We start from the raw sequence: 57,671 nt of genomic DNA, 5'->3' as shown, positions 1-57,671 counted from the left end.
CAAGCCGGTCCGATCTCGGACCGTGCTCAGGCGGTCGCGGCACAGTTGGGAGCCCAACAGGCCCTGCTGACGCCCTACGCTGGAACGCTGCGGGCAGATGCGCTCGCTGCTCGGGCTCAATCCGTGCAGCTTCGGCAAAACTCGATTCTCAGTTCACAAGCATTCCAGCGTCAGGAGGCGTTTTTTGCCCGGGCCCTGGAACAGGGATTGGCTCGCGTTCCTCGCCCCCAATTCCTCGATGTGTTGCTCGTCCCCGATGTTTCCGGCTTACTCGCGGAGTCGAGCACGCTCGATTATCTACGATGGCGGCGAAACCTGAATCCGACGCGATTTGATCGGAATCACCCGTTCATCGGCCCTGCGCTCGAACGGGATCGCCTGGTGCGAAACCAGAGCCCGCTGCCGATGCCGCCGGTCACGGTTCCGACGACTCCTGAAGTTCCCATCATTCCCCCCACGACTCCCGAGGTTCCCGGACCGATCCTGGGTGGCGGGCGTCCGAGTCCTCAGGTTCCCATTCCGGAGCCAACAACCTTCGCCGTCTGGGCGGTCCTGGGACTGGGTGGCTCGTTTGCCTTGCACCGTCGGCGACAGAAACCTCGCTGACACCTCGTTCGAGCGTGGTTCAACAAACCGGGCGTGTCCGACTGCCGTTGGCAATCGGACACGCCCGGTTCTTCGTTTGTTCCAAGGAAAACGTGACAGGCTGGTCGCAAGGCGTCGACGATCGGAGCAGGCGTCCGCCTGTTGCCTGCCTCTTTTCAAGGAGCGTTCCATCCCCTACCCTCAAATGTTCAACATGAGGGCTCGTCCAGGAATCGCCCAGACCGTTGGGCAGCCTCTCGAGACGATCAGAGCGGGGATGGATCAGCGATGCAGAGACGATACGGAGTTCTCGGGTGGGTTGCGGGTCCTTCGATGATGGTGCTGGCCGCGATCGCTCTGGTGCAAGCAGGACAGGTTCCTCAGGCCGATGCACCCGAGGATTGGCGAATCGTCCCCATCCCCGACACCTGGAAGGAACCGCCTCGCGTGCGACCGGCTGAGGGTGCCAGTTCGGGCCGAGACGGCTTCGCCTGGTATCGAGCCTCCGTCTCGGTTCCGGCCGACTGGGACGGTCGATCGCTCGAACTGCATGTGGAGCCGGTTGACGACGCCCGGGCGGCGTTCGTCAATGGCGTGCAGGTTGGTGCGGCAGGAACGTTCCCACCAAATTATCGGAGCGGCCTGGGGGAATCGGGCCGGTATCGCATTCCTGAGGGAGTGGTTCAGCCCGGTCAGGTCAATGTGATCGCCGTTCGGGTTTACTACTCCGACGGCCGGAGCAACTTTGCGGTGGCCGCCCCCACCCTCTTTGATGCCGAAGCGGGCGAGGCGATCAAGATGGAAGGCCCCTGGGAATACCAGGCAGGCGATGATCCCTCCTGGGCGGTCGGCCCGGTCCTGAGTCGCGACGCTTTGTACGATCGCGTCGATCGGTTCGAGGATCTTGACTCCTATCTCCGCCTTCGCAAGGGAGATACGGCCCCTCTCACTCCCGAAGCCGCCCGAGAAGCCTTCGCAGTAGCCGAGGATCTGGCGGTCGATCTGGCGGTGGCCGATCCGATCATCGCGCAGCCGCTTCAGGTTTCGTTCGACGAGCGAGGGCGCATGTGGGTGGTCGAGTATCGCCAGTATCCCGAGCCGGCCGGTCTGACGATGGTCAGCCGAGACAAGTTTCTGCGCACCGTTTACGACCGAACACCCTTGCCTCCTCCGCTTGGCACGCCCGGAATCGACCGCATCTCGATTCACGAAGATACAAACGGCGACGGCCAGTACGACCAGCACGCCGTCTTCCTCGACAACCTGAACCTCGCTACCGCGATTGCCCGAGGACGCGGAGGGGTCTGGGTGCTCAATCCCCCGTATTTGCTCTTCTATCCCGACCGAGACGGCGACGACCTGCCCGACGGTGATCCGGAGGTCCACCTGGAAGGCTTCGGGCTGGAAGATACCCACTCCATCGCCAGCAACCTCTGCTGGGGACCCGACGGCTGGCTGTATGGTGCCCAGGGGAGCACCGTCACCGGACGCATTCGACGTCCAGGAGAGCCGGACGAAGCGATCGTGCACTCGATGGGCCAGCTCATCTGGCGCTACCATCCCGAAACCAGGCGTTACGAGATCTTTGCAGAAGGCGGAGGGAATACCCACGGGGTCGAGATCGACGCCCACGGTCGGGTTTACTCCGGTCACAACGGCGGAGACACGAGAGGCTTCCACTATGTCCAGGGGGGCTACTATCAGAAAGGGTTCACAAAGCACGGGTCGCTCTCAAACCCGTATACCTTCGGTTACTTCCTGCCGATGGCGCATCACAGTGTCCCCCGCTTCACTCACAATTTCGTGTTCGCGGAAGGGGGGGCCTTGCCGGAATCCTATCGGGGCAAGCTGTTCGGAGTCGAGCCGCTGCAGGGGCAGATCGTGATGAGCGACGTCACGCCCAACGGTTCGACCTTCCAATCCAAAGATCTTGATCGCCCCCTGACGACCGAAGACCCCTGGTTCCGGCCCGTCTCGATCTCGTTGGGTCCCGATGGTGCGCTCTACATTGCCGATATGTATGAGCAGCGCATCGACCACAGCAGCCATTACGCCGGCCGGGTCGACAAGTCGAACGGACGGGTCTACCGCCTTCGCGCTGCCGACGCCCCGCCCGGCCGGTTCCCCGGCGAGGGCGAGCCAGGCGTTCCGTTCAACCTCGCAGAACTGTCGGGAAAGGAACTGATCGGCCTGCTCGATCACCCGAACCGCTGGTTCCGTCGCGAGGCGTTGCGCCTGCTCGGCGATCGAAGGGAAGAGACCTTGATCCCTGGTCTTCGGTCGCAGTTGCGAGAGGGCGTGGCAGAGGATCGGTCGCTGGAACTGCTCTGGGCGTTGAACCTGTGCGGGGGCCTCGACGAGGCCACAGGGATCGCCCTGATCGACCACCCGGATCCCTACGTTCGAGCCTGGACCGTTCGCCTGATGTGCGACGATTTTGAGGTCAGTGACGAACTGGCCAATGCCCTTGCTGCTCTGGCGACTCGGGAGCCTTATGTCGAGGTTCGCAGTCAGCTTGCTTGCTCAGCCCGACGCCTCCTGGCGAATCAGGCGTTGCCGATCGTTCGAGCCCTGTTGACGCGGGCCGAGGACGCCACCGATCCCCACCTCCCGCTCTTGCTGTGGTGGGCGATTGAGACGAAGATCGGCGAGGACCCTGACGCGGTTCTCGCACTGTTCGAAGACCCCGATCTTTGGGACGAGACGATCGTCTCCCAAACAATCACCGAGCGCCTGATGCGCCGCTTCGCTCAGGCGGGGTCGCGGGCCGATCTGATTGCCTGTGCGATCTTGCTGGAACGATCTCCGAACTCGCAACACGCGGAACGCCTGATGAGGGGCTTCGAAGCGGCGTTCGAAGGTCGATCGCTGTCCGTCTTGCCCGATCGGCTTGTGCAGGCAATTGCGGCCTCAGGAGGCGGATCGCTGCCGCTCCGGGTTCGCCAGGGAGACGATCACGCGGTGGCCGAGGCCCTTCGAATCATCACTGACGCCGACGCCGACCAAGCCGTCCGCCTAGAGTTGATCCGAACCCTGGGCGAGATCCGCGACCGTCGAGCATTGGCGACCTTGCTGGCCATCGCCTCGGCCGAAGGCCCCGATGCGATTCGAACCGCTGCGTTTTCTGCCTTGAGACCGTTCGACGCTCCAGAAATCGCCCAGACCGCGATTCGACTGCACAACACCTTACCGACCGAGGCCCGAGCGGCCGCTCAGGCCGTGCTGACCGGCCGACGCACTTTCGCTTCTGAATTCCTTGATGCGATTGCATCGAGGACGATTGATCAAGATCTCGTTCCTGAATCGACGGCTCGATCCATTCTCTTGCTCGACGATCCCGACCTGGCCAAGACCGTTCGGGAGGTCTGGGGAGACATTGGAGTGCCGTCGTCCGAGCAATTCCAAGGGGAACTCGAACGGCTCGAGCGATCGCTGGCCTCGGGGACCGGCAACCCCTATGCGGGCAAGGCACTGTACATCGAGCATTGCGGCAAGTGCCATACGCTGTTCGATGAAGGGGGCGATGTCGGGCCGATCCTCACCAGCTATCAACGCGACGACCTTCGGTCGATGCTGGTTGCCGTGGCCGATCCGAGCGCCGAGATCCGGGAGGGATTCGAGACCTATCTGGCCCTCTTGCTGGACGGCCGGCTCGTGACTGGCTTTCTGGTGGCCGAGGACGATCGCGTGGTCGTTCTTCGCGGGGCCGACGGACGGAACGAGGTCCTGCTTCGGGATGAGATCGAGGAGTTCAAAGGGGTTTCTCAATCGGTCATGCCTGCCGGACTCCTCGATCCCCTGTCTGACCAGCAAGTGCGCGATCTGTTCGCATATTTGAGAAGCACCCAGCCCCTCGCCAATTAATCGCGGACAGTCCCTCATCCGAATCGCTTTGAAGGCACGCCAGTTACTTGCCTTGAAGCATTCAATTCCAGGCTTCTTTCGATGTTTCAACTTGCCTTGACCATCATTGGTTCCCCGAAAGGGTTCGTGGTGACTCGTACCTGGTTGTGTCTGATCCTGATCGGTTTGCTCAATCCGGCCGTTCAGGGGCGGGCGAATCAACCGACGCAAGAGGATGGACCGCTTCCCCGCTTCGAACCCCTGGAGCCGAAAGAGGCCATTACGTCGTTTCAGACGACCAATGGCGACCGCATGGAGCTGCTTGCGGCCGAGCCTATGGTCCTCGATCCTGTGGCGGGGGCGTTCGATGCCCAGGGAAAGCTCTTCATCGCCGAGATGGCCGATTATCCGCACGTTGAACAGGCGAACGATCAACCGTTTCAGGAGAACACAGGCGATCCGCCGATCGGCCGAGTGCGCCTCCTGATCGACCAGGACGGTGACGGATGCTTCGACGAATCGCACCTATTCGCCGAGGGACTCTCATGGCCCACTGGGATCGCACCCTGGAAGGGGGGGATCTTCGTCGCGGCCACGCCCGACCTTTGGTACCTGAAAGACACCAACGGGGACCACCGAGCTGACGTTCGCGAACGCATTTTCACCGGATTTCGCAAATACAACATTCAAGCGGTCATGAATAACCTGATCTGGGGGCTCGACCACCGGATCTACGGTGCCGGTTCCAGCAACGGCGGGCAGATCCGCCGGGCGGAGCTGCCCGAGGGGGAAGCCGAGACAATTCCCTTACTTCGGAGCGATTATCGATTCGATCCCCGTGTTCTTTCCTTCGAACCCATCAGTGGTGGGGCACGCTTTGGGAATACGTTCGACGACTGGGGCAATCGCTTTCTCTGCAACATCCGCAACCCGGCGCAACATGTCGTTTTGCCCGACCGCGACCTGGCCCGCAATCCGTTGCTTCCCTTGCCATCCCCGTTACACGATGTCGCGGAGGCCGGGGATACGATCATCATGCACCGGATCAGTCCTTCTGAGCCCTGGCGCGAATTGCGAGCCAGGCGGTGGGTCGAGATCGGGAAAGAATTGCCTCGGAGCGAGCTCGTTGGAGCGGGTTACCTCACCTCCTCCAGTGGGATCACCTCCCTCCGCGGCGACGCGTTTCCCGATTCGTATCGGGGGAACCTGATCTTGGGTGAAGTGGCCAACAACCTGATCCATCGCATGACCGTGCAACCGATGGGCGTGACCTTCACCGCGAATCGTGCCGAGGAAGGGGTCGAATGGGTTGCCTCGACCGATACCTGGTTTCGCCCCGTGAACTTCGTCAATGCTCCCGACGGGTCGCTGTTGGTGCTCGACATGTATCGGGAAACCATTGAGCATCCCTGGTCGATTCCCGATGACATTCGAGAACGCCTCAACCTACGGAGTGGAGACGATCGAGGACGCATCTACCGGCTCGTCCCTCAGGACTTCCGCCCGCGTCCGACTCCGGACCTGAGCGCGTTATCCACGTCCGAACTCGTTCAGCTTCTCGAACACCCCAACGCCTGGCATCGGGAAACGGCCCACCGCCTTATCTTCGAACGGCAAGACACCGACGCGATCGATCTCTTGAAAGCGCGGTTGCTCCGCAGCTCCTCGACACTCGGTCGAGTTCATGCCCTCTGGTCGCTCGAAGGTCTGGGAGCGCTCGACGATGCGTTGCTGATCGCCGCATTTGAGATTGAACACGTTGACGCCAATCGAGTTCGTGAACATCTCGTGTCCATCGCCGGAACACGACTGGAGCATTCGGAACGCCTGCAATCCTTTTTCCTTCACCTGAGCGATCAACCTGATGCTCGAGTGCGATTCCGGCAAACCCTTGCACTGGGCGGAATCAACGATCCGGCCGTCCCGGCAATACTCGCCCAGATCGCTCGCCGCGATCATAATGATCCGTGGATGAAATCGGCAATCCTCGCTTCTGCCGGCGCTCATCCGATCGGTGTCTTCGATGCTTTGCTACGCGAGCCCTGGCCGGGAGATGCATCAGATCTCCACGCAATTCTTGATCCACTCGCGTTTGCCATCGGGGCCGGGTCGAGCGATGAGGAGGCAGTGGCGGCACTGGAGGCACTGGCTCGGTCGTCAGTTCTTGAGCCAACAGCAACGTCACCCATCTCCATGAAGCTCGGAGATGGCCTGATCCGCCGCAGGTCCAGTTTATTTGAGCTCGATGTGCCCGATGAGGCATCACGCATGCTCGATCAAGGGCTTGCCCGTGCTCGGCGAGCGGTGGGCGATCGTGACCTGGCCCCGGAGGACCGAGCCCTCGCGGTCATGTTCTTCGCTCATCGGCCCTTCGAGGAGACAACGGCCTGGCTCTCGCCCTTGATCGGCCCCGATCATCCGGTCGAGGTTCGTCTCGCCGCCGTAACCACGCTGGCCCGCTTCGGAAATGAACCCGACGTGGCCCCCCTGCTGCTTTCTGGTTGGAACACGGCAACGCCGACTGTTAGAGCGGCGATTCTTTCGGCACTGTCCGCGCGGCCGTCGTGGGCCGAGGCGCTAGTGGATGCAATCGAATCGAATCAGATCGCCGCTGGGCAGATTCCTCAGGCGAGCCGATCGGCTCTGTTGAAAAACCGGAACGACTCGATCCGCGACCGGGCCGCCCGGTTTTTTGGTCGTACGCAAGGTGGGCCGGATCCTGACATCCTGGCCCGCTACCTGGCCACGCTCGAAACACCCGGAAACGCAGCACAAGGGCGAGCGGTCTTCGATCGATCGTGTGCGACCTGCCACCGTCTGGGAGACACCGGCCATCCGGTTGGGCCGAATCTCGTCTCCGTCTCGCGTAGGACACCGGATGAATTGCTCACGCATATTCTCGACCCGAATCGAGAAGTGGCTCCTGATGCGATCGAGTACCTTGTGGCGTTGCGTGATGGCCGCGTCACTTCTGGATTGATCGCGTCGGAATCCGCTGCATCGTTGACCCTCCTCCGCGCTGGGGGCGAGCAGGAAACAGTGCTGCGACTTGACATCGAGGAGCTTTCCTCGACTGGACGATCACTCATGCCCGAAGGTCTAGAGAAGGAGATCGCCCCGCCCGAGATGGCCGACCTGATTGCCTTCCTCCTCCGACTTCAGACCCTCTGACCCCGGACAACGGGAGCCGCGTTCATGCGATCGCGCACTACGACGGATCAGGCAACGACGGTACTCGATTCGTCCCCATACCGCGTCTGGGATCTGCACTGCCATCTCTCCGGCGTCGATGGACAAACACCGACCGAGCGAATGGCCCAGTTAATCGCGTTTGCCGACCGGATGGGGATTGAGCGTATTCTCATCTTTATGGGATTTCCCTTTGCCACCGACCCTTCTGCCGACGATCTTCGTCACCAGAATGACCAGGTGCTTGAGGCGCTCGCTCATTGGAATGATCGCGTACTGGGACTTGCCTATGTCAGCCCGTCTCATGTCGAAGCAAGTCTCGACGAGATCAAGCGATGTGTCCGCGACGGACCAATGGTCGGGATCAAGCTCTGGGTGGCCCGTCGATGTTCCGATCCGACGATCGACCCGATCATCCAGCTCACTCATGAACTCGACGGCTTGATCTTCCAGCACACCTGGCTCAAGGCCGAGGGAAACTTGCCAGGGGAATCGTCGCCCGAGGATCTGGTCACGCTTTCGAAACGATTTCCCGGTACGCCCTTGGTCTGCGGGCACACAGGAGGGGACTGGGAACGCGGAATCAGAATTGTACGCGATCATACGAACATTTCCATTGATCTTGCTGGTTCTGATCCCACTGCCGGATTCGTCGAGATGGCCGTACGAGAGCTCGGCGCCCATCGCGTTCTGTACGGAAGCGATGCCGGGGGTCGAAGCTTTGCCTCGCAACTAGCCAAGGTGCTTGGAGCCGAGCTGACCGAGGATGACCGCCGATCCATCCTCGGCGGAAATCTGAGACGACTGCTGAGGCCGATCTTGATGGCCAAGGGGCGAATCCCGTGATCGACACCAACGTCTCCCTTGGCCACTGGCCGTTCCGCCGCCTCCCGCTTGACGACCCTCGCTCTCTGGCCCGACGCCTGCGATCACTCGGAATCGAACGGGCCTGGGCCGGTCATCTCGATGCTCTGTTCCACCGTGACGTGGCCGCGGTGAACATCCGGCTGGCGGAAGTGTGCGAGCGATCCGGCGACGGTTACTTTCTTCCGATTGGAGCGATCAATCCCACGCTTCCCGACTGGTCTGAGGACCTTCGACGTTGCCATGAGGTCCACCGGATGCCGGGTATCCGACTTCACCCGGATATTCACGGTTATGCGCTCTCCGATCCCGTCGTCGCCGAACTGCTCACGGCGGCTTCGGCTCGATCGCTCGTCGTTCAGATCGCCGTTCAGATGGAGGACCCGAGAACCAAACATCCCCGCCTGGAGTTAACCCCAGTTCACCTCGAACCAGTGATCTCTCTCTCCGCAACGATGCCCAGGCTTCGACTCATGTTGCTCAATGCCGGTCGGTTGCTCGGCCTAACTCCCAAGCGGGTGCTTGGTTCAGGCACAATCTCGATCGAAATAGCAACGATGGAAGGCGTCGGGGCGTCGGATCGCCTGATTGAAGACCTCGGCTCTGATCGGATACTGTTCGGAACGCATGCTCCGTTGTTCGTGCCAGAGTCGGCGGTGTTGAAGCTCCGGGAGTCGACACTTGATGCCGATGCACTCAGGGCCATCACCCAAGGGAACGCCCTTCGACTGCTTCAGAGTTGAGACATCTGACGTGTTATTCATCTTCCGAGACAATAACAAACGCTGCTTCTGCAACGTCTTGATGACCTGAGAGAAGGTCGCGCTGAGCGAGCCGAAGACGATATCGCCCCGGGGTAAGCGACTCGGGAAGGGCCAGACGATACCCGACGAAGTAATCGTGGCGCGGCCGGCTGCAGCGATCCTCCACGGGGAAGTCATTGCTCCAGCGTGGCGTTGCGTCACGATCGCCAAGGATCTCCAGTGTTGTGAATAGCTGAGAAACGTGTCCAGTCTCTTCGGGAAGGTAATGGACACCTTCGACCTCGGCATAGATGAGAATTTCTTGCCCCGACTGAAATGACTCAGTCGCAAAGGGTTTGATCCGGTCGAACCCGAGCACTTCTTGACAAAAGGCGATTCGGGCAACCCTGAACGCCCTGCCAACCTTCTTCGAATTCCCCTCCACGAATTGACTTGCATCGGGCGACGTCTCCGACTCGGCAAGTAAATGCATGACGGTCTGCCAGAGGCTCGGGTCATCGATCTGCCGGCGAGTTTCTGCGGCAGGATGCTGATTGAGGAGCTCGTCCTTTTGCTCTCTCTGGGCATTCTGATCGCTTGCTTCCCTGAGCAAACCTCCCAGGAAAGTCTCCCCTTGCTCATCGAGGGAGGTTTCAGGTGTCTGCCTTCCTGGGGACAGCTCCGTTGTCTCGAACGCGATCGCGTCCTGCAGACCCGCTTGAAGCGCGATCGTCTCTGTCGGATCGAGATCCGTGGGAAGTCCGTCAGAAAGAGGCGGAACCTCAACAGGCTCGTGCGCCGCAATCGGGGGCGTGTCCTCCCGTTCATCACGTTCGAGAGGATTCGTGGCGATCGATTGCTGCAGGTGGTCAGCGCCGACCGCATCGACCTGCTCGAACGTTGTGTCGCTCAGTTCGGTCGAAACGCGTTCCTCGGGTGCGAAGACAGCGGTTTCGATGGTCTGCACGCGAACGAGGGCGGCGTCTAGCATCGGAGTCGGTGCTGGGGGACCGAATAACTCATCCGGAGACACAGGAACCAGATCAGGCAGCGGCGGCAATGGGCGATTGTCGGCGATCCCGGCCATTGCAGTCGGATTCGACCTCTCCCAGGCGTTGCCAGGCGACAGGTTTCGATGACCTCGAATCAAGGCCGGGTCGGGTCGACCTGGCACCGGATACAGTGCCGGATCAATCCGGCGACGAACCGGTAGCCAGTCGCAACCGACCAGTGAGGCCAGCGGAATCATCAGCGCCGCGACGCGCCAGATCGGGGCCACTGTGTGCATCGTGGCATCCTTGCCGAGCTACAAGACGAGCAAAGAATCGGCCCAGCACCCCTTGACCGGGGCCTCCGAAGACCGACATCCGGAGACTGGATCGGTCCTGAAGTTTATCGATTCCGGTGGTTTGGGCAAGATCGGTTTCGTCTTCGAACGTGCGCACCCGACCGGTCGGGACCCACTCCGGACGAGAACCTAACCAATAGCCCTCAGATCAGCCCGTCTCGGGCCAGAGTGACGACCCGGAGTCGTCGTTGTTCTCGACGCAATCGCTCAGCTCGATCGAGACGCCGGGCCTCTTGCACGTCGATCCGATCGAAACGAATCACCTGACCGGGCCTCGCCTGTGCCAGGCGATCGAAATCGCACGAAGCAACATGGGCGACCATGGGATAGCCTCCCATCGTGCCGCAGGCCACGCCCAGGATGATCAATCGGCCCCCGGATACCTGTACTGTACCAGGAGCGACCGGTACCGAAAGGCGATCGGAGGGAATCGACACTTCCACGTCTGGTCCATCCAGCCGAAGGCCCATCCGATTGCTTTCCCCGGCCACCGTAAACGGCTGTCGGTGCCAGCAAGGATCGCGAATCAGCCCGTGATCGGGACCAGCCATTATCCGGATTGGCGCCTCGGGTTTGATGGGATCGCGCAACAACGGATCGATCCGACGGACAGGCGAACGGCTCGGAATTGCCGGCAAGCAATCGCCGGCCCGGAGCGGGTGCTCGGTTGATCGAGAACCGAGAACCTGAAGCGTTTGCCAGCCTCCTCGGACAGCGAGGTACGTGCGGACTCCCGTAGCCACCCCTCCGAGTTCGAGGAAATCACCAGGCTGTAGCCCGAGAGCGACGGGAACCTCGAACTGATCGCGGGTGCCATCAGGCCGTTGCCGCACCACGGGCATCGGTGCACCGGCAAGGGCCAATGCCAGCGGGACTTCGGCGCGAAAGGTTCCGCCAAGGAGGGTCAGTTCAATCGTTGCCGCTTCGAGTTCGTTGCCCAGCAAGGCGTTGGCAAGGTCATGCGAAGAGCGATCGAAGGCCCCAGCGTGTGGAACGCCCTGTGATCGGTAGCCGGATCGCCCCAAATCCTGCACGGTCGAGTTTGCGCCGGCTCGAAGAATGGTCAATGCACACTGAGCAATGAGTTCAGAATCACTCACGCTCGACTTTCTCCGACAAAGCTCCGAACCTCGATTCGGTCGCGGACGAAGGCCGCTCGCAAGCGATCGGCCTTGGCAAGCGCGCTTGGGTCATCACCGTGCAGACAGAGTGTTCGAAGCCCCCGATCGATCAGGAGAAGGGCCTGGCGTTCGGCTTCGGTGGGATCGTCGATCAAGGCTCCTGATTCCGATCGGGGTACGAGGGTACCATCGGGCCGGTAGCGGCGATCGGCGAATCCTTCAGGGACAAACATCAAACCCGCCCGAAGGACCTCACGCTCAAGCACACTGCCGGGGAGTCCTAGAACGGGTAGGCGCCGATTGAGAACCGCCATCACAACACCTTCCGCAATTTCCCAACTGCGCTGGGCCTGATTGTAGAGCGCTCCATGAGGTTTGACAAACCGGGTGATTGCGCCGATCTCAGCGGCCCATGCGTCGAATTGCGAAAGCTGATCCTCGATCATCTGAGTCACCTCTCGCGCGGAAACGATCCGCTCACGACGGCCAAACCCTTCGCGATCGGGATAGCCCGGATGAGCTCCGATGACCACTCGTTTGCGTGTTGCGATTTCGATCGTTTCGAGGCAAACCGATCGGCCTCCGGCATGGCCTCCACAGGAGATACAGGCCGAGCTGATCCGATCGAGCAACGCCTCATCGTCTGGAAACCCTTCACCAAGGTCTGCGTTCAGATCGATCATCCGAGGCGGCTCAAAATCCATCATGCTCACCACCGAGGCTTTCTGAAATCGAACATGAAGTAACTAAATTACAGCTTTTTACACACATCATCAATTGATAATCTTCAGGCCAACTGTCAAAGACTCTTTAGAACTCGCCGAGCCGACATCCCCAAAGTTGCTGATACTGACGATGGTTGATCGGATCGAATTGCACACGATCGCCCGTTTCGATCGGGAAAAACGCACACGACAGATCGGCAATGATCAAGGGTGTCCGGCCGATCAAGTGCCATCCTCCGGGTGATGCTTCTGGGTAAATGCACGATTGTTGGCCTGCGATTGCCACTGCCCCAGCCGGAACCTGTGTACGTGGTGTTGCTCGTCTCGGCAAACCAATCAGCGGTTCGGAAAGCTCTCCCAGATAAGGAAACCCGGGCAGAAAGCCAATGGCCCGTACCGAATACTCGACCGCGGTGTGATTGGCGATGATTTCCTCCATCGGAAGTCCGATCCATTTCGAAATCGCTTCCAGATCTTCGCCATCGTACAACACCGGTACGCGAAATCGTTGGCCGACTCTTTGAGAGGTCTCGGCTGTGGGAACACAACGGAGTAAGAGTTCGAGATGACCGGGATCGATCACCGACGGGTCCACGAAAATTGCCACAGAGCGGTACACAGCCACCACCTCAACCACACCCGGCCAGGAGCGATTGCGCACCGCTTCAGCCCAGGCCGCTGCACACGCATCAGTCGGAAAACGGGCCAACCAGGCCCGGTCGCCAAAAGGTTCCAGAGTCAGACCTCGCTCGATCCATTCAGAAGGATTCGTCATGCACGGGATCTCCACCTCGCGGAGGAGGGGCCATGAAGTAGTTCGGATCTTCTAGCCCGAATGCATCGGCCACACGATTGAAGAAGGCGAACAGCGCGGCGATGTAGACGCATTCCGCCAGTTGCTCGTCCGTCCATCCCATGGAACGGAGCTGCTCAACCTGCTCGTCCGTCACCCGATAGGCGTGTTTGGTGATGGTTTCGACAAACCGGAGCAGTGCATACTCGACTCGGGGGAGTGACGCACCGTCGAGATCTGCTTTGGCCAAATGCTCATGGACAGTGGGATCGGAGTCCTGCAACTGCAGGAAGAAGGCATGCGAACCCGTTCAGTAAGGGCATTGGTTCAACGCCGAGACATACGTGGCAATCATTTCCTTGATCCGCCGCGTTAGATGCCCCTCAGTAAAGTGGAGCCGTTCAGAGAAGGCGACCACGTCTCGAAAGAAATCCGGACGCAGGCTAAAGCATTTCAGGATCGCCGGGATCTCCTGGCGTCCCGGGTTCGCCTGCTGCCATTCGTCATAGGCGTCCGCGATGGGTCCAGTCGCCGAGTCTTCTCGAATCCATCGGATACGAGCCATGAGTTGCTCCGATCCTGAGAAACGCTCGCGTAAATCGATTCTTCGACGATCGTCGCTTCCTCGAAAATTGTATCATCGCTGAGTTGCACATCGCAGGGAGTACTTTACGTTCTGGGTGGTTTCTTTGCGGAATCGTAATCTCATCCTCCTCGCATCAGAATTGAGAGCGATTCTGTGTCATTCAAAAAGGATCGACGCTTGTCGATCAATCCTCCCGCCGATACACTTGTACTGCATATTGAGTGATTGATCCAATCAAACACGACCGGAGGCCGATGCTCGGCCAGGGTCATCCGAGACGATCAGATCAGGAGAATGTCTTGTGTCGATTCTTTTCTATTATGTTCCCTTGATGATTCTTACACTCGGCATGCATGGCTCGTCCGTGTGTTCCAGCGAGGAGACTCGGGTCATCATTGATGCCGATACGGCAAACGAGATTGACGACCTCTACGCCATCGTCCGAGCCCTGATCGCCCCCGAATTCCGGGTCGAGGGAGTGACCTCAGCCCATTGGACGCGATCCACGAAATCGAATACCACTGTTCATCAGAGCCAGGCGATCAATGAGCAACTCTTGGAACAGATGGGTCTTCGGGCGACGATTCCTCATCCGATCGGCGCCGATCGCTCGATGCCTGATTCGACCAGCCCGGTCGATTCCCCGGCTGCGCGGCACATCATTGAACGGGCCCACGCCGGAGATTCCGACGACAAACTGATTGTCTTCGCACTTGGTGCCTGTACCAACCTGGCCTCGGCCCTTTTGATCGACCCGTCAATCGAATCGAAGGTCATTTTTGCCTTTAGTGACGGTGATTACAAGGATGGTCACTGGGGGCCCGGAATCTTCAACTGGAAGAACGACATTCACGCGGTCAAAGCCATTTTCGAGTCGAATGTCGAATACATCCATATGCCTGCGCGGTCGGTCAGCGTGGAGATGGACCTAGCAAAACGCGAGGTTGATGAACACTTGAAAGGTCGAGGGGGTGTCTGGGACCTCCTGGTGGACCGCTGGGAAACCTTCCCTCGAACCGCCAACCGCGAAACCAAAACCATGTGGGACCTCGCCCTGATTGAGGCTGTCTTGCGGCCGGAACTTGCAACCCCTGTGGTGGTCGGTGCTCCGATCATTCACGACGCCGATAGGGTCGAGCAGTTTCCAGACAACCCCCGGCGAGTCACGGTGTTCAAGGCAATTGATGCGGAAGGCATGCGTCGCGATTTCTGGGACGCGATCGACGCCGCAATGGCCGAGATTGATACTCCACTCCGTTGATTGGCTCTTGTGTCCGAAGTTTGGTCCCAATCACTGTCGAGCGAGGCCCCATGATGACAAACGTTCTGTTCATCCTGATCGCCTTGACTCCAATCCCCGTGAAAACGGGTCCAGCATCTCCGGATGATCGAGTCGCCGATCAGGTCGTGCTTCGAGACGGCTCGGTGGTTCTCTGCCAGGTCCTGCCCAATCACTCCGATCGTGTCCACATGATCGTCCGGCGAGCCTGGGTCGAGAAACGCCTTCCCGAGCGGGCCGCGGCTTGGCTCCATCAGGATCGACTTTCCCGCCAAAGGGCCCTCGTCGACCGCGCCCAACGGCTCAGACAGTGGCGTCAGGAACGCCAGGGGCTCGGGGAACCGGCTGACGCGATCGGCTCCTGGATCGACGCTGAGTTGGCTCACCTGGATCGTCGTGAAGCAGGGGAGCCGTTCCCTCTCATGGTGGTCTCAATTCCTCGACGCGAGGTCTCAAGGATTGACGAGCAACCCGAACACCGCCGCCGGATGCTCCGACAAGGCTGGCGAGCCGGATTTGATCGGGTCGAAATGATGTCAGAGACGCAACTTCAGGCCGGTTTGCAGGATCGCGGCTTCGCTCCCGGAGCGATCGATCCGGCCCCGATTGACGACCTCTTGCCCGTCCCAGCCGAGAGTAATCGCCGTTGGCTTGCTCGTCGGGCTTCGACGGAGGCCCTGACCGATCCCGACCTGCGCTTCAGCCGCTTCGGTGATCTCGTCTTGCCAGATTCTGGCGACGCCGGGACCGTCGATCAGGCGCAGATGGCCAACGCGGTCGGAAACCTGATTGGAAGTCTTCTCGGAAATACCCCCGGCACCGATCCCATGAAGGCTCATCTCGATCGAATCGAAGCTTCGGGCCGGATTGGAGTCGTGGTGACCATGCTGGAAACCTCTCCTGAGTTTGACCGTGTGGCCGTCGAGACCGCCCTGTTGATCCGGACCGCACCGGGGAGGTGGGAGACGGGCACCCGAAGACGGGCCGAAGTCCGCACCGCTGACCTACCCGCCAATGCCATCCAACCGCTGGCTGCCGATCCACAGGTTCGGGCCGCCGTTCAACTCCTCAACGGGTTTGGGTTAGGTCAGGTCGATCCCCAGTCGCAGCAACGCGGCCTTGCAGTGGGAGCGGCCACTCAGCGAGCCCTGGGACTGGCCCGATCGGCGCTGGAAGCAGACCTGAACTCGGTCGCCTTGAGGTTGAATCGAGCACCGATCGGCCCCGCTGATGGCGCTGCGCGTTGAGCGAATCGCGTTGAGGCGGTATGCTTTGCGGGCAACACTCCGATTGCGGCGAATTCAGCCGCAGCCTTTGCGATCCGTCCGATCGTCAAGGATCGGAGATCGTCCGGCGGCCGGGCGAGTTGATGTCTCGTCGAACATCGAAACTCGAATCGAACAAACGAATCAGGGGATCTCGGCGATGGGGTTGTTCTCGGGAAAAAAGGGCATGATCCTGGGTGTCGCCAACGACTACAGTATCGCCTGGTCGATTACGGAAAAACTCGCTGCCGAGGGAGCCGAGCTGGGCTTCACCCACCTTCCTGGCGAGAAAATGGAGCGACGGGTCCGCAAGGCCATCGACCCGATTGGCCCGAAACTGCTGGTCCCTTGCGACGTGCAGAAGGATGAGGACATCGCCGCCGCCTTTGCAAAAGCGAAGGAAACGTTCGGCACGCTCGACTTCGTGTTGCACTCGATCGCGTTTGCCCCAATTGAAGATCTGAAGGCGCCCTTCGTGCGGGCCAGCCGAGACGGATTCAAGCTGGCGATGGACATCAGCGTGTACTCCCTGGTGAGTGTTGCTCGTCACGCTGCTGAGTTAATGCCCAACGGCGGCTCGATTGTCACAATGACTTACTACGGTGGCGAGAAGGTCGTTCCCGGCTACAACCTGATGGGCGTCTGTAAGGCGGCGCTCGATGCTTCGGTAAAGTATCTTGCCTACGATCTCGGCCCGAAGAACATTCGGGTCAATGCCGTCTCGGCCGGACCGGTCAAAACGCTGGCAGCCTCGGCGGTCGGCGACTTCGACAAGCTTTCCGGCCTATACGAGGCGATTGCCCCCATGCAGCGGAATGTGACACGAGAGGAGGTCGGTTCCTCGGGCATGTTCCTGCTGTCCGACCTTGCCCGTGGGATCTCGGGTGAGATTCTGCACGTCGACTGTGGCTATCACGCGATGGGATCCCCCGGACACGCCTTCGAAAAAGCCCTTGAGCAGCAAGCTGCAGACTGATTCCGCGTGACACACTGATGAAATCATCTTACGACGTCGAGCCCGTTCGTGTGGGAATTGGCCTGATTCGGCGGGGCGGGGACTACTTGATCCGTCGCCGCCCCACCTTGCCCGGTTCTCCCATGCCCGGTGTTTGGGAATTCCCCGGCGGCAAGTGCGAGCCTGGGGAATCTCCCGAACAGGCCACAGCCCGAGAATGCGAAGAGGAGACCGGGATGCCAGTTATCCTCGGTGCTCGACGTCGCATTGTGGCACACCGCTATCCTCACGGCTTCGTCGAGTTGCACTACTTCGACGCGAGCCCCGCCGATCCCCTTGCCGAGCCCTCGGCAGACTCCGGATTTCGCTGGGTACCGATCGCAGAATTGCCCGGTTTGACCTTCCCCGAGGCCAATGGGCCAATCCTCGAAGACCTGATCAGACAGGAGATGCCCTGATCACGCAAAAGCCCCGGACGAGCCAATCGCCCGGGGCATCTGTTTCTGGTGATGGTGAAGCACAAAGCGACACAGTTCATCAACCGTGTCCGTCAGATCGCCTCAGGATTCCGCGGAGGAATGGGCATTTCCCGGTCGAGGACGTTGTCCACCAGACCGTAGTCCTTGGCCTCCTGAGGAGACATGAAACGGTCGCGATCCGTGTCCGCTTCGAGTTTTTCGAGCGTCTGGCCGGTGTGCTTCTGATAGATCTCGTTGAGTTGCCGCTTCATGCGGAAAAATTCCTGAGCGTGGATCTCGATGTCGGTGGCCGTACCTTCCATGCCGGCCAGCGGTTGGTGGATCATGATCCGCCCGTGAGGGAGAGCGTTCCGCTTGCCGGCAGCGCCGGAGGCAAGCAGCAGCGACCCCATGCTCGCGGCCTGACCCATGCAGTAGGTCGCCACATCGCAAGGGACATACTGCATCGTGTCGTAAATGGCCATGCCGGCGGTGACACTGCCACCAGGACTGTTGATATAAAGGTGGATGTCGGCCTTGTCATCCTGATGGGCGAGCACGAGCATCTGAGCGACGACGAGGTTGGCCACCGTGTCGTCAATGGCTGTGCCGAGAATAATGATCCGGTCTTGGAGCAGGCGAGAGTAAATGTCCATCGCCCGCTCTTCGCGGCCGGAACGCTCGATCACGATCGGGATCAGGGGCATCGGTCGGACTCCTTGGGCGACTCAATCGGCAGGAGGCGAGAGGCAGGCAGAGACGGATCAAGAACGCGGTTCGGAACAGACAGGACGGCGGCTTGACCTTGAGACTGCCTCCTGCCGACCGCCGACTGCCTCTATCCTGTCACTTCGAGGGCTCGCCCTTCTTCGACTCATCTTTGGGGATATGACCCACCACGTGATCAACGATGCCGTATTCCCGGGCCTCAAGGGCCTTGAGGTATCGGTCACGCTCGGTGTCTCGCGCAACAACCTCGAAGGGCTGACCGGTGTGCTTGGAGAGGATCTCGTTGATCTCTCGCTTCGTATCGATGATCTCTCGGGCCTGAATCTCGATGTCCGAGATCTGGCCGCCAACTTGACCATAGGGCTGGTGGATCATCACTTTCGAGTGCGGCAGGGCGTAGCGCTTCCCCTTGGTCCCGCCGGCCAGCAGAACCGCGGCACCAGAGGCGGCCATGCCGATGCAGTAGGTTGCCACCGGACAGTCAATGAACTGCATGGTGTCATAGATCGCCATGGTCGCAGTCACGGAGCCGCCGGGGCTATTGATGTAAAAGCTAATCCCCTGCGATCGGTTCTCGTACTGAAGGTACAAGAACTTCATGACCGTGATATTGGCGATCCCGTCGTTGATCGGTCCTTCGAGGAAAACGATCCGGTTTTCCAACAGCAGATCGCTCAGCGTCATCTGACGCTGACTCGCGTAATTCCGGTTGCGCTGTAAGACAGGCGCCATGGGGTCGGCGTCAAAGGGAACGCGGTCGAAGATCATGAGATGTGGTCCTCGGGTCGGTTCGGACGGATCATAGGGTGGTCCGATCGGGGACGAGGGCCAAGGCCGACCCCCGGGGCCTCTGCCCGACGACGGATCGACCAATAGGGCAGCGACCAGACGAACCGGAGACCCCCGAACGTGCGAAGGTGATCCGCAAAGACGGTCCGATCCTCGGACGGCGAATCAAGGATGATACGCCGTCCGGGGAGCATCCAGTCATTTTTGCTCGGAGGATCCTTCCGCAGCCTCCGAGGCTCCCTCAGCCTCCTCGGACGACGCGGGCAGAGCCGTTTCATCGAGGGTATCAGCGTCCGGCTCCTCTTCAGGAGTCGAGACTTCCTCGAGTTCAACCGTGATGTATTCCAGAATCCGATCGATGGCCTTCCGTTCGAGGACCTGGGTGGCCAGATTCTCCAGCTGACCTTCCTTTTCGAGGCGGGATCGAACACGACGAGGAGTTTCGTCCGACCGCATGGCGATCAGTTCGATTTCTTCAGCAAGGTCGTCATCCTCAACCTTGATTTCCTCGGCGTCGGCAATCTTCGAGAGCAAGAAGAACTCTTTCAGATTCCTCAGGGTGACGTCGTGGGCATTGGCCCGAATCTCAGCCTCGCGAGCGCGAAGTTCGGAGTCACTGTAGCCGGCCTCTCTCATCTCACTGACGAGCCGACGCAAGGTCGAGATTTCCTGACGCTTCACCAGATCAGTCGGCAGATCAAACGGACATCGCTCAATAAGTTGATCAACGATCTGTCGACGTACTGCTTGCCTTGCCTGGAATTCGACGCGACGCTCCAGGACCGATCGCAGCGCCTCCTTCAGATCCGCCTCGCCCTCGAAGCCAATCCCCAGGAAGAACGCCTGATCTGTTTCCGGCAAGCGAATCGTTTTTAGGTCGTGAACCAGAATGGCCACATCGACCGACTTTCCACGCAGAGCGGCATCGGGAGAGGAGGTACCTATCTCCGCCTTGGTTGATCGAGACTCACCTGGCTTGACCCCGGTCAAGGCCTTGGCAAGATCAGGAATGACACCATCCTGGAACCGAAGCTGCGGCTGAAGACGGAACTGGACCTCCTTGACTTCATTGAGGGTCTGCCCCTCGTTAAGGAAGGTCAGATCAGCCACGACAAAATCGCCAGGGTCCGCCCCACCTTCGAGCTTGGGGACAACCTGAGCATAACGCTCAAGAAAGGCCTGATACTGGCGATCGACGTCCGCCTCGGAGATTTTCCGTACCGGACGCTTGACCACCAAATTCTTGTATTCAGGTGTTTCGAACTCTGGCTGAACCTCAACCTCAAGCTCGAATTCCATCGGCCCGTCCTCAGGAATGACGAGGGCCTCGAAATCGAAGTCGGGCTGAGTAATGGGGTTGAGCTTGTGCTCCTCGTCAAGTTGTTCCATGCAGGCCATGAGCAAGGCAGATTTGACCTGACCAGCAACTTCTTTCCGGTAGCGCCGTTGGACAAGCTGCGTCGGAGCCTTCCCAGGACGGAATCCGGGAACTAGCGCCTCTCGGCGAAAGGTTCCCAACGATTCCTCAAACTGCTGATCAATATCCGACCGAGGAACTGCAATTTTGAGATGCTTTTTGCAAGGTCCGGCGTCGGTAATCTGAACCTCAAGATTGAGTCGACGCTTGGCCGTGTCTGACTCTTGAACACCCTCAACCTCATCGGTGGTGAGGGTTTCAATTTGAGATTCGTCGCGCTCATTCTCCCCGGTGCTCATCGAGGACGATCCTTCCGCTGAGGCATTCGAGTGGGCTGGGGGCAAATGCGGGATACCCCGTCCAACCCGATCTGCTCGAGCGTCGGCCGCCAGCCCGGGGGGTCGGTGATGGTGCTACCAATAAAAAAAGGAGCGGGAGATGGGATTTGAACCCACGACAACCACGTTGGCAACGTGGTGCTCTACCCCTGAGCTACTCCCGCCCGTCGCACATCGGCAGTGATGCCAATCGGACCTAAATGGTGTGTCCTGTATTAGCAAGACAAAAGCAATATATCCAACCGCCCGAGGGGAAAGCAAGGGGTCAGCCCTCGAAACTTTCCGTCGCCTTCGCGATCGGCTTTTGGGCGGGATTGCCCCCTGATCCCATCGGGTGTTATCCTTGGAATGGGGAAACCCTTACCGCAATCATGGCTTTTCTTCGAGGCTCGCATGCCGATGGCCCAGGGCGTTGGACCCCTGGGCCCTCGATGCTGAGGTTTGTCTCATGGATTACCAGCTCGTCGTCCTCAAAGGTCGAAGCGCCGCGAAGACCCTCCGTCTGGCTGACGGCGTCACGACCATCGGTCGTCAGGATGGATGCGAGTTGACCGTGCGGTCTTCCCAGGTAAGCCGCAAGCATTGCCAGCTTTTTGAAAAAAAGGGTCTTCTGCTTGTCAAGGATCTGGGCAGTGCCAACGGAACGTTTGTCAACGGCAAACGCATTGAAGAGCAGCGGGTGCTCGAGCCCGGTGATCTGCTCATGGTCGGACCCATCGAATTCCGGGTCGAATCCCTCGGCTCCGCAGTGACTTCCGGAGCCGAAGCTCAGAATGTGACCGTGGGTTCAGGATCGGGGGCCAAATCGTCCGATACCGCCATACCCGAGCCTGTCGAAGCTCCCATTGCCCTCGATGACGACGATGTCCTCGAATTCGTCATTGGAGGCGACGAGGAGCAACCTCAACCCTCCCCGGCACCTGCTAAGTCCGCTTCGCCTGGCAAGGCTTCGACGCCCGAATCGGCCCCACCCGCCACCAGGCCCTCCCCGAAGCCGCAAGCCAGCCCGGCCGCGAAGGCCCCCGCTGCCAAGCAAGCCAAGCCGAAACAAGAGCCCAAGCAAGACGCTGTGGTTGAAGACGCGGGAGCCAACGAGGCAATTGCCGAGTTTCTAATGGGCATTGAGATCGACGATGATGACCGACGCTGATGGTTCGAGTCCGTCCCCCCAATCCGTCCTGAGCTGCTCGGCGCCGTTTCGGATTCCTGCCCTGAGTGGAACCCTCCCGTTGATTTCGGTTCCTCCTCCAACACCTTGACACCAGAAAAGCACCCAGAACACCATCGCTAAGGGTCAACCTCCAAGCTGCGGAGATCGTGTAAGGTAGCGTCCTCGCTTGGCTTGACTGCGAAGGATCGCCGAGATCGTCTCCCCATGCGACGACGTGTGTGGCATCGGAGCCACGGTTGCGATGCAGCAATGCATCATCGCGATAGAGCCGCTTTGCTTTGCCTTTTCAAATTGCTATACTAGGATTCTCCAACCAAGTTTGGCACCCGTCCCGCCGCGAGGGAGTCACTTGAATCGTTCTGACCAAGATGTCTCCCGGGGAGGAGGAATCTGCACCGATGGCACGCTGCAAGAGTTCTCCGGAGGTCGTCCGCACGAAGTGCGAACTGGCCAATCGTTTGAAAGAGATCCGAACCGAACAATATGGTGATCGGGGCGGTCCCGAACTCGCTCGTCGGCTCAACCTGCCGATTCGCACCTGGTACAACTACGAAACGGGGGTCACGGTTCCCTCGGAAGTACTCCTCCGCTTCATCGAGCTAACGGATGTTGAACCCCGTTGGCTTCTGCACGGCGAAGGTACCAAACTGCGCCGCAGTCGGCCTTTGATCAGCGATCGTCCCTCGGAAACGGGGCGGGCCGGTTCGGTTGGAGACCTGTTGCGACAGGTCTTGAACATGCTGGAGACCCGTTCGGACGGGGGCTTTGCTCCGAATCCTCTTCTGCCTCGGGGGATTGAGCTTGACCAGCAAGCCGATCAAGTGCTTGTTCATGTCGAGGATCTCGAGGAGAGCGAGACGGACGGACACGAAACGTTCAAGACACTGCCCATGAAGCGGGAATGGCTGGATAAGTCCCGTAATTTCCACTGCCTGAAGGTCAAAGGAACGGCCATGATGCCCATCCTGGCCGACGGCGCGGTGGTTGGAATTGCGGAGCGTCCCGAATCAGCCGAGGTCTTGAACGGAGCACTCGTCGCAGCTCGGATCGAGGGGCGTGTGTTGATCCGCTGGCTACAGGTCGCCGGTCACGTTGTCTTGCTTCGGGCTGAGAATCCCGCGTTCGAGCCCGAGATCGTGCCGACAAGGACTGCCGACGAGGATCCGGGGGTGAAAACGATTCCGTTCCGCCGGGTCCTCTGGTCGTGCACCCCGCATGTCGCGCCAGTCTCTTGACAGCCGGGCAGAAACGCTCGACCATTCAAAGGCAATACAAAAACGACCTTCTCGGGGCCGTCTCCTCAATCGGCCCCTTGTCCTGCGACCACCCGCAGAGGTTCCGAATGAGACGCCTCCCGGCCCTCGCGACGTTCTTCGTCCTTTCGCTCCCGGTCCTCGGCTGTGGTTATTCCAGCTACGAGGCAAGGCTTGAGGCAACCCAGGGTCGCCTCAAGGACGACATGATCCTCGATCAGCAGCTTTATAGCGCAGCCCAGGGGCCATTTGCGGAGAACTCGATTTTCCTGAGGGTGCCTCAAGGGCTTGCCCAGCGGCCTGAGTTCGAACTGATTCCCCTGAACCCGGATGCCTTCGAGGTTGAGGCCAGTTTCAACCCGCAGTCTGCGAATACGAATTACTCGCTTCACGTCCTCGCCCGGCGCGATTCTCAGGAACCGCCTGATCCCGAGCAGCCACCCCGGGCGGCTCGGGGCGACTTCCGATCCGATGTCATCAACGTCCTGGCGCAGGTCTACGGTCCTGACATCGCTTCCGCTCCCATCGAGCAGGTGAACAAAACGGTGTGGCCTCGGAGCGACGTGGCTCCGCCGATCACCTTCGAACGCCTAACGATGACCGACCGCAACCTTCAGCTCATCCACCTGTATTTCTACAAGGAAGAGTCGGGGGACGCGACCTACGACGTCGCCCTCATCTGGGAGTACCCCTCGGGTGAGGCTCCGACCGCCACTCCCAATCCGGTGGATCTCACGCTCGGCACGTTCGCCGTGGGCCAGCGAGCGGCCTCCCGGTTCAGCGGACGCCCCGACAGTGTGGGAGGTGCGACGGGGGACGGCGGGTCCGCTGTCGCCTTCTGAACGTTTTGCTGACTCTCGGACCGGGCCGCTCAAACCATTGTCGGCCCGGTCGATTCGTGATCGATGGAAGTGGAGCTTCGATCCTTTGCTCTCACTTCTTCTCGAACAATCGTCACCTCGGCGGGGGCTTCGATCCCGAGGCGGACCTGCTTCCCTTCCAGGCCCAGCACGGTGATCCGCAATTCGCTTCCGATGAGAATCCGCTCGGACGGCTTGCGACCTAGTACCAGCATCGATGCCACCTCATTCCGGCTCTCGAATTCCGTACGTCTGCCATGGTACCCAGCAGGAGTCCAGATGCCCCGGCAAGACGCTGTTGCATCAATCTGGCAGTCGGAATTGGGAGCCTGTGAGCGACACCAGGGCGTCAAGAGCCCGACGATTCGGGAGCGAATTGCTTGAGTCGGTAGGGAATCATCCAGTTGTAGAGGGGATGATTGAGCTTTCCGGTATCAAGTTGTTCGGCAATGCCGAGTCGATTCGACCGGAATCCGGGCCCTCGAAACTCGGCAAGCCATCGTTGATAGAACGGGCCGGAATCAATCGCGTGGTCGATCCAACGTTGCAGCTTCCGTCCTTCATCGTCCGAAAACGTCATGGCTCCGTGATAAGGGACGAAGTACCAGTTATTCCATCGCTGCGAGACGGCGACTTCCGGCTGGTCTCGAACGATCTCCGGCTTCCCATCCCGACACGAGAGCCAAAGCGAGTGGGTCGGTCCCTTTCGAGGCTGAGCGATATAGTAGATTTCGGTACGGTCCTCATCGTGAACCCGTCCCCACTGCCATTTAGTCATGGCGAGCGACAACTCTTCGGTGCCGGCGTTGTGGTCGTGATAACCTCGTCCCCGGAATGTCATTGATGAGCCTCCCGGACCATCGATCGAAAGGTCTCCGTCGACCCGACAATCGGCTGCGGCCAGAAGCCAGTGATGAGGAGAGCCCTCACCGCCCAAATTGATCTCAAACGGCTCAGTGCCGGCTGCGGGACAGAATCGCAAGTCGGCCTGAATTCGGCGGGCTGGGTCCCAGTCTGGCACATCGAGCACAATGCGATACCCTTCGGTGTCGCGCTCGACCCGAGATGTGCCGATTGAAACACGGAAGGGATCGGCGTCGTGAGAAAAGTCTTCCCGTCGATGACTGTTTAACACATAGGCCTGGGCACGACGGCCGGGGTTTCCTCGCCCTCTGCGTTTCACGGTCGCCCCGTGGGGTCGATACCAGCTGAAGGCCACCCCGCAGTGATCGAGCGGGTGTGGAGCTGGGTGCTGTTTCGGGTTCAGGAGATGACGCCTCGCCGCCGTGCCATAGGCCGGGTTAAACGGCAAGCCGGCGAAGAAGATGACCACGACCGCGTCCTGGCCATCATCGCTGATGGCATCAAAATACCACCACTCCTGCGAGCCGGGAGCTTGAAGGTTGAAGAAGCGATCGGGATCAAGGGCCGGATCGGGAGGGGTCGGGCGGGGAGACGGGGTGATGACGGACACGGTGAGTACTCTCAGCTCCAGGAGCGTCGCAAACTCTCGCTGATCGTCTCTCGCTGACAGGCGGTCAGCAACCGGAGCTTCCGGGGGGTTGAGACGTGGGCTCGAGTCTGGAAGACGTCGTAATCGAGTCGCTCGATCTCGTCGAGGATGCCACCATAGAGCCGTCCCATGACTCGGACTGTCAGCCGACTGGCCGCACCGATCAGGAAGGGAACCCCCTGCTCGGATTCGGCATACGCCTGTCTGGCCCGATCGATCTGGAACCGCATGAAGGCCCGAAACGAGTCATCAACACGCTGTTCGGCCAACTGCCCCTCTGAGACGCCGAATCGGACCAGCTCATCCTGTGGCAGATAGATGCGGCCCCGATCGAGGTCTTCACGGACATCTCGGAGGATGTTGGTCAATTGCATTGCCCGGCCAAGTGCGAGCGCTTGAGGCAGGCAGCATTCGTCACGATACCCGAATACGTGTGTCATCATCAACCCAACGACACCGGCAACCCGATAGCAATAAAGATCCAGAGCCGGGTAGTCCGGATAGCGATCCTCGGTCAGATCCATCGCCATGCCGTCGAGCAGGTCGTCAAACAAGCGTCGAGGAATCGCCCGATCGCGCAGCGTTTTCCGGAATGCCAGGACTCCCGAAGGTGCGGGAGCGTCTGAATAGGCCAACGCTAGCACGGTGCGAACATGATCGAGTCGCCGGGTCGCATCGTCGAGATCCGTCGCCTCGTCCACCGCATTATCGGCCCACCGGCAAAAGCCGTAAACGGCGTACGAATGGCGACGAATCAATCGAGGTAAACAGTGCGAGGCAAAGAAAAACGTCTTGGCGTAGTGTCGGGTGATGCGTCGACAGCGCCGTTCTCCGACCGCAAGGTCAAGGGGACTGGTCTTTCGCGACGCCATCGACCTCACCTTGCCGAGACCGAGCGACTGACAGGCGGGAGCCAGTGATCGAGCACCTTCGCACTGCTGACCACACCGGGAAGGCCCGCTCCCGGATGGGTTCCGGCTCCGACGAAATAAAGGCCCTCGACATCTTCGCTCTTGTTATGAGGACGGAACCAGGCCGATTGCGTCAGGACAGGTTCGAACTGGAAGGCCGTTCCCATGTAGGCATCGAGGTGCGTCTCAAAATCCTTGGGCGTAAAGATCCGCTTGGTCACGAGGTGCTTCCGAAGATCGGGCAACAGGTGCGCTTTCTCCATGGAGGCGAGGATGCGGTCGGCGTAATCCTCTTTGATTGCATCCCAGTCTTGACCACCGCCAAGGTGAGGCACTGGGCTCAGCACATAGAACCCGTCGCATCCAGGAGGTGCCAGGCTTGGGTCGGTTCGCGTGGGAGTGTGGAGGTAGAGTGAAAAGTCGTCAGCCACGATCTTGCGATCAAAAATGTCACGCAGTAAGCCTTCGTAACGTGGCCCGAGAAGAATCGCGTGGTGCGGCAGGTGGTCGTACGTCCGATTCGTGCCGAAATAGATGACGAACAAGCTCATGGCGTATCGCATCCGTTCGAGCCGGCGATCGGTCCACTTGCGGCGATGTTCGGGGCCAATCAGCTTGCGGTACGTGTTCGCCACGTCTCCGTTGGACACCACCACCTCGGCATCAAATCGGCGGCCGTCAGCCAGGCGGACCCGTCGGGCGTGGCGGTTCTCGACCTCGATTTCCTCGACCCGAGCATTCAACTCAACCTGACCGCCGATGTCTTGAAACATACGGACCAGGCCACTGACCAGCGCTCCCGTCCCCCCCATTGCAAAGTGGACACCCCAGGTCTTCTCCAGATAGTGGATCATCGCGTAAATCGACGACGATCGCAGCGGATTGCCCCCGATGAGCAACGGTTCAAACGACAAGGCAATTCGCAGGTGAGGATCCTGAATGAACTGCGAGACGCGACGGAACACCGGCACTTCAGCACGCAACTTGATCAAATCGGGAGCGACCTTGGCCATCTCCCAGACACTATGGAACGAATGATGAGCCAGATCGGTGAAGGCACGGTCAAAGACGCGCCGAGTGTAATCTGCGAAGCGACGGTATCCCTCCACATCCGAGGGATTAAACTTCCGGATTTCCGCCTCGAACCGTTCGGGATCTCCGACGTAATCGAACGTCATCCCGTCATCAAAGTAAATGCGATAATACGGGTCGCAAGGAACAATCGAAACATAATCACTCAATCGCTTGCCTGCGACTTCCGCGAGTTCGTCGAAGATAAACGGCACGGTGATGATCGTTGGCCCTGCGTCGAAGATGAAGCCTTCATCTTCGAACACATAAGCACGACCGCCGGGCTTATCGCGCATCTCAAGAATGGTCGTGGAATAGCCTTTGGCCTGCAGACGAATCGCCGCGGCCAGGCCGCCGAAGCCGCTTCCGATCACGACGGCCTTCGGCCTCGCATCCCCCGTAACATTGCGGTCCACTGGAGCCGGATTCGGGTCAAACGAGGCGGCTACTCCCATACCCATTTCTGAATAACCTCGACCTTAAGGGCGATGTCGGCCCAGCCATCGAACGAAAGACGGATCTCACCGAGAAATTGTCCAGGAAAAATTACGAAGTGGGTCCGCTCTCAATCAGTGAGCGACGGCATTGGGCAAAGGACTCGGGACTCCCCCCGGAAGCAAGTCCACCAAGGCCAGAAACGACCGTCGTTGAAGGGGATCCAGGGGAGACTCAAGAAGCGTGGCGTGAGCCTGTTCCTGGAGCAATCGCAAACGATCTTCGCAGGACTCAATGGCACCACTCTCGCGGATCAGGGAGTCAAGTCGGCGGCGACGCTCCAAGGTCGGCGGGCTCGCCAGGGCTTGCTCAAGATCGAGTTGTCCGGGGGGGGAGAGCCGTTGATACGCGGTCCAAAGCAGAAGGGTGCGCTTGCCGCCGTCGAGGTCGGGGTGATCACCCTCGTCAAGGCATACGGCCATGGCATCGAGATCGTTGCGGATCTGATACCCCAGGCCCAGCAAGTCGCCATATCGATCGAGTGCCCGCCAAACTGTTCGGGGAGCCTGAGCGAGCATTGCTCCAAGGACGAGAGGCCCGGAAATACTATACCGAGCTGTTTTTCGAATGTAGGCCTCGACGATCTGGCCTTCAGTCATCTGATCGAGCGGACGGTCATCGTAGAGAACGTCGAGCGCTTCCCCCAGCCCTGTCTCAAGCAGCATGTCCGAAAGTAATGATTGAATCTGGAGTGCGATCGTCGGGTCGATTCCCGACCGACTGACCATCCGCATCCCGAGGGCAAACATCAAGTCGCCACCAAGCAATGCCAGATCATGACCGAGTTTTCGAGCTCGTTCCGAATCGGGGCGGTCGTGCTCCCTCCGCAACGCCTCGTGCAACGCATCCTGGTCACGCCGAACTACACTTTCGTCAATCAGATCATCGTGAACTAGCATGAACGAGTGGAAAATTTCCAGGCTGCTTGCGACTTGCCAGACCGGCCGAGGAGGAAACGCTTCGGTTCCTGACACAATTCGGTAGCTCGCCAGGCAGAGCCGAGGTCGAATGCGTTTCCCGCCATTCAGAACACATTTACACATTCGTTCGTACAATGACGAAAGATGCGTGTTGCCAAGATGTTTTCGCCGCGATTCGGCGAGGAACTCGTGAAGAGACCGGTCGATCCGGTCACGATCGCTCGATGGTGCGAGCCAATCAATGACCGGGGAGGGGCGTGCGACCTCGATCACGGGAATTCCTCGGCTCGAAGGTGTTGAGAAATGAGATGAGTAACCAATCTCGATCAACCCCGCTTCGGGCCGACCGCGAGTCATGCCTGGGACGAACCTTGGGATCATCAGGCTCATTCCAATCTGGCGTCATTGTAGGCGACCGTGGAGCCCCCCGAACCAGGTCAGGCGGGAATGTTCAGAAACTCCCAGTCCCTCTGACCGTCCCACCCCATCGTGAAGAGTGAACGAAGACCAACCAGTCGGCCTTGCCGGAACGCCGTCACAAACCGTATTGTGAATGTGCAAGCGCCATGTCCTTTCTTCTTGCCAGCCTACCCTCCCGACTGCCGACATAGCCCCTCCTTCGGAAGATTTCCACGAACATGACCCGACGCGACGATATCCGAAACGTGGCCATCATCGCCCACGTCGACCACGGGAAGACCACCCTGGTCGATGCCATGCTCCGCCAGTCGGGCTCGTTCCGTGAGAACCAGCTCATGGGCGACTGCATCCTCGACTCCAACGACCTTGAGCGCGAGCGAGGCATCACCATTCTCGCCAAGAATATCGCCATCGGCTACGGCGCGACGAAAATCAACATCATCGACACCCCCGGCCACGCCGACTTCGGCGGTGAGGTCGAGCGCACCCTTCAGATGGCCGACGGCTGCCTGTTACTGGTCGATTCCTTCGAAGGGCCGATGCCGCAGACGAAGTTCGTCCTGCGAAAGGCGTTCGCCAACAAGCTCCGGCCGATCGTCGTCGTCAACAAGATCGACCGCCCCGATGCTCGACCGCTTGAAGTGCTCGACGAGGTCTTCGAAACCTTCATCGAGCTTGGAGCCGACGACCTGCAGCTCGACTTCCCCTACTTGTTCGCCTCAGGCCGATCCGGTTATGCCTCGCACGACTCTGAGGCCCGATCCGGCGACATCCGTCCCCTGCTCGACCTGATCGTCGAAAAAATTCCCGGCCCCGAGGTCAACGCCGACGGCCCCTTGAAGATGCTCTGCACGACGCTCGACTTCTCCGAGTACGTCGGGCGAATCGCCATCGGCCGCATCGCCTCCGGGACCGTCAAGAAGGGGCAATCGGCCTCACTGGTCAAGGCCGGCGCCAAGCTTGTTCCCAGCACCGTCAATCAGGTCCTCGTCTTCGATAAGCTCGGCCGGGTCGAGGTCGAATCGGCCTCGGCTGGCGATCTCGTCGCCCTGGTCGGCCTGCCGGCGGTGGACATCGGCGACACGATCGCCTCGGCCGACGACCCGACCCCCTTGCCTCGCATCGAGGTCGACGAGCCTACCCTCAGCATGTTCTTCACCATCAATGACTCTCCGCTGACCGGCGAAGGCGAATACCTCACCTCCCGCCACCTCAAGGACCGCCTCGACCGCGAGCTGCAATCGAACGTCGCCCTTCGCGTCGAGCCGACCGAGGACCGGGACTCGTTCATGGTCTCCGGCCGCGGCCTCCTCCACCTCTCCGTCCTCATCGAGACGATGCGACGTGAGGGGTATGAGCTGTCCGTCGGCAAGCCGGAGGTCGTGACCAAGATGATCGACGGCGTCAAGCACGAGCCGTACGAGTACCTGGTCATCGACGTCCCCCAGGAGCACCGCGGGCCGGCCATGGAACTCGTCGGCAACCGCCGGGGAGAGCTGCTCAACATGGACCTGAAGGGCACCTATGCCCACATGGAATTCGTCATCCCCGCCCGCGGGCTGCTCGGCCTCCGAACCCGGTTGCTGAGCGCCACGCAGGGGGAGGCGATCATGCATCACAACTTCCACGAATTCCGCCCCTTCCGCGGCGACATCCCCCGCCGCCCGAACGGCGTGATGATCAGCAACTGCCGCGGACAGGCGATCGCCTTCGCCCTCGACGGCCTCCAGCAGCGCGGCGTGATGTTCGTCGCCCCCGGCGACGAGGTTTATGAAGGGATGATCGTTGCCGAGCACGCGCGCGACAACGACCTCGTCGTCAACCCGTCGAAGGAGAAGAAGCTTACGAACATGCGGGCTTCCGGGTCCGACAAGAACATCCTGCTCAAGCCCCCCCGTGATCTGACCCTCGAAATCGCCCTCGAATACATCGAGGACGACGAACTCGTCGAGGTCACCCCCTCCAAGATCCGCCTTCGCAAGAAGGAGCTTCGCGAGGAAGACCGCAAGCGTGCCGAGCGATCCGCCAAGGACCGGAAGAAGGCAGTTGGCGCCTGACCGACTGCTCGGCCCGGGGATGATCGATGGCTGCTCAACTCCTGACGCTTTTGCCCCTCACCGACAGCTCTGCCGTCGCCCCGGTCGAACCGAGCACAGGGGTACCCGACTGGGCGGCAGTCAGATCTGGTGCTCTCTAGTCGAAAATCTGGACCGAACAGGAAATCTCGATTGTCTGCCCTGCCGATCGAGTTCCAGGAGATGTCGAGGCTGAGCGGGGATGGCGGGTTCTCCAGGTCCAAGGCCCCCTGGCCTTCAACCTGACCGGCGTCCTCGCCTCGATCGCCGGCCCCTGGCTGCGGCCGAAGTGAATCGATTTGTCGTCTCGACCTTCGACACCGATTACGTGCTCATGCCCGGCCGGTTGCTCAGCCGGGCCGTTGAGGTCCTCCTCCAGGCCTGCCACGAGGTGCGAGACCTGTAATCCGGCCAGGCCCGAGAAGGATTGAGCATCAGCCCCCTGTCCTCTGCTTGATGAATGCGAGCCCCTCTCGGCAGAGGCCCATCGGGTCAGGGAACAGGTCGCGCCAGACACGGGTTGCGGCAGCTAACGCGGGGAGGGCCCGTCCGAATGCCTCGATCGTGTACCAGCGGTCGAAGCCGACGTCCTTGAGCCCCGAGAAGTAGCCGTCCCAGTCCACCTGGCCGGTGCCGGGCGTCCCCCGGTCGTTCTCGGAGACGTGGGCGTGGATGATCCGCTTGCCGCAGGAGCCGATTGCCGCCTTCTGCGACTTCTCCTCGATATGCGCGTGGAAGCTGTCGTACATCATCCCGCACGAGGGATGCCCGACGGCATCGACGAACTTCACCGTCTGCTCGGCGGTCGTCAGGAAATAGTTCTCGAACCGGTTGAGATATTCGCAGGCGAGCAAGACCCCATGCCCTTGCGCCTTCTCGGCGACCTTCTGCAGGGTGTCGACGCCCAGCTTGAATTCCTCCTCCGTCGGCGCGGCTCCCGAGAAGTGCCCCAGGGCCGAGTGAATCGGCCCGCAAAGCACCTCGGCTCCGGCGGCGGCGCAGCAGGCGAGCACGCCGTCAAGGTGCTCGACAGCCGCCTTGCGGATACCTTCATCGAGTGCAATGGGATTGGCCTGCGGCGACATCACCGTGACGGCCGTCGCGCCCAGGCCGATCTCCCTCAGACGCTTGCCGAGCCGCTCGTAAGGCGCCGTGTCGGCGCCGTTGAAGATCGGGATCTCGACACCGTCGAAGCCCATTGCCTTCAATTCTTCCAGCAAGGGATCATGCTCGGGCGTGACGGTATCGGCCCAAAGCAGGAGGTTCATCCCGATCTTCATCGCGGTCGTTCCCCTCAGGGTTTCTGACAATCATTCATCACGCGTGGATTCTTCGGGCGGGTGTCCTTGCGCTCAGACGGGCACCACGTCTTCCCACTTCTTCTGTTCAGCCGAGTCGAGCACAGCATCGCAGACGGCCTGCGTGGCTAGGGCGTCACGGAAGGTCGGGGGACAGGGCTTCCCCTGGGCAGCACAGTCGAGGAAGTCGGCGAATTGATGAATGAAGGTATGCTCATAACCAATTTGAAGGCCGGGAACCCACCAGTGCTTCATGTAGGGCATGTCGCCGTCGGTGATGTGGACCGATCGCCAGCCCCGGACGAGGGAATCGTCTCGGTGGTCGAAGTATTCGAGGCGGTGCAGGTCGTGCAGATCCCACCGGATCGAGGCGTGTTCGCCGTTGATCTCCAAGGTGTACAGGGCCTTATGCCCCCGGGCATAGCGGGTGGACTCGAACAGGCCGAGCGAGCCGTTCTCGAAGTGGCAGAGGAAGGCACAGGCGTCGTCGATGCCAACCTTCTCTACTTTCCCAGTGAGGTTATGTTTACGCTCCTTGATGAACGTCTCGGTCATCGCAGAAACATCGGTAATCTTTCCATTAAGCCATAATGCAGTATCGATACAGTGGGCGAGCAGGTCGCCCGTGACCCCCGAGCCGGCTGCGGCTGCATCGAGGCGCCAGAGGGCGGCACCACCCTGCGGCAAGTCGGCCGAGATGGTCCAGTCCTGCAGAAAATTGGCCCGATAGTGGAAGATCTTGCCGAGCCGGCCTTCGTCGATCAGTTGCTTCGCCAACGTCACGGCCGGCACGCGCCGATAGTTGTACCAGACGGTGTTGGGAACACCGGCCTTCTCAATGGCATCCACCATCTCCTGACCTTCTTTGAGATTCATGGCCAGGGGCTTTTCGCAAAGGACCATCTTGCCGGCCTCGGCGGCGGCAATCGCGATCTCGGCGTGCGTGTTATTGGGCGTGCAAATGTCGATGGCGTCGATGTCGTCGCGAGCGATGAGTTTGCGCCAGTCGGTTTCGATCGACTCGTACCCCCAACGCTCGGCGAAGGCCTTGGCGTTGTTCGCGTCGCGGCCGCATACGGCCTTCAGGACGGGGCGGAGCGGGGAATCGAAGAACTGCGGAACCTGTTTGTAGGCATTCGAATGCGTTCGGCCCATGAAGCCGTAGCCGATGATACCGATTCGGAGGTCTTTCGTGGCGGGCATAGATTCACCTCAATGGATCAGCGTCGGGTCCGCCGCGTTGCGGACAATTCGACGATGCGGGGAGGTCCGCACCGCGGACCCTACGAGATCAACGGTTCATAGCTTGATCACGCATTCCAACCGTGATGATCGCGCACTGCGATCATCTTGGCGAGGATGTCGTTCCAGGTCTGGGGCTGCATCATCACCGCGTTGGGAAACATGCAGCCGTCCCAGCAAATATGTTCGAACTTCTTGGTGAGATTGCCGTCGGCATCTCTTAGCCAGAAGCCTGCGTGGTGTGGAATATCGAGCTTTCCGTTCGGGTCGTTCGGCAGGCAGTGGCGGCCAGTGTGGTCATGAGAGCCGGAGCCGAAGACGGTTGCGTCGTTCTGTGCGACGTGGAAGTCGATCGTCCAGGGACGAAGCGCGTCTGTCAGAGTCTTCAGGGCTGCGTCGAGCGCGTTCCGATCACCCCAGGCAAAATCCTTGGGCAAAATGCGATCTTCGGGGGCATTCTCGCCCAGCGTATAGAGCAAGGTGTGCGCCATATCGGCCTGGAAGCCGACTGTCTCTGGCTCGCCAACGCGTTCGAGAAGATCGACCATCGTCTTCCAGGAGTGCATCCCACCCCAGCAGATTTCCCCCTCGGCGGCGAGCTTTTCTCCGTGGTCTCGGGCGATGGCCGCAGCCTGTTTGAACGTCTCAGCGATGTTCGCCTGACTCGTCTCGGGGTCGGATGCCCAGTCGGCCGGTGAACATGCCGAGTCGATCCGGACGACACCATACGGACGGACGCCCAGTTCTTTCAGTTTCTTTGCGATTACACATGCCTTGCGCACTTGGGTCAGGAACTTTTCACGCCCTTCTCCCGGATCGTGTGCTGGACCACCCCCGGTCGGTGGCCAGACGGGCGCGACGACCGAGCCGATGACCAGATTTCGCGAGCGAACCTTCTCGGCCAGTGCGTTCAGCTCGCCATCGCTCGCGTCAATGTCCACGTGCGGGGCAAACAGGAACAGATCGACACCGTCGAACTTGATACCATCAACCTCAGCCGCGGCGGTCAGGTCGAGCATCGTGTCCAACTCGATTGGAGGATCGTTCCCTTCACCTCCTTTACCGACGACCCCAGGCCAGGCAGCGTTGTGTAGCTTCGGAAAGGTGTGGGTGTGGCCGTTGCTCATGGTGTGATTCCTTCATAGTCGTGGGCAGTGCCCGTCTCGCAGCCTTAAATGACTCTGATGACAGAGGGATTGCGTCTCCGGCCTGGATCACCTCGGAGATGCCGACATCCTAATTCCGGGCAATGTCAACGAGTTCAACGAACCGGTCAAAGTCCAGCTCAGCGGCGATCGAGGGAGGATTGGAGGTTGGGGGTGAGGTCGTGGCCATCAGGCAAAGTCCTTCGAGGAGGCTTCGTTGGCCTGTTGCGATCGGCGATCGGCGACAGACTGGCGGAGCAGGAGTTCAACGCGACGGATGTCGGGAATCTTCTCGAGGCGATAGCTCTCAAACGGATCAACCGTCCCATGCTCTGGGTCGATCACCTTCGGGCCAGTTCCTTCGACGGAGAAGGTCAAGGTCCCCAATTGGTCCGGATACTCGGTCCGGTGAATACTTCCAACGGCCGGCAGATCGATTGTCCGCACCTCGACGCCGAGCCGGTCGAACGTCGGTGTCCGCAGGATCACCCGGCGGTTTGTGATCGCGTACAGATGCTGCGATCGGGTCCAACGTCTGTTCCGTTCCGAAGCGATTGAAGAGGCGAACACAATCGCTGAGATGGCTGCAGCGATCCCCAGAAGAATCGCGACGGCGACCAGCCCATCCGGTGTTCTGCCCTGACGCTCCACCGAAAACACATAGCGAAACGCAATGAACGAGCCGGATGCGAACGCCAAGGTCAAGAACAGGTTCATCGCGAAGCCCGAGAGCCGAAACGGATCGCGGTGGCTCCGCGCTGCCCAGAGGAGCCGCTCGCCGGGGAGCAACTCCTCCTTGACGCGTCCTCGGGCATCCTCGTGCAAGTCGGCGAGGATCTCCTCGATGTCGGGCGGCTGGGGCTCGTCCATCGACGATCACTCCAGGAGGGACCGGATTAGCTCGCCTTGTGCGCACCTACCTTGGGGAGGTCCTTGTGGACGTTCGGCCCGAAGTAGCGGAGGCTTACAAACGGCTCGCTACCAGTATTGGTGAAGGTCACACCATCGGCAGCGGCCTTGGCGGTGATGAACACCTCGTCCCTGGTCGTCTCACCAAAGCGGATGTAGACCGGGCAATCGACCTCAAGCGAACCGATGGTGCCACTGCCCTGGGTGACGATCAGTCCCGAGGCGCCCGGGTCGGTGATTTTGGTTGAGTAGCCCGGATCGATCGTCAGTTCGCAGGCGCTAAACAGTTGCTCACCGTTAATCGTTCCGTAAACGACCCACTTATCCACGTAGCCTCGACCGGGGCCTCCGGAGCGGACAACGGGTTCCAGGTAATGATGATCCTTGAAGTGCTCGTCGACGTTCTGTTCCCAGTCGAGTTGCTCGATCAGGTAGTCGAGGTCCTGGTGGTACTCGGGGGGCACGTCCTTGACGAGCAGTTCCCAAGGGACCCGCCGGCCTTCAACCATCGACTGATACATGCCGAAGACGTCGGAACCCCACTGGGGCTCATACGTCACGAGCGATCCGGGCGCGTGCAGAACGCACGGCGGAATCAGCCAGCCGGTCCCCGGTTTCAGGCGATAGGCCTTTGAGTAGTCGAGGATGGCGTTATCCCCTTCGTTCCACCGTTCCAGACAGCGCTTGATGTCGGCCTTGGTCGTGCCGGGCTCAAGCCCCATGAAGGTGTAGGGGAAGTTGTTACCGGTCCAGTTGTGCTGCGGGGGGAAGTAGTAGCTCTCGGGCTTCCCTTCCAGGCCGAGCTTCGCAGCCTGCTCGGCGTTCTGATGCATGTGGTGCGGAATCGGCCCGAGGTTATCAAAGAACTTCGAGTAGACGGGCCACTTCTTGTACTTGTCCCAGAGGTCCTTGCCGATCATCTCGGCGCCGTGGGAGGCAATGGCATCGCGGAGGGTGAAGCGGTCTCCCCCCTCGGTAAACACGTACGAGAGTCCTTCATCTGGCGGAGCCCCTTCATTGGCTGCGGGGGTGGTCGAGGCGAACCACCGCTCGTCGATGCCGCCCCGGTGGGTGCCCAGGGCATAGAGATCCTCTCGGGCCAGCTTCAACCGGCCGCCCGGCATCAGGAACGACCGGGGGACCCAGGTCGGAGCGAGGCGAAGAATTCCTTCGCCGTCGTCAAGCGCCTTGCGGGCGCGGGAGTCGATGTTCTGATCGCTCATGGAAATCGCACTCTCCAACAAAGGCCATCGCGCGGCGAAAATCGACCATCGCCGGCCCTGGTGCTCAAAGCGGTCGGTGGTGCCTCGCGTCGTCGATGGCAGATAAGGCCTTCGGTTGTAAACCCCGCGATCGACCGACGCAAGCACCTTCAGTCGGATGACGGCTCGATCGGCGGTACGCCCGGCTCAACCGGTGCCGATTGCCACCGTTGGGCCATGCGAGCAACATCCGCCTCGTCAATGCGATAAAGCAAGATTGAGTAGCCAATGTGGCCAAGCGGCTCAAGCGGCTCGAAGTAACTGAAGGCCCCTCCTCGGGCCGACATTGGCGCCCACCGATCAGGCGCATACACCCTCCACGGCAAGCCTCGCATCAACGACGTGCTGACGGCATAAAGCCCCGGTTTCGGCGGGCCGGCATCCTGCTCTGGTCGCTCAGGAAGCGTCCCGGGAAGCACCGACGGCAGGAACCAATCCAGTGGCCTTGCCGATCCAATCGACGGATCATTGATCTGGGCCCGAATGTTGAAGATCTCTGGGTTGATCTGCCCGAAATAGGCGATGCCCACCCGCTCTCCCGGCGCATTCACTTGAAGCCACTCGTGCAAGCCATTCAGATCCTGGCCCCAATCGAGATTGCTGTCGATCAGATGCTCCGATCCCCGCTTCGCCCCCCCCGACACCCAGTTGAAATAGGCAAGATAGTGCGGGTGAATCATTAAGGACGCCGATGCGGTCGCCAGCAGTGCGGCACTCACGACCGCGATCGCTCCTTTCCTGGTCGTTCGTTGAAGTCCTGAGGCCCAAGGCGCGAGCCGTCCGGCCCCGAGAAAGAGATACGGGAAGATCGGCAACACGTACCTTAATCCGATCGCGATGTTCGTCCCGAAGCTCATCACCACCAGGACCACCGCCGGGACGATCCAGATGCTGGACTCGTCCACTGCCCTGGCCCGACTCCGCTCCGCCATCGGAATGACGGCGATCGTCAGCATCATCAACACCCACGTCCCTTCGGGCACCTTGTAAACGAGGGTCATCAGGTAGTAGTACCACCAGCTCTCGTTGCTCAGCTCACCGTCGAGGAAGACGGGGTATCCAGAGATGGCATCCGGGGGGATCGAGGCATTTCTCCAGTCGTCGGCAAACATCATCGCGCGGATGGGAACGCCTTCGGCTTCGAGCTTCTGGTCGTCGAAGCCAGAGACATAATACTCAGGAAGCGGCACCGGCAACGATTCGAGGATGGTTCCCCGGAACCGATTCTCGCGGAACTGGAGCACTCCTGCCTTCAGCTCAGGCCCCTGTCGCGTCGGATCGTTCCGAAACAGCGGCCGAGGTGGGTCACGATCGGTCGTGAGTGTCTTGCAGGTGAACGCAAAATCCCCCAGCTTCTTCCCGGTCCCTTCAAATCCATAGCCGATGTTGATGACAAGGACGCTCAAGGCGACCATGGTCAACCCCTGCCCCACCGATTGGCTAACCCGGCGCCATCGCCCCTTGCGTTCCCCATGTGCCACTTCCTGAACCAGCCAGAGCAACGGCCAGAGTCCGTACAGCAAGATCAGGCTGAACTTTGTCAGTTGTGCGATCCCGAGCAGCAGCCCAGCCACGATCGTGAATAGCCAGTTCGGACGCTTCAAGAAATGCCAGAACGCATACGTCGCGGAGAAGCCAATGACTGTGGCTCCCACATCGGTGGTGATCACTTGCGAATGCGCCAGAATATTCGGACAGAAGGTCCAGAGAGTTAGGCTGATCAGGCCTCCCCATGCCCCCCATAGCCTCCGCGACCAATCGAAGATCACCAGCCCACCGATCACTGCGAAGATCGGCATCATCAACCGGGCTGGCGCCATCAGCTCAAACAGTCGTGGGGCGTTGAGGAGCATGAAGCCATGAGCGAACGCCGCCTTGTTCGCGTCGGGCCATCCCCAGCGGGCTTCTCGGTAGAGTGGTTCCGTCTCTGGCCCAGCTTGAAGCACCGGCAGGGCCGCGATCAGCTTGATCAACGGCGGATTATGCGGGTAGAGCCGAAAGGTCCCCATCTCCCAGTACGTCACCCCTGCGGGAAGATGAACGACCTCATCCACCGTGGGTGTCTTCCCGAGCAGGCTGATCACCGCCAAAGACCACTGGATCATCAGCAGCAAGCCGACGATCAGGATGAGCCTCGACCGCGTGAGGATCGGCCGCGACCCTCCTGCCTCGGGCATTGAAGACGACGGTACCGGGGACGGACTTCCCCCGGTTGATGTTCGGGACCGGGGGTTGGCGGGAGGCTTTCGGCGAGGCATTGCGGAACTCCGGGGCGAAGGGGTCAGGCACCCCGGACCAGGGCATCCATCGCAGTGAAGCGACCCTTCAAATCGCCATAGAGCCCTCGATAAATCGGATAAGACATGTCGTATAACCCCTTCGTCGAGGGATCGACGGGGGTCGTCTCGACCACCTGGATCGTTGCGTCACACGCCTCGGCGACCGACGAATAGGTTCCTGTCCCGACCATGGCCAGCAAGGCCACCCCAAAGGCCGGCCCCTCGCTCGCGTTGATCGTGCATACGTCTTGACCGTAGATATCGGCCTGAATCTGCTTCCAAAGGGCGTTGCGGGCGCCTCCGCCCGAGACACGGATCTGAGTGATCGCCGCCCCCATCTCCCGGATCAGTTCCAGGCTGTCGCGCATGGCGTAGGTCGCCCCTTCCATGACCGACCGGATCATGTGGGCGCGACCGTGTCGGACCGTCAGGCCAATCCACCCCCCCCGGGCGTGAGGGTCGAAGTGGGGCGTCCGCTCACCGGTCAGGTAAGGCAAGAAGAAGAGGCCCTCCGCGCCGGGGCCAACAGTCGCCGCTTCATCCGTTAAGAGGAAGTAAGGGTCGACTCCCTGCTCCTTCGCGGCAAGCACTTCCGCCTTGCCCAACTCGTTGCGGAACCACTGCAAGGCCCCGCCAGCCGCCAGCACCACACCCATCACATGCCAGGCCCCCGGGACCGCATGGCAACCGCGCTGAAGACGTCCTTCGGGATCAAAACCAGGCTCGTCCGTATGGCAGAAGACGACGCCCGAGGTCCCCATCGTGGCCGAGACCGCTCCCGACCGGACAATCCCGTTGCCGACCGCACCGGCCGGTTGATCGCCCCCGCCCCCAACGATGGGCGTCCCTGGCTTCAAGCCCGTGGTCTCGGCTCCCTTCGCACTCACCTGCGCCGAGACTTCAAAGCTCTCGAAACAGTCCGGCAGCAGCGAACGATCGAGGTCGAGCTTCGCGAGCAGTTCATCGCTCCACTTCCGGTTCGCCACGTCGAGTAAAAGGGTGCCCGAGGCATCGCTCACCTCGGTGGCAAACGTGCCCGAGAGCTTGTAGCGAATGTAATCCTTCGGCAGCAAGACCGTGCGAACCCGATCCCACTGCTTCGGCTCGTGAGTCCGAACCCACAGGAGCTTCGGCGCGGTAAATCCAGTTAAGGCCCGGTTGGCGACCATTCGAACGAGCGCCTCGCGGCCCCCGGCTATTGCCTCGATCTCGGCGCACTCAGCCCCGGTCCGCTGATCGTTCCAGAGCAAGGCGGGCCGGACGACCTCTCCTTGCTCATCGAGAAACACCGAGCCGTGCATCTGGCCGCTCAGGCCGATCCCCGAAATCTCCTCAGGTTTCAGATGTCCCTTCGCCAGGACCTCGCGGACGGTTGCGATCGTCGCGTTCCACCAGAGGCTCGGGTCCTGCTCTGACCAGCCCGGCTTCGGATAGCTGCACGGATACTCGGCCGAGGCACTTGCGAGAATCTCTCCCGACTCTCGAACGGCAAGGGTCTTCGTGCCCGAGGTGCCGATATCGATCCCCAAGGTGACGCTCACGTCATCATCTCCCAGCGCTCGCCGCAACGCCTCACCACGGGCTCGACCCCTGCGGTCAGCCCCTTCGCCGCCTCTTGAAACGTACTGATATGAACAGTATTGAATGTAAACATATCGTAATGATGAGGCACCAGAAACCGCGGTCGGCAGACGTTCGCCAGTTCGACCGCCTCCTCGGCCGACATGTTCCCCGCCACCTTCCGGCGCGGATCCCAGCCGTTGATCGGCAGAAAGAACGCATCGAACGGCCCCGGCCCGAGGTTCTGAACCAGGCCATCGTAAACCACGCTATCCCCGCTGTGGTAAAACCTCAGCCCGTCGACTTCGACCACGAACCCGAGATACAGGCAAAGTCCCGATGTATCGATGTCCAATGCCATGTGAGCCGAAGGTAAGGCACGCACCTTGAACCCAGCCCGTTCGTACTCCCAACCGTTGTCCAGCCCGACCAGTCGCTTGCTCGGCAGTCCCAGCTTCTCACAGTGGTGGATGAGCGCTTCAGGGACGCAGAGTTCCGCCTCCGGATTGGCACCGAGCAAGGGAGAGAGGGTCGCGCCGTCAATGTGATCCGTGTGCTTGTGGCTCGCCAGCACAAGGTCAACGCCCGGAAGCTCATTCCCTCGGATCGGACACTCGGTCATCCGGATGTGCGGCTTCTCGGTGTTCGCATACTTCTCAGTCAACGACTCGGACAGGTATGGGTCGATCACCAGGGTCCCAAACCGAGACTTGTACAGAAACCCGCTTTGCCCAAGCCACCAGACGGCCAGCGTCCCCGGCTCGGGCATCGTTTCCCGGATCTCGGCGGCCAGTTCGGCCCCCTTTTTCTTCGGCTGAATCAGGTCTGACATAAACATGCTCGCTTGCCCCATCTCGTCGGGCAGACCGTCCCTTCGAGCACTCAATCCTTGCCCAGTTCGCGACGAACAAGGCGAACCCCTTCCACCATCGCCTTCGCCTTGCCCACCGCCACATGTCTGGCCGTTTGTGAAAAACCGCAATCCGGAGTGATTGAGACGCGAGACGCATCGACATGCTTCAAAACCGTCCGCAACCGATCCGCCACCAACTCCGCCGGCTCGACCCACGTATTTTTGACATCCACCAATCCGACCGCCACGTCCATCGACTCCGGCAACTCGGCCAGCAGCTCAATCTCGGCCATCTCCCGACTGGCGAACTCCATCGCGAGTTGGTTGACCTTCGCCGAACCAATATGAGGAAAAAGCGGCCGATAGGATCGCCAGCCAACGGCCCTTGCCCGATAGTTCCCGAAGCACATGTGCATGCTGATGTACGCATCAACCCCTTCGACAGTCCTCTCTACAATGTCGAGGAAGACCTCCGGGCTGTCCGGGTGGCAGGCGAAGCTCGGTTCATCAAGCTGAAGAAAATCGACTCCCTCGGCGACCAAGGCCTTTAGCTCGGCGTTGACGATCGGCACAAGGGCCTCCGTCACGCTTATCCGATCGGGATAAACCGATCCCCCATTGATGCATCCCGCCAGGGTAAATGGGCCGGGCACGGGCATCTTCGTGGGGGCATCAGTAACCCGTCGGAAGCGGCGAAGTTCCTCAACCGTGCCAAGCCCCTTTGGGGCGGCCACGGGCGCGACACAGCGGTATTTGCTCCGCTGGTCGTGCGCTGGTGCCCCCCAGAGCCGGGCCGTCGGCAAGGGGTCGATCCCTTCGAGGAAATCATAAAACCCGAGGTTAAAGTCGACCCGTTGCACCTCGCCATCAGTGATTCGGTCGAGGCCCGCGCGAAGCTGGTCGTCGACGACGACGCGCACTGCGTCTCGGACCGCTTCCTCGCGGTCGAGCGGGCCATAACGCTCGGGACGCGACGCGATGTCGGCGATGATCGCCTCGTACCAGCCAGGGAACGACCAGCTCCCGATCACCGTTGCGGGAAGAATGGGATCAGGCATGGGAGAGCTACCGTTGGAGAAACGTGTTGCAATCGAGACCGGTACGATCACTGATCGTCCGGCGCTCCGAGCAATCGGTCGATCGACTCGACGGCGATCGGGTGGTACTTCGCTCGGGCCATCGCGTAGATGACCCGAGCCCGGTCGATCTCGCCTGAGTCGACCAACGCCCCATACAGAGGCATCAGAAACTTGCGACGACCAATGGTTGTCAAAAAGCGATCGAGCCGCGCGTCGGCCTCACCGTAGCCCGTCCGAATCGCCAGTTCGAGCCACTTGCAGGCGATCTCGGCATTCTCTCGCTGCGTGAGCATCAACGCCCGGTCCAGTTCGGCCACACGATCGACGGCCAGATCGTTGGGCAAGGAGCCCAGGAAGTGCAGCCACTCCTGAGTCGACCAGTCGTCTGTTTCCATCCGATCTGCGTCGACCTCGCCCTCAAGCCACAACTGCACCTGTTGATCAACCGCGGCGAGCCGATCGGAGTTCGGTTCCTCGATCGGTGGCAAGCCGGGAGCGTCGAGCCAGGAGCGGAGGTCGATCTGTTCGGCCGCTTCCGGCTCCTCGGCAATAAGATGCTCCATCAGGTAAGCTTCGAACTCCTCCGCCGTGATGCTCTGAAACGCAAAGTGATCGAAGTAATCACGGAGAAACGAATCGAAGCGATCCCTCCCGAACGCCTGTTCCAGGGTTTTGAGAAACAAGGCCCCCTTGTCGTACGGCACAGAGGTTACGTTGTCGTCCGGGTCTCGGCCCCAGAGGTCGATGTTGAGAACCTGATCGCGTTCGTCCAGTTCGTTGAGGGTCTCCCGAAGCCCGGCCAGGGCGAGCACGTCTTCCATCGTCGCGAGATCCGGCCCGTACACGTCCTCGACGATCCGCCGCTCGATGTAGGACGTGAACCCCTCGTTGAGCCAGAAGTCATCCCAGGTGGCGTTGGTCACGAGATTTCCCGACCACGAATGCGCCAGTTCGTGCGCGACCAACGAGACGAGCGAGCGATCGCCCGCAAGGATGGTCGGTGTGGCGAACGTCAAAAGCGGGTTCTCCATCCCGCCGTACGGAAAGCTTGGGGGTAAGACAAGCAGGTCATATCGGCCCCAACGATACGGACCGAAGCGTTGCTCGGTCGTCTCGATCATCGCCTCGGTGTCGGCAAACTCGAAGGCGGCGGCCTCAATCAAGGATGGTTCGGCATAAACTCCTGAGCGATCTCCGAGCGGACGGAACTCCAGGTCGCCCACCGCCAAGGCGATTAGATAGGGAGGAATCGGCCTCGGCATCGAGAACTCGAAACGCGGCTCCGTTTCTGTTCCAGCCGGCGGTTTCGTTGACGTGCCAAAATTGCCAAGGGCGCTCATCACGGCCTTGAGGTTCGGCTGTTTAACCTGGATCTGCGCATTGTAACGCACGCGAACGCCCGGGGAATCCTGGAGCGGGATCCACGATCTCGCGTGAATCGCCTGACTTTGAGAGAAAAGAAACGGATGATTCCCTCCGGCTGTCTGCTCGGGGTCGAGCCACTGTAAGGCCGAGGCCGCTGGATCGGTTCGGTAGGTCACAATAACTTCGAGGAGGTCCCGCACCTGCACCACCAACGGCACCCCGTGAATCGGCATCCCGTCCGAGCGATTTCCTAGGGGAAAGAGGGTTCGTTCCGCTTCCGGCACCTCGGCCGTTACCAGATCGAAGGGTAGATCCACCAGAGGGGCACCGACCCCTACAACCCCCTGAACGCGCTCGACCTCAAGCCCGTTCGAATCAAGCCACAAGGCCGCTCCTTCAGGACACTCAGGCGCGCGGTCGAGCGAGAGTCGCGCGATTCCTGAAAGCTGACGGGTCTCGAAATCGACGTTCAACACAAGCTTCACAGCGCTGACGCGAATTTGATGTGGGTTTCCCCAGGAATGGACGTCAACTTCCCCCGGCGGTAATCCGGCCCTCGATGGTGGCCGGAAGGCTTGCTGCGGCCCTGAGGCTTCGACCCTCCCAAGCAACAAAAGAAGAAGTGCAATAATCGCCACCAGCCCCGTACTCTTGCCGATCCGTTCCACCTGCATCCACATTCCCCCATTCCAGATTCCGAAACGTTCCAGGTGCTTCCGTCCTGAGACGAAGGCGAAGGCGCTCGTCAATCACCGTGTTCGCCAGTCGGGCGTGGTGGAATCTTCAAGACCTCTCCCAGCGCAAACGGCGAGAAGAGTGGAATGAGCGGGCGTGCCACCTGACACACAAACGCTCTTCCCTATGACTCTAACCTGCCCGCCATTCGGGCTCCAGGGTACTCCCGGACTGTGGAGGGGGGATTGTCCGAGGCGACTCCGCGACAACCTGAAGTCGCTCGCCCATCGCACCGAGACCTCTGCAGTAAAGAGGGTTCCGAATTTCCAACCCGACCACAACAATCCTCTTGATCCGCCTTTAACGACTCTATCTCCCCTAGGCATAATGGTCTCCGTTCATGACCCTGTTCACCACACACCCCGAATCCCGGATCATGTTCCAAAAAAACCCAACGTTGTCTTGCATCCATCCCGTAATTCTCAGTATGTTCAGATCGACCGCCTGTTAAACAAATCGCCGACATCCTTGTGTGATGCCAAACACCATTTGGACCAAGTGACGTCCCCCTCCTTTCCCGCCTCAATTGTTCCTGCGAGTTGACACCCCGATTTTCTCCCGCTTGGCCCGATCACCCGAAACCGTCCGCTGATGGAGAGCGAAACGGTTTCCGGGTTGCCAATTGAGGTTGATCCCTCCTCTTTCTCTCATCCCTCCAGGAGACGTTTGATGACCCCTCCGCTCCGCACGATCGGTCGCCGTGGGTTTCTGACGGTTGGTGCCTGCGGCTTTGGCCTGACACTGACCGATCTGTTTCGCATTCAGGCACGGGCCGAGCAAAAGGATTACGCTCCGATCGAGGCCAAGGCTGATTCGGTCATCCACATCTTCCTGCCGGGGGGCCTCGCGCATCAGGAGTCATTCGACCCGAAGCCCTATGCTCCGATCGAGTATCGGGGTGAGATGAACTCGATCGAAACGACTCTTCCCGGCGAGCGATTCAGCGAAACGCTCCCGCAGACCAGCCAGATCGCCAACAAGCTCACCATCATTCGTTCGATGACCCACGGCGAGGCCGCCCACGAACGCGGAACGCACAACATGTTCACCGGGTACCGGCCCAGTCCGGCCTTGCAGTACCCAAGCATGGGCAGCGTCATCTCTCACGAGTACGGCCCCCGCAATAATCTGCCACCGTACGTTTGCGTGCCGAACATGCCGAACGAGTACGCCGGCACCGGCTACCTCAGCTCGGCCTTCTCGCCGTTTGCACTCGGCAGCGACCCGGCCAACAAGGGGTTCCGCGTTCAGGATCTTGATCTTCCCGGTGGGGTCGATGAGTCCCGCTTCGCCACCCGACGCTCTGCGCTCGACGCCGTCAACGACTACTTCCGCAAACGCGAGTCATCCGACGAGTTGACCGCGATGGACTCGTTCTACGATCGCGCCTACAGCCTGATTAGCTCCCCCGACGCCCGCGCCGCCTTCGATATCAACGCCGAGCCCGAAGAAGTCCGCAACGCCTACGGCATGAACCAGGCCGGACAACGGATGCTCATGGCTCGCCGCCTGGTCGCCGCCGGGGTCCGTATGGTCACCCTGACCTACGGCGGTTGGGACATGCACAATCAGGTCACCCGCAGCATGAAGCGCCTCATGCCCGCCTTTGACCAGGCGTTCGCGGCCCTGATCAACGATCTCGATCGCACCGGCCTGCTCGACCGTACTCTGGTCATGGTCTCCAGCGAATTCGGCCGCACGCCGAAGATCAACCGGACCGCCGGCCGCGACCACTGGCCGAAGGTCTTCAGTGTGGCCCTGGCCGGTGGCGGGATCAAACGAGGTTACATCCACGGCGCAAGCAACGCGACCGCCAGCGATCCCGACCGCGACCCAGTCGGCCCCGAAGACCTGGCCAAGACCGTCTACAACCAGCTTGGCATCGTCGCCGACAAGGAACTGATGGCCCCCGGCGATCGACCGATCGAGATCGTCGATGGCGGCCGGGTGGTCGATGAGTTGCTCGCCTGATTCCACTCCGGCGACAATCGAACGGGAACGTTGGGGAGGGGTGTCCCGTGGCCCCCTCCCTTCGTCGACCCCGTTGCTCGATCGAGGTCCTCCGGCAATGCCGAAGATGCTTCTTTCTCGGGATCAGTTTCGACGACTCATCCGCAGGCGAAAAGAGTCCGGCGCCTACCGCTGGGATGAAGTCTGGGATGGAGTCTACGTCGTGTCTCCCGATCCGGACATCCAGCATCAGTGGCTTGCAGGTTATTTGCTTCATACGCTAATCGCGGCTGTCGGTCACATCGACGGGATCAAGCTTTTTCCCTCGATCAACATCTCCGACCGCCCCGACCGCTGGCGGAAGAACTGCCGCTGCCCCGACGCCGCCGTCTTCCTGCCCGGCAACCCGGCCGAAGATCGCGGCGCCTACTGGCTGGGAGGCCCCGACTTCCTGATCGAGATCCTCAGCCCCGGCGACCGAGCCCGCCGCAAGCTCCCCTTTTTCGCCAAGGTCGGAGTCAGAGAAGCCCTGATCATCGATCGCAACCCCTGGCGGCTCGAACTCCATCGCCGCCTTGACGATCAGTTCCTTCTCGTCGGAACTTCGAGCCCCAGCGATCCGGAGCCGATCGCCAGCAAAGTCCTTCCGCTCAGCTTCCGCCTCGTCTCAGGCGATCCGCGACCGACCATCGAAGTCGTTCGTCAGGACGGCGCCCGATGGTTCGTCTAACGACGACGAGAACCTCCCCCATACCGATCCGCGTCTGATCCACGCTCTTGCCGACGCATTCCTCCCCCCCTCGAGAATCACCAATGCGCACCTTTTGCTCGATTTCATCCGCCGCCCTGGTGCTTCTGGTGGCCTCGGCCGCTTCGGCCTCATCTCCCGTGCTCAGCACTATCCTGCCAGCGGGCGTCCAGCGGGGGACCGAGGTTGAGCTGACCCTCGCCGGCGACCGGCTCGCCGATGCCCAGGAACTGCTTTGGTATCAGCCCGGCATCGAGACCCTGAGCGTCGAACCTGCCGAGGACGGTAAATCGGTCAAGGCTGCGATCCGGATCGCCGAGGATGCCCGCCTCGGCCTTTACGACCTCCGAATCCGTTCCGCCACTGGCGTCAGCCATCTCCGCACCTTCAGCGTTGGTGCGTATCCTGAGATCGCCGAGGCCGCCGATGCCAACAGTAATTTCGACGAACCTCAGCCCATCCCCTTGAATGTCACCGTCATCGGGGTCGCTGAGAACGAGGACGACGACTTCTACGTCATCGAGGCCAAGAAAGGGGACCGGATCACCGCCGAGGTCGAGGGCATCCGGCTTGGCAAGACCCTCTTCGACCCTTACGTTGCCATCCTCAACCCCCAGCGCTTCGAACTGGTCCGCAGCGACGACGCCAGCCTCGTCCGTCAGGACCCCCTTGTTCAGCTCATCGCTCCTGAAGACGGCAAGTACATCATTCAGGTCCGAGAAAGTGCCTACCAGGGCAACGGCAACTGCCATTACCGCCTTCATGTCGGCCACTTCCCCCGACCAAGAGCCCTTGTTCCGGCCGGAGGCCCGATCGGCGAGACGGTTGAGGTCCAGTGGATCGGCGACATCGAAGGGGATCGCACCCAGGCCGTCACCCTCCCCGACCACGCCGACCCGAACTTCAGCCTCCTTGCTGAGGATGACCGCGGCGTCTCCCCTGCCCCGTACGCCTTCCGCCTCAGCCCGTTCGGCAACGTAATCGAATCCGGTTCGACCAGCGAGCCGACTTCCTTCGCTCCGCCGATGGGCCTGAACGGGGTCATTCGAGACGATGGCGAAACCGACCAGTTCAGCTTTGTGGCCAAGAACGGCCAGGTGCTGGACATCCGCGTCTTTGCCCGATCACTCGGATCACCGCTCGATTCGGTCCTTGTCGTGTCCAAGAAAGCCGGAGGCAACGTTGGCGCAAACGACGATAGCGGCGGCCCTGATAGCTACTACCGCTTTACTGCCCCCGAGGATGGCGAGTACCTCATCAGCATTCGCGACCACCTTCAAAAAGGCAGCCCAGACCACTTTTACCGCATTGAAGTCACCCCCGTCGAACCAAAGCTGACCATCAGCCCGCAGAATGAGAATCCACAGATTGGGGTCGTGACCGCGTCGGTCCCTCGCGGAAATCGCCTCGCAATGCTCGTCAATGCCTCCCGGGCCGACTTCGGCGGCGATCTCGCCTTCTCAGCCGAGGGGCTCCCTGAGGGGATTGCGCTGGATGCCGACACCATGGCCGCCGGCATTGCCCAGATGCCCGTCCTGCTCTCCGCCTCGGCCGACGCCCCGGTCGCCGGCACCCTCGCCACCCTGACCGGTGCCCCGACTGATGCGAGCCTTTCGGTTCCTTCGACACTGGCCCACACCGTCGAGCTTGTCCAGGGACGCAACAACATCCCCTTCTGGACCCGATCCGTCGATCGCCTCGCCGTGAGCGTGTCCGAGGAAGCCCCCTTCTCCATCGAGGTTGTCGAACCGAAGGTGCCCCTCGTTCGCAACGGCGTCATGCAGTTAAAGGTGGTGGCCACCCGCGTCGAAGGGTTCACCGCGCCGATTGCCGTTTCCCTCCCCTGGAATCCTCCTGGCATCGGCTCGGCCGGTGGCGTGTCGATTCCCGAAGGACAGAATGAAGCCCTCATCCCCTTGAATGCCGCCGACAACGCCGGGCTGGCGACCTGGAAGATCGTTGTCGACGGCTCCTCGACCGGTCCGAGCGGCCCGGTCACGGTCAGCTCTCAGCTCGTTCCGCTGACAATCGCCGAGAAGTTCCTCACCTTTGAGTTCGAACGGGCCGCAGCCGAGCAAGGCAGCGAAGCCCCCCTGCTGGTGAAGATCAACCAGCTCACCCCGTTCGAAGGGGAAGCGACCGTCACGCTCGTCGGTCTGCCCAATGCCGCGACCGTCGAGCCGACGACGATCACCAAGGATGCCGAGGAAATCATCTTCCCGATCAAGATCGCCCCCGAGACCCCCGAAGGCACCCACAAGAACCTCTTCTGCCAGGTCGTCATTACCCAGAACGGCGAACCCATCCACCACAATCTCGGCTCCACCGAGCTTCGGGTCGATAAGCCCCTGCCCAAGGAACAGCCGAAGGCCGAGGCCGCCGCCCCTGTCCCCCCCAAGCCCGAGGCCAAGAAGCCCCTCAGCCGCCTTGAACAACTCCGCCTCGAAGAGCAGCAACGCACTGAATCGACCTCAGGAGCCGGAGAGCCTGAGAATTGATCGGGTCGATTCGCTTCGACCAAACACCCCGTTCCCTCCGCTCGTTGATCGTCTTGGATTCCGAATCGCATTCCGACCCGCGCAGCCGACGGCAGGAGACGCCAGCCATGCCCCCCTTGATCCGGACCTGCGTGACCGCCGCTTCAATCGCTCTGCTCGCCCTTAGCGGCGTGGCCCAGGCGATGGAGCCGGCGATCACCACACTTCAGGTCTTCCCGCCCGAGATCAACCTCTCGACCGATCGCGATCGTCAGTCGATCGTCGTTCAGGCCAACTTCTCGAACGATACCACCCGCGACGTGACCGCCGAAGCCTCCTTCGCACTGGCCGATCCCTCCCTGGTCCGGGTTGACGCATCGCACACTTACTACCCCGTTTCCAACGGCTCGACTGTCCTCACCGTCTCTTTCGGCGATCAAAAGGTCGAGGTCCCTGTCACCGTCTCCCGGGCCGGGGAGATGCCCCCGTTGAGCTACCGGCTCGACGTGATGCCCGTGTTCATGAAGGCCGGTTGCAATTCGGGCGGTTGCCACGGAGCCGCTCGGGGGAAGGACGGCTTCCGCCTCTCACTCTTCGGCTTCGATCCCGAGGGCGACTATCACCGCCTGCTCCGCGAGCTGCCCGGCCGTCGCATCAACCTTTCCGTGCCCGATGCCAGTACCGTTCTGGAAAAAGGGGCCGGGCTCGTCCCCCACTCCGGCGGCCAGCTGTTTACCACCGACAGCGAACTCTACGCCTCGATCCGCGAGTGGATTGCCAACGGCGCACCGAACGATCAGGTCGAAGCGCTCCCCACCCTCACCGACGTCCAGCTTTACCCCAGCCGAGCCGTGCTCGACGGTAAGGGCTCGACCCAGCAGATGACCGTCCGGGCCATCTACTCCGACGGCACCGACCGCGACGTGACCTCGCTGGCCGTCTTCAGCACCAACAACGACAACTCGGCCGCCGTCGATGGTGCCGGCCTCGTCACCGCTGGAGAGCGTGGCGAAGCGTTCGTCATGGCCCGCTTCGAAACCTTTACCGTCGGCTCCCAGTTCCTCATTCTCCCCAAGGGTCTCGAATTCGAGTATCCCGAGGAGCCCGAGGCGAACTACATCGACACCCTCGTCGCCAATAAGCTCCGCAAGATCCGGGTTGCCCCCTCGGAGATCTGCTCCGACGAGACGTTCCTCCGTCGCGTTTCTCTCGACCTCGTGGGGCTCGTTCCAACCCCTGAGGAATACCAGGCCTTCCTCGACGATTCCGACCCCAACAAACGATCCAGGGTCATCGACGAACTGCTCACGCGCAAGGAGTTCTCCGAGATCTGGGTCCAGAAATGGGCTGAGCTACTCCAGGTGCGGACCGTCGCGAACCAGATCGAATACAAGGGGATGTACCTCTATTACAACTGGCTCGTCGAGCAGCTCTCCAACGACGTCCCGATGGACGTCATGACCCGCGAACTGCTCTCGGCCAGCGGTGGCACCTTCCAGAATCCCGCCACCAATTACTTCCTGAGCACCAATGACCGTCTCCTGATGGCGGAGAACGTAGCCCAAGTGTTCATGGGCATGCGCATCCAATGCGCCCAGTGTCACAACCACCCGTTCGATCGCTGGACCCAGGACGACTACTACGGCTTCGTCGCCTTCTTCGCCCAGATCGGCCGCAAGCAAGGCGACGATTACCGGGAGACGATCATCTTCAACTCCGGCGGCGGAGAGACCAAGCACCCGGTCGACGGCCGCAACATGGCCCCCAAGTTCCTCGGCGGCGAGACCCCCGACGTGAGCGGCAAGGACCGTCGCGAGGTGCTGGCCGAATGGCTCGCCTCACCTGAGAATCCCTTCTTCGCCACCAGCTTCGTCAACCGGGTCTGGGCCCACTTCTTTGGAATCGGTATTGTTGAAGAAGTTGATGACTTCCGCGTCTCGAACCCCGCCTCCAACCCCGAGCTGCTCGACGAGCTGGCCCGCCGCTTCACCGAGTCGGGATACGACCTGAAGTCCCTTGTCCGAGACATCTGCAACAGTCGGACCTATCAGCGTGACACAATCGCCAACGAGTCGAACGCCCACGACTCCGTGAACTTTGCTCGTGCCAACCTCCGACGCATCAAGGCCGAGAACCTTCTCGACGTGATCAGCCAGGTCACTGACACGCAGGACAAGTTTCGGGGGCTTCCACTCGGTGCCCGAGCCGTTCAAATTGCCGACGGCCGCTCCTCAAATTACTTCCTCACGACTTTCGGCCGCGCGACCCGCGAGACCGTCTGCTCGTGCGAGGTGAAGATGGAGCCGACCCTCTCGCAATCGCTCCACCTGCTCAACGGCTCGACCACCAACGCAAAGATCCGCTCTAGCCCCGTGCTCAAACAACTGGTCGAGAGCGACCTTCCCCCCGAAGACCTGATTTCTGATCTCTACGTACGCTGCCTGAGCCGAAAACCGACCTCGGAGGAGCAGAACCAACTCTTGCCCCTCTTCGGCGAGGGCTCCAACCGGCAGCACGCGCTCGAAGATGTCTTCTGGGCCTTGCTCAACAGCCGCGAGTTCATTTTCAACCACTGATCTTGTTCCCCGATGCTTCGCCATCGTGGGCCGAGCCCCTTCGACTCGGCCCGCGATGGTCCCGCCCCATTGATCCTCCCCGGACTGGACCCGCCGACAGCTTGAGGTGTCTTTGCCGATGCGACCGCTTCCCCTCTCCACCGCCCTGACCGTGCTGCTCGGCGTCTCGGCCGGATTGGCCTCGGCCCAGGACGCCAAGCTCACCTTCACCGACAACGCGGCCAAGATTTTCCAGGCGCGCTGCAACACCTGCCACAACGCCGACAAGGCCTCTGGCGGCCTGAACCTCACCACCTATGCCAACATGATGGAAGGTGGCGGCTCCGGCTCGGTCATCGAGCCGGGTTCCGCAGACGACAGCTGGCTCTTTTTGCTCGTCAACCACGACGAAACCCCCACCATGCCCCCGAACGCTCCGAAGATCCCCGAGGAGGAAATCGACGTCCTCCGCAAGTGGATCGATGCCGGGGCGCCTGAGAACTCGGGCAGCGTCGTGAGCGTCAAGAAGAAGCCGAAGATGGAGTTTCAGCTCGACCCCTCGGCCCTCGGCAAGCCGACGGGCGAGCCGGCCATGCCCCAGGGCGTGCCCACCGAACCGGTGCTCGTCAACGATCGTCCCGGCGCGATCGTCGCGCTCGCGGCCAGCCCCTGGGCTCCTCTCGTGGCGATCGGCCAGCACAAGCAGGTCCTCCTTTATGACACCGAGAACAAAAGCCTCGCCGCCGTCCTTCCCTTCGACGAAGGCGACGTCCACGTCCTCCGCTTCTCCCGAGACGGCGACCTCCTGCTCGCCGGCGGAGGCCGAGGCGGTCAGTCCGGCCGCGTGGTCGTCTGGGACGTGAAGACCGGCGAACGTCTGAGCGAAGCCGGCCAGGAATACGACCTCGTCCTTGCCGCCGACATCAGCCCCGACCGCTCCCTGATCGCCCTCGGCGGCCCGAGCAAGATCCTCCGCGTCTACCGGACCGACGACGACTCTCTCGTCTACGAGTCCCGCAAACACACCGAGTGGGTCACCTCGGTCGCCTTCAGCCCCGATGGCGTCCTGCTCGCTTCGGGCGATCGCAACGGCGGCACCCTCGTCTGGGAGGCCCGCACCGGCCGAGAGTTCTACATCCTTCCCGGCCACGGCGACATGGTTACCAGCATGGACTGGCGGCTCGATTCGAACGTCCTGGTCAGCGCCTCGCAGGACGCCTCGGTCAAGACCTGGGACATGTTCACCGGCAACCAGCTCAAGAGCTGGAACGCCCACGGCGGCGGCACCACCTCCGTCCGGTTCGCCAAGGACGGCCGCGTTGTCACCAGCGGACGCGACCGCGTCGCCAAGCTCTGGGATCAGGACGGCAAGGAACTCAAGGCCTTCGGTGGGTTCAGCGATCTGACCCTTCAGGCCGCGATCGGCCACGATGAAAAGACCATCATCACGGGAACCTTCGACGGAATCGTCCGCCTGTTCAACGGCGACGATGCCAGCCCGCTTGGCGACCTCCGCGCCAATCCCTTGACCGTCGCCTCGCGGCTTGAAGCCATTCGCCCCGAGGCCGAGGCCGCCCGAGCCGCTGCTGACGCCGGCCTCGCCGAGCTGGAACCGCTCCGCCAGGCCGCCACCGCGACCGCCCAGACCCTCGCCGCCGCCGAGCAGCAGCTCCAGACCGCCGAAGCGACCGCCACGCAAACCACCCAGGCCGTCGCCGCCGCCGAGGCCGCGACGACGGAAACCAACGCCACCCATCAGGCCGCCCTCGCCGCGTTCCAGAAGGCCGCCGAGGCCGATGCTCAGGCCATCAACGCCCTCAGCAACGCCTCTCAGGCTCTGGCTGCAGCCGCTGACACGACCCGTTCCCTCGTAGAGAAGGCCGCAGGTGATCCTGCTACCGTTTCCGAAGCTGAGGCCGCCCTCGCTCAGCGGACCAAAACCACCGAGGCCGTTGTTCCTGCACTCGCCGCCGTGATCGCCTCGGCCGATGCCGTAACTGCCGCACGTGCTCCCCTGGCCGATGCCATCGCCCGGAAACGCACCGTCGACACCGCCCTCGCCGACGCCCGAGCCGCCGCCAAGGCGGCGACCGACGCTCTTGGACCCCTCAAGGCCGCCGTCGAGCAAGCTCAGCAGGCCCGAGCCACTGCCGACGCCGCGCTCGCCGAAAAGGCTCCCGCCGTCGAGGCCCTCGTCGCCAATGCCACGCGTCTTGAAGCCCAACGCGACGCCCTCATCGCCGAATTGAACGCCCGACAGCCTGATCCAACGGCTGCAGCTTCGGTGAACGAGGAGTAACGTCCGGCAAACACCGATTGCCTCGTCATCGGCCTGTGTTCGTCGGTCCAGAACCGTGTCAATTGTCAAAGGCCAGCGGGAATCATTCCCCCGCTGGCCTTTGAGTCTGATGAGTCGTGACCAGAGGCCAACTCAATCGGCCGTAATCAGCCCGATTTGCTGGTGGGCAATGGTCGCATCGGTCGAGAGGGACGAGGTCACGTAAACACCCCGAAACATGGGAATGAGTTCAAGGAGGAGTTCCACATCCTCCGGGGTCGGTGCATCGTCCTCATCGTTCTCGGGTCGAGCCATCATGAAGCGTTTCAGATCGTCCCTCCGATCCTGAGCGAGCCGATGCAGGGCGGCCACATCCAAATAGGCGAACGTGGACGCTCCCGGGAACAGTCGGTTGCGAGCCGCCAGAGCGGTCGGGAGCCGATCGGCCCTCTCCGCACTGGCGTCCGACAGGACTGCGGCCACGGCATCGAGATCGGTCCCCAGTACGATCAATCCTCGGGCGACGACAAAGGCAACACGGGGAGAGCCTGGGTCCTGACCCACCATCAGCGCTGAAATTCGGGCTCCCTCGTGCCATTGATGCTCCAGCCGAAGCGGAGCCTCGTCGTTGGTTTCGTCCAGGCTCATGAAGGCCAGCAGAGTCCGGAGGGCATTCTCGATCGCCTCGGCCGCGTCGGGATCACCGATCGAAGCCACCAGGACCGCCGGTGCGCTTTGGATCGGCTGATCCGGCTTTGGGGCATGAACCCACCCCACCACTCCTGGTCCGAATGTCGGCAGAATTTCACTGCGAAGATCTCGACCAAGCAGTAAGCCCCGGAACAGTTCCAGCACGGTTCCCACCCGATCATGCTGCGCTTGCGGAACCGAAGCGACCACCAGATCATGCAAGGCCGGTGCGTCCACATGCCCGACCGCCGTGAGCAGGGCCGAGTCAGGAATCCGGGACAACAAGGCCGTTGCCTCACCCGATCGCGACGCCCAGGCTCGGACCGGAGCCGGGAGACGATCCGCATCGAACACTTCAACCACGTGCAATACCGGACCCTCTCGCCACTCCAGCGCCATCCCCAACGAATCCATCGCCGCCAAGATCTCCTTCAACGGTGCCGGCAGTTCGTCGATCGCTGTGTCTTCCGGGTTGGCATTCACCAGTCGGGAAACGAATTCGGGATCAATCAGCAGTGACAGCATGGCCCGATCGGGCAAGCGTTCGCGTACCCGAGTCACGGCCGGGTCATCCGTCAATCGGGGAACGTCGCGATCGTCCATGCGATCGATCACCGCACGGAGTAACTGTTCGCTATTGGTCCAGACAAAACTGTCGTCCTCGAGCAAGACGTACGACTCATCGGGTCGTCCATCCTTGAACGCTCGGACCGAGTACGAGATCCCGTTGTACTCGCGTGCTTCAACCCGCTGAAGCTTGCCCGAGGCGAGTTCCGCCCCATTGGCCACTCCGATGAATCGCTCCAGGAGTTCTCGATCGGAGACGACGGTCTGCAGCAGCCCTCGGGCCGCGTCAGGTGGCGCATCGGGCGGCAGGTGCAACGACAGGACCACCGCCTGGCCAAGCAATCCTTCCGTGAACTGCCCGATTGAAGCCCCGAGCGCCGCCTCAACGTCCCGTCGAGCCCTCCGCAAGGTTGCTCCTTCGTCCGAGTCGAACCACTTCTGGACCGGATCCAGGGTCTTCAATCGCTGCACCAGGGGAGTGGCTGCCAGTTGATCCAGATGGTCCCCGAGATCCTCAATCACCAGGGCCATCGACGCTTCGGGCGGAACTCGTTCCAGAAGACGGTTCGTCGCATCATTGGCCAGGCAGAGTTTGGGACCCTGGCCAACCGTCACCCAGACCGTCAACCACAAGACCAACCGGAACGAGAAGCGAACGGTCATCGAATCGTGTCTCCGGCCTCAGACGATCGAAGGGCCATCACAACAAAGAAGATCAAACCCCTCGCCCGGGAATCGAGGGGTCTTCAGCCGGGGGAAAACTTGGTACGAGGAAACTGAATGCGCTGCGGGTCGGCTGAGAAAAGGGCCTCATGCCGGCTTCAAGCCGGGTGCCGATCCCCTTGACCATACCATCAGTCGGCCCCTCCACCGTTTTCGGCACGGTCGCCTCGAGACGGGAAGAAGACTCGGTGGCCGACTCGAGCATCTCCCGACCAAGCCTCGCCGCCGGTTCGGACGTCC

45 protein-coding genes and 1 tRNA gene (2 of these 46 running past the window's edge) are annotated in these 57,671 nt (G+C 61.0%); 19 read left to right on the top strand and 27 right to left on the bottom strand.

Annotation, left to right across the window (positions count from 1 at the left end):
- The 5 genes from HG800_RS04455 to HG800_RS04435 all read left to right on the top strand — a co-directional run.
- Positions 1-606: the 3' portion of a hypothetical protein gene (locus tag HG800_RS04455; protein ID WP_169974156.1), read on the top strand. It extends 45 nt beyond the left edge of the window; only the last 606 of its 651 coding nucleotides appear in the window; the start codon falls outside the window, past its left edge; the stop codon is at positions 604-606.
- 267 nt (positions 607-873) lie between these two features.
- The gene (locus HG800_RS04450) at positions 874-4,449 is read left to right on the top strand and encodes a PVC-type heme-binding CxxCH protein (RefSeq protein ID WP_169974154.1); all 3,576 of its coding nucleotides are present in this window, start codon (positions 874-876) and stop codon (positions 4,447-4,449) included.
- 129 nt (positions 4,450-4,578) lie between these two features.
- Positions 4,579-7,599 carry a PVC-type heme-binding CxxCH protein gene (locus HG800_RS04445; protein WP_169974152.1) on the top strand — a complete coding sequence of 1,007 codons (3,021 nt, stop codon included), beginning with the start codon at positions 4,579-4,581 and terminating at the stop codon, positions 7,597-7,599.
- Positions 7,600-7,623: 24 nt separating this feature from the next.
- Positions 7,624-8,463, top strand: coding sequence for an amidohydrolase family protein (locus HG800_RS04440; protein WP_169974150.1), 840 nt, complete (start codon positions 7,624-7,626; stop codon positions 8,461-8,463).
- Entirely contained in the window at positions 8,460-9,224 is a 765-nt protein-coding gene (locus HG800_RS04435) for an amidohydrolase family protein (protein WP_169974148.1), read from the top strand. The genes HG800_RS04440 and HG800_RS04435 overlap by 4 nt, the downstream gene beginning before the upstream one ends.
- Positions 9,225-9,237: 13 nt before the next feature.
- On the opposite strand, the gene HG800_RS04430 is transcribed toward HG800_RS04435, so the two are convergent.
- The 6 genes from HG800_RS04430 to HG800_RS04405 form a co-directional block, all read right to left on the bottom strand.
- Positions 9,238-10,512: a hypothetical protein gene (locus HG800_RS04430; RefSeq protein ID WP_169974146.1), complete on the bottom strand. Its 1,275-nt coding sequence runs from the start codon at positions 10,510-10,512 to the stop codon at positions 9,238-9,240.
- Between the two features lie 203 nt (positions 10,513-10,715).
- The gene (locus tag HG800_RS04425; protein WP_169974144.1) at positions 10,716-11,672 is read right to left on the bottom strand and encodes a 5-oxoprolinase subunit C family protein; all 957 of its coding nucleotides are present in this window, start codon (positions 11,670-11,672) and stop codon (positions 10,716-10,718) included.
- Positions 11,669-12,376 (bottom strand): 5-oxoprolinase subunit PxpA, encoded by a 708-nt coding sequence (locus HG800_RS04420; protein WP_169974142.1) that lies wholly within the window; start codon positions 12,374-12,376, stop codon positions 11,669-11,671. Before HG800_RS04420 ends, HG800_RS04425 begins: the two co-directional genes overlap by 4 nt.
- Positions 12,377-12,503: 127 nt before the next feature.
- A complete protein-coding gene (locus tag HG800_RS04415) occupies positions 12,504-13,193 on the bottom strand; it encodes a 5-oxoprolinase subunit B family protein (protein WP_169974141.1) in 690 nt (229 codons plus the stop codon).
- Positions 13,177-13,461 (bottom strand): carboxymuconolactone decarboxylase family protein, encoded by a 285-nt coding sequence (locus HG800_RS04410; protein ID WP_169974139.1) that lies wholly within the window; start codon positions 13,459-13,461, stop codon positions 13,177-13,179. Before HG800_RS04410 ends, HG800_RS04415 begins: the two co-directional genes overlap by 17 nt.
- Positions 13,462-13,521: 60 nt before the next feature.
- Positions 13,522-13,776: a carboxymuconolactone decarboxylase family protein gene (locus HG800_RS04405; RefSeq protein ID WP_169974136.1), complete on the bottom strand. Its 255-nt coding sequence runs from the start codon at positions 13,774-13,776 to the stop codon at positions 13,522-13,524.
- Positions 13,777-14,098: 322 nt separating this feature from the next.
- Here HG800_RS04405 and HG800_RS04400 point away from each other — a divergent pair, with 322 nt between their 5' ends.
- From HG800_RS04400 to HG800_RS04385, 4 genes are all read left to right on the top strand, one after another.
- Positions 14,099-15,058 carry a nucleoside hydrolase gene (locus HG800_RS04400; protein ID WP_169974134.1) on the top strand — a complete coding sequence of 320 codons (960 nt, stop codon included), beginning with the start codon at positions 14,099-14,101 and terminating at the stop codon, positions 15,056-15,058.
- A 50-nt stretch (positions 15,059-15,108) separates the two neighbouring features.
- Positions 15,109-16,323 carry a hypothetical protein gene (locus tag HG800_RS04395; protein WP_169974132.1) on the top strand — a complete coding sequence of 405 codons (1,215 nt, stop codon included), beginning with the start codon at positions 15,109-15,111 and terminating at the stop codon, positions 16,321-16,323.
- A 178-nt stretch (positions 16,324-16,501) separates the two neighbouring features.
- Positions 16,502-17,317 (top strand): enoyl-ACP reductase FabI, encoded by an 816-nt coding sequence (locus tag HG800_RS04390; protein ID WP_169974130.1) that lies wholly within the window; start codon positions 16,502-16,504, stop codon positions 17,315-17,317.
- A 17-nt stretch (positions 17,318-17,334) separates the two neighbouring features.
- A complete protein-coding gene (locus tag HG800_RS04385; RefSeq protein WP_169974128.1) occupies positions 17,335-17,754 on the top strand; it encodes a (deoxy)nucleoside triphosphate pyrophosphohydrolase in 420 nt (139 codons plus the stop codon).
- Positions 17,755-17,846: 92 nt separating this feature from the next.
- On the opposite strand, the gene HG800_RS04380 is transcribed toward HG800_RS04385, so the two are convergent.
- The 4 genes from HG800_RS04380 to HG800_RS04365 all read right to left on the bottom strand — a co-directional run bounded on the left by HG800_RS04380 (position 17,847) and on the right by HG800_RS04365 (position 21,191).
- On the bottom strand, positions 17,847-18,461 hold the full coding sequence (locus tag HG800_RS04380; RefSeq protein WP_169974126.1) for an ATP-dependent Clp protease proteolytic subunit: 615 nt from the start codon (positions 18,459-18,461) through the stop codon (positions 17,847-17,849).
- Between the two features lie 139 nt (positions 18,462-18,600).
- Entirely contained in the window at positions 18,601-19,251 is a 651-nt protein-coding gene (locus HG800_RS04375; protein WP_235963250.1) for a ClpP family protease, read from the bottom strand.
- A gap of 219 nt (positions 19,252-19,470) precedes the next feature.
- Positions 19,471-20,988 carry a trigger factor gene (tig, locus tag HG800_RS04370; protein WP_169974124.1) on the bottom strand — a complete coding sequence of 506 codons (1,518 nt, stop codon included), beginning with the start codon at positions 20,986-20,988 and terminating at the stop codon, positions 19,471-19,473.
- A gap of 131 nt (positions 20,989-21,119) precedes the next feature.
- A tRNA-Gly gene (locus HG800_RS04365) sits at positions 21,120-21,191 on the bottom strand.
- Between the two features lie 284 nt (positions 21,192-21,475).
- Between HG800_RS04365 and HG800_RS04360 the strand changes: the two genes are divergently transcribed.
- The 3 genes from HG800_RS04360 to HG800_RS04350 all read left to right on the top strand — a co-directional run bounded on the left by HG800_RS04360 (position 21,476) and on the right by HG800_RS04350 (position 24,293).
- Complete coding sequence (locus HG800_RS04360; RefSeq protein ID WP_169974122.1) at positions 21,476-22,177, top strand: FHA domain-containing protein; 702 nt, start codon at positions 21,476-21,478, stop codon at positions 22,175-22,177.
- Between the two features lie 419 nt (positions 22,178-22,596).
- Positions 22,597-23,433 carry a helix-turn-helix domain-containing protein gene (locus tag HG800_RS04355; protein ID WP_169974119.1) on the top strand — a complete coding sequence of 279 codons (837 nt, stop codon included), beginning with the start codon at positions 22,597-22,599 and terminating at the stop codon, positions 23,431-23,433.
- Positions 23,434-23,540: 107 nt separating this feature from the next.
- The gene (locus HG800_RS04350; protein ID WP_169974116.1) at positions 23,541-24,293 is read left to right on the top strand and encodes a hypothetical protein; all 753 of its coding nucleotides are present in this window, start codon (positions 23,541-23,543) and stop codon (positions 24,291-24,293) included.
- Positions 24,294-24,322: 29 nt separating this feature from the next.
- On the opposite strand, the gene HG800_RS04345 is transcribed toward HG800_RS04350, so the two are convergent.
- From HG800_RS04345 to HG800_RS04325, 5 genes are all read right to left on the bottom strand, one after another.
- Entirely contained in the window at positions 24,323-24,526 is a 204-nt protein-coding gene (locus tag HG800_RS04345) for a carbon storage regulator (protein ID WP_169974114.1), read from the bottom strand.
- A gap of 134 nt (positions 24,527-24,660) precedes the next feature.
- On the bottom strand, positions 24,661-25,785 hold the full coding sequence (locus tag HG800_RS04340; protein ID WP_169974112.1) for a hypothetical protein: 1,125 nt from the start codon (positions 25,783-25,785) through the stop codon (positions 24,661-24,663).
- Positions 25,786-25,796: 11 nt separating this feature from the next.
- Positions 25,797-26,696 carry a phytoene/squalene synthase family protein gene (locus HG800_RS04335; RefSeq protein WP_169974110.1) on the bottom strand — a complete coding sequence of 300 codons (900 nt, stop codon included), beginning with the start codon at positions 26,694-26,696 and terminating at the stop codon, positions 25,797-25,799.
- A 5-nt stretch (positions 26,697-26,701) separates the two neighbouring features.
- Positions 26,702-28,267 carry a phytoene desaturase gene (locus tag HG800_RS04330; protein WP_206352122.1) on the bottom strand — a complete coding sequence of 522 codons (1,566 nt, stop codon included), beginning with the start codon at positions 28,265-28,267 and terminating at the stop codon, positions 26,702-26,704.
- A gap of 108 nt (positions 28,268-28,375) precedes the next feature.
- The gene (locus HG800_RS04325) at positions 28,376-29,494 is read right to left on the bottom strand and encodes a polyprenyl synthetase family protein (RefSeq protein WP_169974108.1); all 1,119 of its coding nucleotides are present in this window, start codon (positions 29,492-29,494) and stop codon (positions 28,376-28,378) included.
- A 365-nt stretch (positions 29,495-29,859) separates the two neighbouring features.
- Here HG800_RS04325 and typA point away from each other — a divergent pair, with 365 nt between their 5' ends.
- Together typA and HG800_RS04315 are read left to right on the top strand one after the other, a co-directional pair.
- Positions 29,860-31,698, top strand: a complete 1,839-nt coding sequence (gene typA / locus HG800_RS04320; protein WP_169974106.1) for a translational GTPase TypA — start codon at positions 29,860-29,862, stop codon at positions 31,696-31,698.
- Positions 31,699-31,918: 220 nt separating this feature from the next.
- On the top strand, positions 31,919-32,122 hold the full coding sequence (locus tag HG800_RS04315) for an ACT domain-containing protein (RefSeq protein ID WP_169974103.1): 204 nt from the start codon (positions 31,919-31,921) through the stop codon (positions 32,120-32,122).
- A gap of 28 nt (positions 32,123-32,150) precedes the next feature.
- On the opposite strand, the gene HG800_RS04310 is transcribed toward HG800_RS04315, so the two are convergent.
- The 10 genes from HG800_RS04310 to HG800_RS04265 form a co-directional block, all read right to left on the bottom strand.
- Positions 32,151-32,996 (bottom strand): sugar phosphate isomerase/epimerase family protein, encoded by an 846-nt coding sequence (locus HG800_RS04310; protein ID WP_169974101.1) that lies wholly within the window; start codon positions 32,994-32,996, stop codon positions 32,151-32,153.
- 72 nt (positions 32,997-33,068) lie between these two features.
- Complete coding sequence (locus HG800_RS04305; RefSeq protein ID WP_169974099.1) at positions 33,069-34,217, bottom strand: Gfo/Idh/MocA family protein; 1,149 nt, start codon at positions 34,215-34,217, stop codon at positions 33,069-33,071.
- 107 nt (positions 34,218-34,324) lie between these two features.
- Positions 34,325-35,383, bottom strand: a complete 1,059-nt coding sequence (locus HG800_RS04300; RefSeq protein WP_169974096.1) for a TIM barrel protein — start codon at positions 35,381-35,383, stop codon at positions 34,325-34,327.
- A gap of 207 nt (positions 35,384-35,590) precedes the next feature.
- A complete protein-coding gene (locus HG800_RS04295) occupies positions 35,591-36,271 on the bottom strand; it encodes a hypothetical protein (protein WP_169974094.1) in 681 nt (226 codons plus the stop codon).
- A 26-nt stretch (positions 36,272-36,297) separates the two neighbouring features.
- The gene (locus HG800_RS04290; RefSeq protein WP_169974092.1) at positions 36,298-37,533 is read right to left on the bottom strand and encodes a hypothetical protein; all 1,236 of its coding nucleotides are present in this window, start codon (positions 37,531-37,533) and stop codon (positions 36,298-36,300) included.
- Between the two features lie 149 nt (positions 37,534-37,682).
- Entirely contained in the window at positions 37,683-39,830 is a 2,148-nt protein-coding gene (locus tag HG800_RS04285) for an ArnT family glycosyltransferase (protein ID WP_169974089.1), read from the bottom strand.
- A 23-nt stretch (positions 39,831-39,853) separates the two neighbouring features.
- Entirely contained in the window at positions 39,854-41,392 is a 1,539-nt protein-coding gene (gene xylB, locus HG800_RS04280; RefSeq protein WP_169974086.1) for a xylulokinase, read from the bottom strand.
- Entirely contained in the window at positions 41,389-42,243 is an 855-nt protein-coding gene (locus HG800_RS04275; RefSeq protein WP_235963249.1) for an MBL fold metallo-hydrolase, read from the bottom strand. The genes xylB and HG800_RS04275 overlap by 4 nt, the downstream gene beginning before the upstream one ends.
- 50 nt (positions 42,244-42,293) lie before the next feature.
- Complete coding sequence (locus HG800_RS04270; protein WP_169974084.1) at positions 42,294-43,322, bottom strand: methionine synthase; 1,029 nt, start codon at positions 43,320-43,322, stop codon at positions 42,294-42,296.
- Between the two features lie 47 nt (positions 43,323-43,369).
- On the bottom strand, positions 43,370-45,388 hold the full coding sequence (locus tag HG800_RS04265) for a M1 family metallopeptidase (RefSeq protein ID WP_235963248.1): 2,019 nt from the start codon (positions 45,386-45,388) through the stop codon (positions 43,370-43,372).
- Between the two features lie 724 nt (positions 45,389-46,112).
- Between HG800_RS04265 and HG800_RS04260 the strand changes: the two genes are divergently transcribed.
- The 5 genes from HG800_RS04260 to HG800_RS27920 all read left to right on the top strand — a co-directional run bounded on the left by HG800_RS04260 (position 46,113) and on the right by HG800_RS27920 (position 55,472).
- Positions 46,113-47,414 (top strand): DUF1501 domain-containing protein, encoded by a 1,302-nt coding sequence (locus HG800_RS04260; RefSeq protein ID WP_169974082.1) that lies wholly within the window; start codon positions 46,113-46,115, stop codon positions 47,412-47,414.
- A 97-nt stretch (positions 47,415-47,511) separates the two neighbouring features.
- Positions 47,512-48,123, top strand: a complete 612-nt coding sequence (locus tag HG800_RS04255) for a Uma2 family endonuclease (RefSeq protein ID WP_169974080.1) — start codon at positions 47,512-47,514, stop codon at positions 48,121-48,123.
- Positions 48,124-48,206: 83 nt separating this feature from the next.
- Positions 48,207-50,639, top strand: a complete 2,433-nt coding sequence (locus HG800_RS04250; RefSeq protein WP_169974078.1) for a PPC domain-containing protein — start codon at positions 48,207-48,209, stop codon at positions 50,637-50,639.
- 107 nt (positions 50,640-50,746) lie between these two features.
- A complete protein-coding gene (locus HG800_RS04245) occupies positions 50,747-53,194 on the top strand; it encodes a DUF1549 domain-containing protein (RefSeq protein ID WP_169974076.1) in 2,448 nt (815 codons plus the stop codon).
- A 118-nt stretch (positions 53,195-53,312) separates the two neighbouring features.
- Entirely contained in the window at positions 53,313-55,472 is a 2,160-nt protein-coding gene (locus HG800_RS27920; RefSeq protein WP_169974075.1) for a WD40 domain-containing protein, read from the top strand.
- A gap of 132 nt (positions 55,473-55,604) precedes the next feature.
- Here the strand turns inward: HG800_RS27920 and HG800_RS04235 are convergent, their stop codons facing one another.
- Together HG800_RS04235 and HG800_RS04230 are read right to left on the bottom strand one after the other, a co-directional pair.
- Positions 55,605-57,371 carry a hypothetical protein gene (locus HG800_RS04235; RefSeq protein WP_169974073.1) on the bottom strand — a complete coding sequence of 589 codons (1,767 nt, stop codon included), beginning with the start codon at positions 57,369-57,371 and terminating at the stop codon, positions 55,605-55,607.
- A 52-nt stretch (positions 57,372-57,423) separates the two neighbouring features.
- A protein-coding gene (locus HG800_RS04230; RefSeq protein ID WP_169974071.1) for a hypothetical protein crosses the window boundary here: on the bottom strand, positions 57,424-57,671 show its 3' portion. Its footprint extends 496 nt past the window's final position; the window shows 248 of its 744 coding nt (coding positions 497-744); the start codon falls outside the window, past its right edge; it ends in the stop codon at positions 57,424-57,426.

It is taken from the genome of Tautonia rosea (genome assembly GCF_012958305.1).
Lineage (GTDB): Bacteria > Planctomycetota > Planctomycetia > Isosphaerales > Isosphaeraceae > Tautonia > Tautonia rosea.
Note: the sequence above shows the minus strand (reverse complement) of the source record. Positions and strands in the feature narration are given on the sequence as shown.

Excerpts from the sequence above, each read along its gene's own strand:
- HG800_RS04450 (WP_169974154.1), top strand. The coding sequence starts at position 874 with ATGCAGAGACGATACGGAGTTCTCGGGTGGGTTGCGGGTCCTTCGATG.
- HG800_RS04440 (WP_169974150.1), top strand. The coding sequence starts at position 7,624 with ATGCGATCGCGCACTACGACGGATCAGGCAACGACGGTACTCGATTCG.
- HG800_RS04430 (WP_169974146.1), bottom strand. The coding sequence starts at position 10,512 with ATGCACACAGTGGCCCCGATCTGGCGCGTCGCGGCGCTGATGATTCCG.
- HG800_RS04420 (WP_169974142.1), bottom strand. The coding sequence starts at position 12,376 with ATGATCGATCTGAACGCAGACCTTGGTGAAGGGTTTCCAGACGATGAG.
- HG800_RS04415 (WP_169974141.1), bottom strand. The coding sequence starts at position 13,193 with ATGACGAATCCTTCTGAATGGATCGAGCGAGGTCTGACTCTGGAACCT.
- HG800_RS04405 (WP_169974136.1), bottom strand. The coding sequence starts at position 13,776 with ATGGCTCGTATCCGATGGATTCGAGAAGACTCGGCGACTGGACCCATC.
- HG800_RS04395 (WP_169974132.1), top strand. The coding sequence starts at position 15,109 with ATGATGACAAACGTTCTGTTCATCCTGATCGCCTTGACTCCAATCCCC.
- HG800_RS04390 (WP_169974130.1), top strand. The coding sequence starts at position 16,502 with ATGGGGTTGTTCTCGGGAAAAAAGGGCATGATCCTGGGTGTCGCCAAC.
- HG800_RS04385 (WP_169974128.1), top strand. The coding sequence starts at position 17,335 with ATGAAATCATCTTACGACGTCGAGCCCGTTCGTGTGGGAATTGGCCTG.
- HG800_RS04380 (WP_169974126.1), bottom strand. The coding sequence starts at position 18,461 with ATGCCCCTGATCCCGATCGTGATCGAGCGTTCCGGCCGCGAAGAGCGG.
- HG800_RS04375 (WP_235963250.1), bottom strand. The coding sequence starts at position 19,251 with ATGATCTTCGACCGCGTTCCCTTTGACGCCGACCCCATGGCGCCTGTC.
- tig (WP_169974124.1), bottom strand. The coding sequence starts at position 20,988 with ATGAGCACCGGGGAGAATGAGCGCGACGAATCTCAAATTGAAACCCTC.
- HG800_RS04360 (WP_169974122.1), top strand. The coding sequence starts at position 21,476 with ATGGATTACCAGCTCGTCGTCCTCAAAGGTCGAAGCGCCGCGAAGACC.
- HG800_RS04355 (WP_169974119.1), top strand. The coding sequence starts at position 22,597 with ATGGCACGCTGCAAGAGTTCTCCGGAGGTCGTCCGCACGAAGTGCGAA.
- HG800_RS04350 (WP_169974116.1), top strand. The coding sequence starts at position 23,541 with ATGAGACGCCTCCCGGCCCTCGCGACGTTCTTCGTCCTTTCGCTCCCG.
- HG800_RS04345 (WP_169974114.1), bottom strand. The coding sequence starts at position 24,526 with ATGCTGGTACTAGGTCGCAAGCCGTCCGAGCGGATTCTCATCGGAAGC.
- HG800_RS04335 (WP_169974110.1), bottom strand. The coding sequence starts at position 26,696 with ATGGCGTCGCGAAAGACCAGTCCCCTTGACCTTGCGGTCGGAGAACGG.
- HG800_RS04330 (WP_206352122.1), bottom strand. The coding sequence starts at position 28,267 with ATGGGTATGGGAGTAGCCGCCTCGTTTGACCCGAATCCGGCTCCAGTG.
- typA (WP_169974106.1), top strand. The coding sequence starts at position 29,860 with ATGACCCGACGCGACGATATCCGAAACGTGGCCATCATCGCCCACGTC.
- HG800_RS04315 (WP_169974103.1), top strand. The coding sequence starts at position 31,919 with ATGGCGGGTTCTCCAGGTCCAAGGCCCCCTGGCCTTCAACCTGACCGG.
- HG800_RS04310 (WP_169974101.1), bottom strand. The coding sequence starts at position 32,996 with ATGAAGATCGGGATGAACCTCCTGCTTTGGGCCGATACCGTCACGCCC.
- HG800_RS04305 (WP_169974099.1), bottom strand. The coding sequence starts at position 34,217 with ATGCCCGCCACGAAAGACCTCCGAATCGGTATCATCGGCTACGGCTTC.
- HG800_RS04300 (WP_169974096.1), bottom strand. The coding sequence starts at position 35,383 with ATGAGCAACGGCCACACCCACACCTTTCCGAAGCTACACAACGCTGCC.
- HG800_RS04295 (WP_169974094.1), bottom strand. The coding sequence starts at position 36,271 with ATGGACGAGCCCCAGCCGCCCGACATCGAGGAGATCCTCGCCGACTTG.
- HG800_RS04290 (WP_169974092.1), bottom strand. The coding sequence starts at position 37,533 with ATGAGCGATCAGAACATCGACTCCCGCGCCCGCAAGGCGCTTGACGAC.
- HG800_RS04285 (WP_169974089.1), bottom strand. The coding sequence starts at position 39,830 with ATGCCTCGCCGAAAGCCTCCCGCCAACCCCCGGTCCCGAACATCAACC.
- HG800_RS04275 (WP_235963249.1), bottom strand. The coding sequence starts at position 42,243 with ATGTCAGACCTGATTCAGCCGAAGAAAAAGGGGGCCGAACTGGCCGCC.
- HG800_RS04270 (WP_169974084.1), bottom strand. The coding sequence starts at position 43,322 with ATGCCTGATCCCATTCTTCCCGCAACGGTGATCGGGAGCTGGTCGTTC.
- HG800_RS04265 (WP_235963248.1), bottom strand. The coding sequence starts at position 45,388 with ATGTGGATGCAGGTGGAACGGATCGGCAAGAGTACGGGGCTGGTGGCG.
- HG800_RS04260 (WP_169974082.1), top strand. The coding sequence starts at position 46,113 with ATGACCCCTCCGCTCCGCACGATCGGTCGCCGTGGGTTTCTGACGGTT.
- HG800_RS04255 (WP_169974080.1), top strand. The coding sequence starts at position 47,512 with ATGCCGAAGATGCTTCTTTCTCGGGATCAGTTTCGACGACTCATCCGC.
- HG800_RS04250 (WP_169974078.1), top strand. The coding sequence starts at position 48,207 with ATGCGCACCTTTTGCTCGATTTCATCCGCCGCCCTGGTGCTTCTGGTG.
- HG800_RS04245 (WP_169974076.1), top strand. The coding sequence starts at position 50,747 with ATGCCCCCCTTGATCCGGACCTGCGTGACCGCCGCTTCAATCGCTCTG.
- HG800_RS27920 (WP_169974075.1), top strand. The coding sequence starts at position 53,313 with ATGCGACCGCTTCCCCTCTCCACCGCCCTGACCGTGCTGCTCGGCGTC.
- HG800_RS04235 (WP_169974073.1), bottom strand. The coding sequence starts at position 57,371 with ATGACCGTTCGCTTCTCGTTCCGGTTGGTCTTGTGGTTGACGGTCTGG.